This window comes from Wenyingzhuangia aestuarii, assembly GCF_011927765.1.
GTDB classification, from domain to species: Bacteria; Bacteroidota; Bacteroidia; order Flavobacteriales; family Flavobacteriaceae; genus Wenyingzhuangia; species Wenyingzhuangia aestuarii.
This window is the reverse complement of sequence record NZ_JAATJG010000005.1, coordinates 1-57,671: the sequence shown is the minus strand read 5'-3', so window position 1 is coordinate 57,671 and position 57,671 is coordinate 1. Positions and strand designations below refer to the sequence as shown.

The following is a 57,671-nucleotide window of genomic DNA, read 5'->3' as shown; positions in this document are numbered from 1 at the left end:
TTAAACCGTGTAATTTTCTAGCTACATTGTCTTTGGTAATATCTTCGGAGTGAATCCACTCTACTTTTACTTTAATTCTTTGAGAAGACCCTGCATGTATAAAAGCTTCGGCAATAGATTTATAAGCATCTTGCAATTCAACATACTTACCAATTACCCCAATTTTTACTTTGTGTAATGGATTTTTGTGTTTTTCAACAAATTTATTCCATTCAATAAGTTTTGGTTCTTTAGTACTTGTTAAGTCTAATTTCTTTAAGACTACTTTGTCTAAACCTTCGTGTAACATTAAGTTAGGCACATCGTAAATTGTTTCTGCATCTAAAGAAGAAATTACCTCTTCTTTTTTCACATTACAAAACAAAGCTAGCTTACGTTTAATGTCATCAGAAATAAAATGTTCAGAACGACATACAAGAATGTCTGGGTTTAAACCATTTTGCATCATCATTTTTACAGAATGTTGCGTAGGTTTAGTTTTTAATTCTCCAGCTGCAGCTAAATAAGGAATTAAAGTTAAGTGAACTACCACAGAATTGTGTTCTCCTAATTCCCAAGTTAATTGACGAACAGATTCTACATAAGGTAAAGACTCAATATCACCTACTGTACCACCAAGTTCTGTAATTACCACATCGTAATCACCTGTTTCACCAAGAATTTGAATACGTTCTTTAATTTCATTAGTAATATGAGGAACTACCTGAACTGTTTTACCTAAAAATTCTCCTTTACGTTCTTTATCTATTACAGATTGGTATACTCTACCTGTAGTAACGTTGTTTGCTTGAGAAGTTTTAACGTCTAAAAAACGTTCGTAGTGTCCTAAATCTAAATCTGTTTCTGCACCATCGTCAGTTACATAACATTCACCGTGTTCATAAGGGTTTAAGGTACCCGGGTCAATATTAATATAGGGATCGAATTTTTGAATTGTAACTCTGTATCCTCTTTCTTGTAAAAGCTTAGCTAAAGAAGCAGCAATAATTCCTTTACCCAAAGAAGAAGTAACACCACCGGTTACAAAAACATATTTCGTATTTGCCATTGTATTTTGTTTGTGCAAAAGTACAAACTTCTATAGAAATACAACTAAGTTTTATGCGTACATTTTAGACTCTTTATATAAGTCTTTGATTCTCTTTTTTGTAAACCGATAAAAGTAAGTGTTCGTTCATGTTTATTTATATATAAAGGAGACGATTATTTAACTTTAAAAAAATATTTAATTTTTAAATAAAAAACATTTGGAGTTCTTAAATAATCACTTATATTTGCACACGCTTAAGGAAAAGCTAAAGTACTTAGGGTAATTATCGCATTAAACAAACGACGTAAGATATAATACAATGAAAAGAACGTATCAACCATCGAATAGAAAGAGAAGAAACAAGCACGGTTTCAGAGAAAGAATGGAATCAGCTAATGGACGTAAGGTCATAGCTAGAAGAAGAGCTAAAGGTAGAGTAAGCACAACTGTTTCTTCGTCTCCAAGACATAAGAAATAATGATGCTATCATTATAATATAATAGGTGTTACTTTTTTAGTAACACCTTTTTTTTGAATTTTTTTTTAGAATGTAGTTCAACTAAAGATAATCAGATTGTTATCTTTGCCCCAAAATAAAGAGTATGCCTAAAAATCCTAACATCAAATCGGTTTTAATTATTGGTTCAGGTCCAATTGTGATTGGTCAAGCGTGTGAGTTTGATTATTCAGGATCTCAATCTATCCGTTCCTTAAAAGAAGAAGGAATTGAAGTAACTTTAATCAATTCGAACCCTGCAACCATTATGACAGACCCGTCATTAGCAGATAACGTTTATTTAAAGCCTTTAACCACAAATTCTATTAGAGAAATTTTAGCTGCGCATCCGCATATTGATGCAGTTTTACCTACTATGGGAGGTCAAACAGCGTTAAACTTGTGTATTGAAGCAGATGAAAAAGGAATTTGGGAAGATCATAATGTAAAAATGATTGGTGTTGATATTGATGCCATCAACATTACAGAAGATAGAGAACAATTCCGTGAGTTGATGGGTAGAATTGGAGTGTCTATGGCACCTCAAGCTACAGCAACATCATTTTTAGAAGGAAAGAAAATAGCACAAGAATTTGGTTTTCCATTATGTATTCGTTCCTCGTTTACTTTAGGAGGAGCTGGTGCAGCAATTGTTTATCAAGAAGAAGATTTTGACGATTTATTACGCAACGGATTAGAGATTTCTCCAATTCACGAAGTAATGATTGACAAAGCCATGATGGGATGGAAAGAATATGAATTAGAATTGTTACGTGACGGAAACGACAACGTAGTAATTGTATGTTCTATTGAAAATATGGACCCAATGGGAATCCATACAGGAGATTCTATCACCGTTGCACCTGCAATGACCTTAAGTGATTCTACTTTCCAAAAAATGCGTGATATGGCTATCCATATGATGCGTTCTATTGGAGACTTTGAAGGAGGATGTAACGTACAGTTTGCGGTATCTCCAGATGAGAAAGAAGATATTATTGCTATTGAGATTAACCCACGTGTATCTCGTTCATCAGCCTTAGCTTCTAAAGCAACAGGGTATCCAATTGCAAAAATTGCCACCAAGTTAGCTTTAGGATATAACTTAGATGAATTAAACAATCAAGTTACAGGAAATACATCAGCGTTATTTGAACCAACGTTAGATTATGTAATTGTAAAAATACCACGTTTTAACTTTGATAAATTTGAAGGAGCAGATAGAACTTTAGGTTTACAAATGAAAGCTGTTGGAGAAGTAATGGGAATTGGACGTTCTTTCCAAGAAGCATTGCACAAAGCAACACAGTCTTTAGAAATTAAACGTAACGGTTTAGGAGCTGATGGTAAAGAGGAAACTCATTACGATACCATTATTTCTAAATTAACACACGCATCTTGGGATAGAGTATTTACTATTTACGATGCTATTAAAGCTGGAATATCTTTACGTAAGATTTACGATATCACTAAGATTGACATGTGGTACTTAAAGCAATACGAAGAGTTATTTACTTTAGAAAAAGAAATTTCTAACTACAAATTAGATAATTTATCTAAAGAATTGTTATTAGAGGCTAAACAAAAAGGATATGGTGATAGACAAATCGCTCATATGTTAGGATGTTTAGAATCTGAAGTGTACAAAAAACGTGAGGAATTAAACATTAAGCGTGTTTATAAGTTAGTTGATACTTGTGCTGCTGAGTTTGAGGCAAGCACACCTTATTACTACTCAACTTTTGAAAATGTTCAAATTTCTAAAGATGGAGTTGCAGCTTCTGCAAACGAATCTATTGTAACTGACAAGAAAAAAGTAGTAGTATTAGGTTCTGGACCTAACAGAATTGGTCAAGGAATTGAATTTGACTACTGTTGTGTACACGGTGTATTAGCTGCAAAAGAAGCAGGATACGAAACTATTATGATTAACTGTAACCCAGAGACTGTTTCTACAGACTTTGATACAGCAGATAAATTATATTTTGAGCCTGTATTCTGGGAACATATTTATGACATTATTAGACACGAGAAGCCAGAAGGTGTTATCGTACAGCTAGGAGGTCAGACAGCATTAAAATTAGCAGAAAAATTAGAAGCTTATGGTGTTAAAATCATGGGAACTAGTTTTGAGGCTTTAGATTTAGCGGAAGACAGAGGACGTTTTTCTGAGATGTTAACATCTTTAGACATTCCTTTCCCTAAATTTGGAATTGCCACCAATGCTGATGAAGCTTTAGAAATAGCAGATACTTTAGATTTCCCAATCTTAGTTCGTCCATCTTATGTATTAGGAGGACAAGGAATGAAGATTGTAATTAACAAAGAAGAGCTAGAAGCACATGTAGTTGAGTTGTTACGTTCTATTCCTGGAAACAAATTGTTACTAGATCACTACTTAGATGGTGCTATAGAGGCAGAAGCAGATGCGATTTGTGATGCAGACGGAAATGTTTACATTATTGGTATTATGGAGCATATAGAGCCTTGTGGAGTTCACTCTGGAGATTCTAACGCAACATTACCACCGTTTAACTTAGGAGAGTTTGTGTTACAGCAAATTAAAGATCACACTAAGAACATTGCAAGAGCATTAAAAACAGTAGGTTTGATAAACATTCAGTTTGCAGTTAAGAATGATACTGTTTACATTATTGAAGCAAACCCTAGAGCTTCTCGTACGGTACCTTTTATTGCAAAAGCATATGGAGAACCTTATGTAAACTATGCAACTAAAGTAATGTTAGGAGTAAATAAAGTAACAGACTTTACTTTTAATCCACAATTAAAAGGATTTGCGATTAAGCAACCGGTATTCTCTTTTAACAAGTTTCCAAATGTTGATAAAACATTAGGACCTGAAATGAAGTCTACAGGAGAGTCTATTTTGTTTATAGATAGCTTAAAAGACGATGCATTTTACGAGTTATACTCAAGAAGAAAAATGTACTTAAATAAATAACTATTATTTAGTTATAAAATAAAAAAAAAGATATATGTTTTTTACATATATCTTTTTTTTATTGATACTTAACACAGGTACTATTACATAGTTTAGCTTTCTTTTTTAATTAAATTTAACTTGAAATCGAAAAAGAAAAAAATTATGAAAAAAAAATTACTATTACTATTGTTGTTAACAGTTAGTTCAATAACAATAACCTATGCACAGTCAACAATTACTAAAGATCCATCTTTAACAAGTAGTTTTACGATAGATGAAGGAGATAATATTAAGTTTGAAGTAGAAGGACCGTTAGAAATTTTAGCAACGTTAACATGTACATCTGCACCTGATGGGGTTGATGAATCAGAATTTACAGCTACTTTAGCTGTTAGTGAAACTATTTTTTATAACAAAACAGTTGCTGTTGCTGGAGATTATATATTTAGCTACAGTGCAGGTGTAAACAATAACGGTTTTACAATGACCGTTGAGTCTACTACATTAAGTTCAAATACAGTTAAAAAAGAAACAGATGTTACGGTATCTTATAATTCAAGTTTAGAAGCGTTAACAATAAACAATCTAGATGCAGATGAGATTAAAAGTATTACGGTATTAAATTCGTTAGGTAGTACTGTATATTCTTCTAAAGATTCTGTAAAATCAATAGACTTAAACTCAATAGCTAGTGGAGTATATGTATTGGTTATTGAATTAGAAACCTCAAGAATTACTAAGAAATTTATCAAAGGTTAAAAGAAAAAAATATAAATCCGATTTCAAGAAAACCACCTATTTGCTATTAGGTGGTTTTTTTATTTTCCTAAGTTTATTTTTAGCTTTAAGGCCAATCCATTCTGATATTGATCATTTAATACTTTAGATAGATAATCTAAATCATTTGTTCCAATACGATAGCTTACTTGTAATGTAAAGTTTCCATCGTAATCATTGAGTTTACCTTTTAGCGTTACTACCTGTGTAATTCCGTTTACACTAACAGTACCTTTAATGTTTACATCTGTATTTGTGTTTTGCAACAGATTGCTATTAAAAAAAGACTTGTTTTGGTTTTTAACAAAATTATTAAATTGCTGAATAGGAAGGAAGTTATCAAACTGTCTAAGATCTATTTTATATCTATAGCCTTGAATAAGAGGTGAGGCTGTTAAAGATTTTCTTATGTATTCTAAATCATTAAGGTTCTTATTCTTTTGTTTTTTTGAGGGTACATTAATGGGTTGTATTTGTTTATACATCACTTTATTACTGTCGGGTATCATTTCCTGACCGTAGCTATAAGAACAAAATAATAGATATATAAAAATATGTTTCACTTGGGGTTGTGTATTAGTCACCTGATAACTTAGCAAATTTTGTGCAGGAAATCCATTTTTTTAAAAAAAATATTGTCAGAAATACGTTTTACGTATCCAGACTATTTAACTTCGTTTTTCTAACATTGATTTATGGGTCATCAATTCTTAAAAATTATTTTTTTCCTAATCGTTAGCAAAGGATTTACACAGAATCTAAACTATGATGGAGCCGTTACTTTAGATGTTAAAATTACTCTAGGAAACCAAAATAGATTTTGTCAGTTGGGGATATCTGCATTTGGAATTTCTAATTACCATAAAATCGCTTTAGAAGGAGGTATTTCTGTGTATACAGGTTATCTTTTTAAAAAACACAGTCTTCATAGTAAAGGATTTATTGGTGGGTATGATGTGTTTTATTTACTAGGTTATGGTCAAAATAATAATTTATTAGGTTCTTCATTAAGTCAGTACAACAATGTGATATTGTACGATCATCAGCATAGAAATGCTTTTTATGGGATAGGTTTTGGTTTTGAAAAACAATTTTTACCCGCTTATTTAGATGAATTTGAACAACGTATAGGTAGGTTTATGATGCGTTTTGCTAGCAATCATCATTCCTTAGGTTTTAGTTTTAAAAACGATTTTAAAATAGGAGGTTTGTTTTATGGAGATGCTACCGATTTTGGAGCCACCGGAAGCTTGTATATAAACTACTCCAATGCTAAAAGTAGCGAGGAAATACATCAAGTAGGTTTTGCTTTAGAATTGTTTACACCACAACCCGATTATGGTAGGATCGCCAATCATCAAATGAATTCAGATGATGGTAGAAAAAATGTTTGGCACACAATCGGTTTGCATAAAAACACTTTTTATGCCAATAGTTATTTAAGCTATAAACTTCAACAGAATTCTATGGTTTATCAATTGAATACAGGTGTTGAAAGCCATAAGTTAGGGGCTTACATACAAAATAAATTGCACGATGGTTTTGGATTGAATCCTAGATATCCATGGAATGTAGCACAAAATAATGGGGTGTATTTACAAGGAGAAGTACAAACGTTTATAAATAGTCTGTAAATGAAAAAACATCCATTTTTAATTAGTTTTTTAGTTGTTTTGCTTTTGATGTCTTGTCAAACATCCAAAACATTTTACGGTACCACTTACTCAAATTTAGAAGCTACTAAAAATGTATATCGATTGGATTTAAGTAGCTATCAAAAAGAAATTGATTTGTCTGAATTTTCAGAATTAAGAATGTTAAACCTTTCTAATGTGGGAAGCCTGGCTAGATTGACTACAATTTTAAATACGATTCCGAATCCCGATCAATTAGAGGTTTTACTTTTAAATAACAATCAACTAAAGACATTGCCAAGCAGTTTGTTGCGATTTAAAGCACTAAAACAATTGTCTTTACACAAGAATCCTAACTTGGATTTAAAGGCAGCTTTTATGGATTTGTCCTCTATAAAATTAGAGTTTTTAAGCTTGCAAGAGAATCAACTTAGCCAAGTACCTAAAGAGATTGGTTTGTTAAGAACCTTAAAAGAAATCAACCTATCTCAGAACAATTTGTCTGAAACTAATTTCTTTGATGATTTAGCAGAACTCCCAGAATTACAATCTTTATGGTTGCGAAATAATGGAATTACAGTATTAAATACTAGTTTGAGCAAACTGTCTCAATTGGTTCATTTGTACCTAGAACACAATCAACTAAAAGAGCTTCCAAATAATCTAAAAGGACTAAAATCTTTAAGAGTTTTGCATTTATCTTTTAATCAGTTTGAAGAGCTCCCAGAGAATTTACAAAACATTCCTAAACTGATTTTATTACATATAGACCATTGTTATATACAGACCATTCCCCATACCTTTGGTCCTAAAACAACATCTATCAAAGGATTGGTTATGAATGCTAATGCACTATCCTCTGAAGATCTTAAAAAGTGGAAATTGATTTTTAAGAATAATTTCCTTTTAATTTTTTGACCTTAATTGGTAGATTCCAATCATGGGACCTATAGCTAATAAAGGCAAAGCTGTAGCTATAGAAGTATAATTTAATAATTCTTTAAGAGCGTATATACTAACAATGGTAAGCATAAAACCGATACTTGTTGAAATGGTTAAGGCTGTACCGTTGTAGTTTTTTAAACTAGCAGCGTTAATTAATGTTGACAATAGGGGAGAGTCTGCCACTACCGTAACCCCCCAAATGATTATAAAAGGGAAAAACACATATGGAGGTAAATTGATTGCCACAGGGCTTAGTATACAGCAAATTGCAGAAATGGTCATGGCCCATTTGGCAACTTTTACATCTGTTTTTGTCTTAGCTAGTTTTCCTGCTAGCACACAGCCCAAACTACCTATACTAATGACTATAAAACTCCATAAAGCTATATTGTAGTTTACGTTGTTTATGGATTTGTAATGTGCAAGAATTAAGGGAGTAAAAGCCCAAAAAGTATAAAGTTCCCACATGTGACCAAAGTATCCAAAAGAAGCTTTTCTAAATTCTTTCTTTTGAAATAATTGAGGGATGATTGAAAAGTTTATTTTTTGCATTTCCTTTTTGGCAGGAGTGTTTAAAAATAACATAATAATACCTCCTAAGGTAGCGAGTAAAGAACTGGTTAGTATTACAAAAGTCCAGTTGATCTTAATTTTAAAGCTGGCAATAAAGTGTGGAAAAGCGGTTCCTAAGACCAAAGCACCTACCAAAACACCTAAGGCATTGCTAATTGTTTTAGGAAAAAAATATGCGGCAATTTTCATTCCCACAGGATAAACCCCTGCTAAAAATACTCCTGTTAAAAAACGGAAGGTGAAGAGTTGTTCAAAACTTAAATTCGGAACTAAGATACTTGCGTTGGCAATAGCACCTAAGAAGATACTAATGCTAAAGACTCTATTAGCTTTGAACCTATCGGCCAAATTAAAAATAGCATAACACAAGCTTCCTAAAATAAAGCCTAATTGCGTAGCTATGGTTAAAGAGGTTAGTAGGTTGGTGTTTTCTAAATGATGCGCTGTCGCAATTTCGTTTAAAACTGCATTGCTACTAAACCACAAAGAAGTACCAAAAAATTGACTAACAACAATGATTGTTAAAAGGAGTGTTTTGTTCATATGGATGCCCTATGCTTTAAAAGTCGTAATTATTAGTGGAAACTTAAAGCTAAGGGAAAAATAAAAGAGCCCTAAGGCTCTTTTATTTTTTTTAATTATTTTTTCATTACTTTTCCTACGTATTGATTGTGAAGATTATCAAACACTTTCACAATGTAAATACCCGATGCAAACCCACTTAAATCTAGAATTATACTATTGTTTTCTAATCTATAGTTTAGGTTCTGAATGGCTTTACCGTTTACATCAAATAGTATTACTTTTTCAGCCTTACTGTTTCCTAGGTACTTATAATCTTTTACAATTAAATTAATAGTCGTAGTGGTACTTACAGGGTTTGGATAGATAGACACTGAATTGTGGCTTGAATTTGCATTGTGTTTTATGGTATTTAAAACTACATTGGTTGCCAATGGTTCTTCGTAATCAAAAACAATGTTTGCACTGTTTTCTATCATTTCTCCAGGAGTTATTTCCTCTTTAGGATATATTTTGTATTCTATAAATCCGTGACTGTTAATTTCGTCCTTAGAACTTTCTGGTAAGTAGATATTTTTAAATTTAAAGTACAATATGTTTTGTTCTCTTACCAATTCGTATGGGTGACTACACACAATGTCGTGAATGGTACTAATGTCTAAATTTAAAGGAACTTTATTATCTACATAAATATTTTGTGCATACCATGTACCTACGTTTTCAAATCTAATTTTATATTTTAATACTTGATCTGGGTTTATGTATCCTTGAGGTCCATCTCCAGAAGGGAATACTAAAATATCATTAGGATCTATAGCACCTACAATTGGGTTGACATCAATTACGGTATTATCTTCTGTATCACAATCAGATTTTTGTTCGTTGTAAATGTTTGCTCTTACTGTTAATTCTGTACTAACATTAGAAGCTACACTAATAGAATCTACAATGGTAATGTTATGATTGGTCATAGATTTTACATTTCCTAATTTCCAAATGTATTCATAACCTTCTGCAGTTTCTACAATTTCATCCCAAGGAATAGATGCGCTTACAGGAATAATATCTTCTGGGAACTCCATGCTTAAAGAAACATTTTCTCCATCAAAAGCACCCGTATTTCCATAGACTACAGTATAGTCGTTTGTAAATCCTTTTCTTAAAGCAGTTGTTCCTAAGGTTAAAAATAAGTTAGGATCTACACATTGTGTAGTGTTACCAAAATTGTTACCACAGTAAGATTTTCCTTGAGATATTGTTACTTCGTAACCGTTTTCATCATCAAAACCACAGGTTGAATTCCAGTTTTCTGGTGTTTGTTGTGTAATGGTATAGCTACCTGGGTTTAAAAATAATTGGTAGTTTCCATACTCATCGGTAGTTACTTTTCTGTTTCCAGGCATTGCTGTAATAACCACTCCAGGAATTCCTTTTTCACCTTCATCTTGTATACAGTTTAAGTTTTCATCGTTGTAAGAAGTACCACATACTAAAATACCTTCTTCTTCTTCTACATCTAAACAAGTATTGGTTCCGTAGTTTAAAATTTCTTGTACATATCCAGAAGACCACTCTACAACTATTTTTTTAATAACAGTAGCATCTCCTAACCCAATAATCTTTTTTAAAGAGTTTTGGCTACCAGCACCACCACCTGTTTGGGCAGATACTTCTGTTAATTGCCATACGTCTTGACCATATATGTTTGCTAATACTTTAATTCTTGTACCAATAGCACTTTTGTTAGAGTTGTTTCCTTTTAAGTTGATACATAACCAACTGTTACAATTTGCTCTACTGTTTTCAAAGAATACATTTTTTTCGTTAGAATGGTTTCCTACAAAAAGATCTAAATCCCCATCGTTGTCAAAATCACTCCAAGCTTGTGAGTACGAGTTTCCTAAATTACTAGATAATGGATTTTCTGGTTTGGTATAAACACCAGTACCGTCATTTATGTACAATGTATTTTCATCGTCTTGATCGTTACACACATATAAGTCTAAATCCCCATCGTTGTCAAAATCGATAAAATTACTACTGCTAGAGTGACCACCATCCGAAGTTACTAAGGTGTTGGTAATTTGTGTAAAAGTACCATCTCCGTTGTTTTGATATAAGAAATTATCTTGTCCGCTAGTATTGGTTACAAAAAGATCTAAATCCAAGTCGTTGTCAAAATCTCCCCAGCTACATCCTACAGAATTTGCGTTGTCTGCAGTAATTCCAATATTGGTCATTTTTTCAAAAACATCCCCTCCGTTATTTCTAAATAAAGAATTGCTTTGTCCGTTGGTTGCAGGAATAAAAACATCCATATCACCATCACCGTCATAATCTGCCCAAGTAGCTCCAATAGAATTTTTAGCTTCTTGTACTAAAGAAGTGTTTTTTACTTCTGTAAAGGTTTCATCTCCATTGTTTTTGTACAAAACATTAAACTTAGTAGGCATATAATCTGTAACAAATAAATCTAAATAACCATCGTTGTTATAATCTACCCAGCTAGCACCATGGCAGTATCCTCCGTAGTTGGCAATAGCTCCGGTTGTTACTTTGGTAAAGTTACCTCCACCGTTGTTTTTGTACAATGCATTTACTGCACCTACATTGTTGGCTACAAATAAATCTAACAATCCATCGTTGTTATAATCTCCCCAAGTTCCTGCAATAGAACTACCTTTTCCGTTGGTAATAGGAGAGTTGGTTACTTTGGTAAAACTACCATCTCTATTGTTGTGGTATAAGTAACTACCTTTGTTTTTATCATATTCTGCTACATATAAATCGTCAAAACCATCGTTATCATAATCACCCCAAGAAATTCCCCAGCTGTTAGAAATATCATCAGATAAACCTGCTAATTTGTTTTGATTAAACTGTACCGAAGGATCGTAAGCTAAGTTGATGGTTGGTAATTCTGTTCCACAAACTTCTTTACTTTTGATACTGATTGTTGCAAAATCTCCAGATGTAAAGTTGTTTTCTAGGTTCATTTTGAACTTTAATTGAAATCTGTTTTTTTCTAATTCTAAAACACCAGGCAATCCATATCCTTTTAATTCGGTACTGATGTTGTTGATTTTATAGGTATTAATTCCGTTGTTGTTTTCCGGATTTGAAACACTTGTGAATTCTCCTGTTAAAGGATATTTAAGTTCTCCTGAGTTTTCTAAAAAGGTAATAGAGTTATCGTTTGCTTTAATGTCTATTTCTATTTCATCTAAATGAGCAAAACGAACACTTGCTACCTCTACTGTAATTTCTACCACACTACTACATTCGTTTCCAATAGTGGTACCTGTAATGGTTACTTGTGGCTCTGCATTTTTAGGTTCTACACGCAAACCTAAAGTAGAATAGTTACATTTAAAGTTGGTAAAGCTTTCTGGATATCCAGAACATTCGTATCCGCTATAAGCAATCATATAATCTGGAGTACAAGCAGCATATTTACCTACTACGGTGTATGATTTTTGACTGTTTTTAGCAATGGTTCCTAATTCAAAATAATCACTGGTCATTTCTAAAACTTCTCCGGTAGCATCGTCTGTAATACTTACAAATTCAATAGTTTCTGATGGAGTTTTAAAGTGAATCCAAGAGTTATAAGCATCTGCATTGGTTGCATTGTTTTTAACATTTACATTCCAACTTACTGTTTTTCCCAAACCGTCTACAATAGGTGTGTCAGAAGTAACTTCTAATACAGCAGGGTTGAATTCTATGGTATCTGGTGTGTCTGTTAACCATTCTGTTTCTCCGTTACCAATATTTGCTGTTTTTGCAAATTTAAATTCCCAGTTAATGTCTTCTTTTGTTTTAGTTGGTACTTCACAATTGGGTGCTAATTCTATAAAAATAGTACCACTAAAACCATCATCACTATATTCTAAAGTTCCTTCAGCATTTTTGTGGTATTGCTCTAAGTTAAATTTCATAAAGCCACCACTGTTGTGATATGGAGTAATGTTTTTGATAGTTTGTGTAACTGTTGTATTGGTGTTTTTAGTTCTGTATTGTTTTAAGTACATGTTTAAAACAGCATAGTTGTTAGGAATTTGAACACTAGCTTCTTTTATATGAGCCCAGTTTCTGTATTCATAAGGAAATAAGTTTCCACCACCATAGTTGTCACAACAGTCTCCTACACTAAAATAATAATTTTGACTAACCACTCTTGAACAAGATGTTACCGAATAATCTTTAGGAGTACCGCTGTTAAAAAAGTACCCAATTAAGGTAAAACGTCCATCGTAATCATCACAAGCCCATTTGTCTGTACTTAAAGCAGCAGCATCTTGATCCCAAGGGTTGTTTAAAGAACTTGTAAACAAATCATTGTTAATGGTTACTTCTTTTACATTTCCTTGAATGTTTCCTGTTACTTTATAGTTTACGTTAAATTCTATTGTATCTCCATCGGTAAAGAAAAAATTATCTCCGTAGCCTGGTGTGTTTGGCAATTCTGTACATGCATTGTTTGGATCAAAAGAATATCTAAACTTTCTACTACTATTAGCCCCTTCTACAATTTTAGTATCAAAACTAGTACAGGTGTAATTTGTGTTTGTTGCAGTGTCAAAAATAGTGATGGTACCGTTTAAAAACGTTAAGTTTTTACCAAAGTCAATATCTGCTTCTACATAAAAGTTGTTGAATTTATCGTTTTTAGCACCTGTTTTAACCAATACATTGTATGTAGTTTGTAAGGTGTCACCCACCATTACTCTATTGGTTTTAATTTTAGTTAAATCAATGTTTCCGTTTGCATCTGCCAATCCGTTGGTGTCGTTGTCTGGTTGTCCGTAGTTGATTCTTTTTGCGGTAAAACTTTTAAAGTTGAATCCTTCGCAGTTGTTGTCTGGACAGTGTAATTTGGTGGTGGTTGTTTGGTCACAAACCATGTCAATTAAACAATCGTTACAATTGGTGTTGGTGGTGTATTTAATGTCTAACTTAATTTCTTTTGTTCCTGTAGTTTCACTTTCGTTACAGTTTCCTGTTAAGTTGACTAAGATTTCAGATTTTTGAATGTTAAAAGGTTCTGGAACTAAAAAAGTACCTGTTAATTGTCTGGTTGTAGCATCAAAATTCACAGAGTTTGGCACCCAGTTATTAGGACTGCTTGTCCATGTAAAATCATTTTCTCCACCAGCCCAGTCTAATCCTTTAGGTAAGGTTATAATAACTTTGTATTGTGCATTTTCTCCAATAGGTAAGTTGTTATCGTGACTAGAAATTGTGTAAACAAAGGGTAATGTTTGTTGATCTTGAATATCTGTAGGAGTTTCTGTAAATACAGACATGTTTAGATTTGTTTTTCCTTCACCCGTTAATGTTTTGGTGTAGTTGCTTGTGTTACATGTATCTTGATAGTTTACGGTGTATTTCCATCCCATTAATTTATCATTATCACAGGCACTAATAGTAGCATGGTAGTTGTTCCATTTAATAATGATTGTTTGGTTAGGAGCAATAGGTTCTGGTAAGGTAATAATAACTCTACCTATAGGGTTGTTTCCTAAACGAGAAAAGGACCCATCCTTTTTGGTTTCAAATACCTGAGACGGACTTAATGAGGTAGGTATTCCGTCCATTCCTATTTGGTAGGTAAAACTAGATGGGTCTATTCTAGAAAATATGTTTTGATTGTAAGCTCCTCCTGTAGATTTAAAAATATCTACAGTAACATTGTTTGCGTATCCTTTACCAGTGTTGGCTAAAGTAATTTCTTGCGGACTAGCTTCTTGTGCAAACAAGCTAGATAGGCTGCTTTTAGCACTAATGTTTAAGTTAGGCTTTGTAAGTTGTATGGTTGTATTTGCATAGCTATTGGTGGCAGATCTAATGTTGTTATTACATCCCCAAGCTGTATTCATAGTACTTGTAACTGTGTAAGCAGTACATCCCTCTGCGTTAAAAGTTTGAGTAACTATAATTTTTTCATTGGTATCAAAATAACCATCATTATTTCCAATAGTTTCAAAATCAGAGGTACTTAAGGTTAAAGTGTCTTTTGTTGTGTTTAAGGTTCCAAGGTTTGTTTCTGATAAAATTAATCCGGCTTTGTTTTGGGTAGTTGCTAATTGAAAACTATTTAATCTTCCGTTACCTGCATTTACAATGGTAATTTCTCTAGAAAAAGAATCGCCAGTAGTTACTGTTTTTGCTGTAGGACTTACCTTAATAATATTTAAAGCACCATAGTATACATTGTAGGCATTAGACGTTTTTTTAATGCTTTCTGTTTGGTTGTAGTTAAGGCTTATTTGGTTTCTAAAAATGTTTCCTTGTTGCTGGTAGGCAATTGCATTTACAATAGCTTTGGTTTGAATGGTAAAGTTTACCACAGCATCAGCAGGAATATTGTTACACGTAAATACAAGATTTGTATTGTCTGTAATGTTACTTTCTTGTACACTAAAATTACTTTCTTCTTGTATAGAAGAAGAAATGTATTCTATACCTGTTGGTAGTTTTACTACAATGTTTGGGGTGGTAATTGTGTTTGTAGAATTGTTGGTAATACTTACTTGAAAGTTTTCAGAAGTATCGCAAACTGTAATTCCAGTAGGAACTATAGAAGTGATCTCTATAGTTTCTTGGCTATAAGAAATAATAGAGAACAACATGGTTAGCGTAAATAGAATATTTTTCATAATGATAGTTTTTAAGTACTATACAAAAGACAAAAGCTATGCCTGTATATAGATAAAACAGATGAGGCTAGTGTTTATAAGGGAGCTTGAGCTATTGGTCTGTGCCACAAATTTTAAATATGTCCCATATTGGGAGTGAAATTCATATTTGAGACAAAAAAGGATGCATTTTGCTCTTTATAGCTGTATGGATTTATAGAAAAAAGAAAAACAACAATAAAGCAATAGAAGTAAGTATGTAGACGAATACTTTTTTCTTTAAAGAGGTTAATTTTTGATTGATATACTGTAATTCTTTATTGTTTTCATCAATTTTAGCGATTACACCTATAGTTTTTTTAATTTCTTGTAAAAAGGAATCGTCTTTTTTATTGATGTAGTTTACAGCTCCTTTTCTAATTAATTCTATTCCCAATTTGATATTAGAAAGGTTAGAAAACAAAATAATGCTAACGTTTGGTAGCATAGAGGTAATGCCTTTGTAAAAATTTAAAAAGGCATCATTCTCTTTATTGATGTCTGGATCTATTAAAATAATATCGGGTTTGTTTTCCAAAGCCACTAAAAAATCACTTTGATTGTTAAAACATGAAACACGATACGATTTAGACGTTTCTAATTCTTTTTTGATGATATTTGATAAAATTGAGTTGATGTCTAGAATAAAAATATTTTTCATAGCTGTAGATTTATATAGTTATTAAATTTTTAGGTCTTACTAAAATTTGTTTGCTGTCGTAAAGACTTTTTAAATAGACCTGGTGTTCCATTCTCTTTTTAATGTTTTGTTGTACTCTTACAATAATTAATAAGGTAAACCCTATAATGGCAGAGACTATTAACATCATACAAATTTGAATAGGAGAGTTGTTTGTGCTTAGTAAAATATACGTTTGCGTATAAAAGAATAAACTAATAGCTGTAGTTAAAGCGGGTATTTGAATACTTGGAATTTGTGTTTTTAATAAATAATGATGTAAATGATTTCTGTCTGCTTTAAATGGAGAATTTCCTTTTAAAATACGTATACTCATTACTCTTACAGTATCAATCATTGGTAAAAAAAGCAATCCGAATAGTAACAAATAATTGTATTCGTTAGGAATGTTTCTTAATAATTCAGTAGCATTGTTGTTTAAAATTACATGAGCTATGGTGGCAATGGTAAATCCTAAAAACAAGGAACCCGTATCTCCCATAAAAATTTTAGCAGGGTTTACATTGTAGTATAAAAAAGCCAGCAACACTCCAATAATAGAAATACTGTAAATAGCCCAGGTGTAATTGTGTTGAATGATTAATAGAATTGCAAAAATGGCTAAGACTAATAAAGCAAAACTTCCTGCGAGTCCATCTAGCCCGTCCATTAAATTGAAAGCATTGGTAAAGCCAACAATAAAAATGAACGAAACTATGTAGTTGATGATGCTGTAATCAGATCCAAAAACATTGATGGGATTTATTTGGGTAAGTACTATAAGGGTGCATATGAATTGAACTAGAAATTTTGTTTTTGCCGATAAGTCAAATCTATCATCAATAAAACCGACCAACAGTAGTATAAACGCACAAAGCGAAATGACTAAAGAGGTGCTATCTGTATAAAAAAAGGTGATAGAAGAAATTATGGTTAAAGCAAATAAAAGCCCTCCAGATGATGGAGTTGATTCCTTGTGTAATTTGCGTTCGTCTGGTTTGTCTACCTGATTGTGTTTCTTAAAAAAATAAATTAGTTTAGGAGTTAATACATAAGCACTTCCTAAAAAAAGACTAAAAACAAGTAGACTTGTTATAGAGAACATTATAGCTGATTGTTGTATGAAAGTTTCCATCATAATTTAGTTATTAGTGTTCTGGTAAAATAATTTGGTGTTAGATAAGTGTGCGTATCCGTTATGTACAAGTTTGTTGTAATCCCCTTGTTGATAAGCATTTTTTAATTCAGGTTTTTTGTAGTTGTAATCAAAAGCTTTAAAAATAGAACCATATCTATTGCTAATGTATTTCCAGGTATATCTAAACCTAGCAATATGTCCCATTTCCTTTCCAATTTTTCTTAATGTAGTGTAAGACGTGTTTTCTAATAAGTATTGTAGCTCGTTTACATCTTTAAAATACAAGCATTGGTTAGAGGTTGTGGCTCTATTATAGGATACATCAAAACTTAGAATGGGTAGGTTTAAATACATAGCCTCTACTAATGATGGATTGGTACCACCAGCACTGTGTCCGTGTATATAAACAAAACAATTGGCTCTTAGTTTATTTAATTCTTTTTGATTGTAGATAGGGTCTAAAAGATGAATGTTTTTAAAAGATTGATATGTTTCTTTTAAGGTAATTCCGTATTGGCTTTTTGCCCAGTTACCCACAATTACTAAAGTTTTAGAAGGAGTTTTAGAAAACGTTTCTAAGACCATAGATAAGTTGTTTTCTGGTTCTATTCGGGCTACTTTAAAAGCATAAGGACTGCTTAAAAAAGGATATTTTATTACATCGTTATTGGTCATGTTTTCTTGAGTAACATGATCTGCTCCATAAGCAATAAGATGACTTGCTGTTTTGTAATAAATAGCTGTATATCTTTTAATGGCTTCATTGTCGGTAATATCTGCATCGGAAAAACGGACTGCTGTTTTTTCAGAAAAATGTAAAAAGCGTTGTACCCATTTGTTCCATTTTTCTCTTCTCCATTCCAATCCATCAATATTTACAATTAGTTTTGTTTTAGAGAACCACTTTACAATTGGAGTAAAAATTCCAGCAGACACTCCTAACAAAAGAATTTGATCGGCAAAAAACATAGCGTGAATCATAGAAATTAAATCGTATAGAATACTACTAATCCCATTGGCACTAAGAGGTAAGTAATACATGTTGGCATTGTTCCATTTTTTTACTCTTTCTTTTTTGCTGTATAGTTTGGTGCTTGCGTAGACATACAAATCAAACTCTTGATTTAGGTTTACTACTAAGTGTTCTACTAAGGTTTCAAATCCACCGTATCTTGCAGGTACTCCACCTGTTCCTATAATTGCTATTTTTTTCTTAGTTGCCATAATAAATATCTTTGTATGTACTATTACCATAACATTGCCACAAATAAAAACCCCCGTAAAACGGGGGCTGTAGCGATTTTGTAGTAAAAAAGAAGTTGCATTTTGAGACGGTATTCCCAAATATGGAATTTAGGAAAGAATGTTTTTTTTCCATTTTTCTTTAAAAACCTGTGTGGTAAACTTTTTATCAAAGGTAATTTTGGCTCTTTGGCTCAGTATAGGAATTAGCTCTGGAGTTTTTATTAGTTTTACGATACTATTAGAAAAATAGGTAGCATCATCTGCAGGAATTATAAAACCATCTTCCTGATCTGTAATGGCTTCTTTAGCTCCTCCTGTGTTAGAGGCAATGACTACTTTACTTGCAGACATGGCTTCTAGTACGGTGGTAGGAAACGGATCTTTCATTAAAGAAGGTACCAAACAAACATCGGCATTGCTAATTTCTTGTACAATGTTGTTGGTAAATCCTTTTAGCGTGATAAAATTTTCTAAGTTGTGTTTTGCAATTTGTTCTTTTAAATCATCTAACAAGTATTCCTTTCCTTTTAAGGTTCCACCCACTAAGGTAAAAGTAGCTTTGTTAAGCATATCTTTTGGAATTTTAGACAAAGCTTCTATTAGGTACCATTGTCCTTTTTCTGGTTTGATTCTCCCAAATAAATAAAAAGATATTTTTTTGCTTTCTATGGTTTTGCTAACGGTTTGTATGGTATCAATCCCATTATGAACCACTATGCTTTTTGCCTTTTTGTTTTTAGTAATTCTATGCAAATTGTCTTTCACAGCTTTGGAAACAGATATTACGGTATGGCTATATGTAAACGCTAGTTTGGCAGTAATGTATGCTGCTATTTTTGGACGTTCTAAAATTTCGTGAACGTGTGTAATAATTTTAACGTTAAACTTTTTAAGTAAAGGCAGTAGTAAAGAACAAGCTAGGGTGTTTACGTAAAACAAATTAAATTGGTATTTGTTGTTTTCTAAAACTAAGGTTTTGTTAAATTCAGCACTATTTTGTAAAACGGTTATTAGTCCCTTAGGGCTAAACATAGCTCTTGCAATTACGGGCATTTTAGGGTTGACAACAACAATGGCGTTAGGAATTTCTTGTAAAATATAGGCTTTTAAAACTCCCTCTGAGGGTAGGTAAATTACAGGAATAAAATCGGTTAATAATTTAGCAGCCAGTACCATAATTCTATCGGCACCGTATAATTCTGAACTAGGATGGAAAATAGCAATATGTTTCATAGTTTCTTTTTTTAAATGTTTTGATAAGCTTGATTGATCCTACTTGCTTTGTAGCTCCAAGTAAATTTGTTTTTGGCAAAATCTAGAGCATTTTTAGCGTAGGTTTGATGCATGTTTGAATTTAAAAACAATGTTTGTAGTGCTTTAGAAAAATCTACTACAGATTGATGGTAATCTCCATAAGGAACTTTTATGGCACAAGTATCATCACACAATTCTCCAGGACCATAATTGTCAAAACAAACTACAGGTACTCCATAGCTTAAAGCTTCTGGGATAACCATTCCAGCCCCTTCATGAGAACCAAAACAAAACACAGAAGAAGATTTGTAAATGTTTTCCATTTCTTTTTTTTCTACCCATTTGATAATTTCTACCGCATGTTCTATTTCTTCTTTTTTTATAATGCTCATCATCTTGGTAAGTTCTTCTCCTTTACCTACCAATTTCAGTTTTACTTTTTGTTGATCTCTTGAACTTAAACATTTGTAAAAGTTTGCAAAAGCTTTTATAGTAATGTCAAATCCTTTCATGTAAACAAATCTACCCACAGCTAGTACGGTAAATTTACTGTTGACTGTAGTGCTTGGAACCACAATTTTGTTGTTGGCTACTGCAGGTACAATGTGTATTTTTTTAGGATTTGCTCTTACAGATTTGTTGACTCCAGAATTGATGACAAAAATTCCTTTAGCTGTCCATTTAGAAATGTAAAAAAACGGATCTAAATTTCGCATAGCTATTTTTACGGTATTGTACAGTCTGTCTTTTAACCAGTTTTTAGTTCCGTAAATAGGTTTTAAATATTGTTTAGGCACAGGAGGATGATGTCCTATAGGCCCCCAAAAAACAGGTTTGTTTAACATCCATAAAAATTGAGGATGGCTATCGCTATGAAAATTTAAAGCATGAGAAATATCAAACTTTATGTTGTTTTTAGTGACAAAAAAAGGAATGAATAATTGCCAAAAATAGTAGTACAGCACATAGCCTCTTTCTCCTAATTTGTGTTTTAAATTCATAATCCCTTTAGGCAAATCATAATAATAAAAGTGCATGCTATTGGCAACCTCATCGTTTTGTTCAGCTAAATAACGATCTATTTCTGCTTGGTTATTTTTTCGGGTAATTACGTGTACCTGGTTTTGTTTGGCCAATTCTCTAGAAATATTCCATCCCGTTCCATCTTCGGAACCTTTGTAGGGGTTTACTGCGTAGGCTGTAATTAAAATGTTTTTCATAGTCTTATGTTTTTCGTACCTAGGCAGGGATTTTATAAATATTCTTAAAAATGGTTGCTACTGTTTGCGTTCTATCGTCATTTTTAATTTGAGTATAGATGGCTTTTTTCTGAGTTTTAAATTCGTTAAATAAAGATTGATAGTTTTTGTTTAGCGTTGTAATGTCTTTGGCCGATAATTCTTTTTTACGTTTTAGAATAACTTCTGGTGTATTGAATAAGTAAAAATTGTATTTAGGTTTTAAAATAAAGTAGAATAAAGATTTTATAATATTTCTGTTTAGTTGAATGTTAGATCTTTTAGAATCGTTGATGAAATCGTAATAATAACGGTCGTAAATCACAATTTTACCTCTTAGCACGTACTTACAATAAATATAAAATTGACCCAACAAGTAATCTACATAGTAGTAAGAAAAACGAACCACAGAACTTAGTGTACTTTTGTTTTTACCTTGTCTTGGCAATCTGTTACCGGCAGCTTCTTCGGCTTTTTTTGCGCTACCACCGTGTTTTAAAGCACTTATTATTGGCAGTACTCCTGGTCTGTGTCTAAGTAATACTACTTTTTTACGGTAAGTGGTTTCTAAGTTTTCTTTTACATCATTAATAATGGTTGTTTTACCAGCACCATCTACTCCAGAAAAAGTTACAATAAATCCTTTGTTTTTAGTTAGGTCTGTGTAAATATCTTTGATGTATTTTAATTTTAAAACAAAACTTTCTCCAATTGATGTTTTAACTTTTTTTAGTTTTTTTCTTTTATCATTAGAGTATTTAAAAGAGTCTAACAGGTTGGTGAAATTAGCGTTGTATTTGTTGTTAAAGTAACTTAAATAGTAATTGTCTAAATGAAGTTCTCTAAGTCTGTTGCTGTACAGTAATTGGTATTTGTATGGTACATCTGCTTTGTTAAGAGTATAAAACTGTTGTATGTACTCTAAGTCATCTATAATACTAGGAACTTTAACACCGTTATTATATGTGCTATTTTTAAGAATGCTGTACAGGTTTAAATAACGATGTCCTTTTCGTACAAAATCAAAAATCATATCTACACTTAAAAAAGAATTGTCAATAAAATGTATTTCCAAAGTGTGCATAAATGTTTTCTTTTTAGAAACACTATAAGCTACAGAAGGATGGGTGTTTACAAACGTTAAAATAGCTGGAATGTCTGTTTTAAGAATGGCAAGGTCAATATCAGAATTGTTAGGTAAACTAGCCAAACTGTGGTTGGTGTGTTTTAGTACAGCGTAGTTAATTGTATTTAACTTTACTTGAAGTTCTATGATAAATGGAGTTCTCATGTTTGTAGCATTTTTAGGAGTTGAAATTTTTAGAAGAGATTGAAACCATTGTGTAATCATTTTTTCTTGATCTACAGAAACACTCTCTTGTTGATTTGTTAAAGCAATGTTTTTAGAAATAACATCTAACAGGTATAATTGATAAGCAATTTTTAAACTAAGGCTATTTGTTGTTGTTCCTTTTTGTAATAGCAATTGTTGAACCTCTAGAAATACATTGCTGTTATTCTTATTTATAAATGTGGCTGCTTGGTGGTAAAAATGAAAAATATCGTAATAAAGCGGTGCGTTTTCCATTTTCATTTCCCAATCGTAACAATACAGTTGGTTGTTTAAAATAGAGGTGTTCCAACCTGTAAAATCACCATGAGCAATGTGCCAGTCCAATACAATGTTGAGGTTTAAATTGGCTAAGATTTTTGGTAACTTTTCTACAATATTTTTAAAGTCTTTTTGAGGATGTAATTGAGCTATTCTGGCGGTTAAATTCTTATAGAACAAAGACTCTTTAATCCCTTCTTGATGCGTTGTTTTTTGTTGTAATTCTTGTACTGTATTAAAATGTTGATTGGTAAATCTAGCGGTGTTTTTCTGTCCTTTTAAGAAAATATTTGTCAATAATAGTAGGTTAGGTGTGTGTATTACATTTGGGCTAGTACATGTTTTTAAGTTTAACTTTTCAACGGTTACTAGGTGTTTTTTTTCGGTTTCTATTAATGTTTCAGTTTGTTTGTTTATTGCTACTTTGGCATAAGAAACTACTTTGTTGTTTTTATAAAATTGCACTACGGGTTTTCTCCAAAAACCTGGAGTTCCTGTAAAAACAGCATAGCTATGATAGTGTTCTGGATCTATATCATTTAAAAATACATAAGGAGCTTTGCTTAGTACCTGAAAGCTTGGGAATAGAAGACTGGAAAGGTGAAGTTTAAAAATAGTTTTTAGTCCTAGTTTGATAAGTGTACTCTTTCTATTTGTATTGTGATAAAAAGCTAAAAAATTAGTGCTGTTATCTTTTATTAAATAACGTAGTGTTCCATTGGGAGCTACTACTGTTTTAAAGTTTTGTTGTTGGTGATTTTTAGCGGTTAAGGTTTTAGAAAAATCAACTACATATTCATATTCATCTATGTTTATACTGTTGTTTGATGAGAAGTAAAAAAGAATAGAGGTTCCGTTTTGGGTAGTTGTTGGTTGCTCATCATAGTATACTTGTTCTAGAGCATCTACAATGCTAATACATGCATTTTGTCCTGCAAATAAAAGAGCAATTACCTTAAGGTCAGAATAGTTTGTTTTCTTAGAAATTTTCATAATACGTTCTTATGCTATTCCTTATTAGGAATAACATGCCAGAATGCCCATAGCTTGTATATACAGGGATTGTAACTGCATAAGAAAATTTAAGAAGCCCATATAGGGAACAAAATCCCATTTTGGGATTTTGTGATTTTAAGCTTAAAGAGGAGTTTTTAACTTTTTTAAACGAGCTTTTTCTAAGCTTGTTGTAAATTTTCTGTTTTTAAATAGGAACAGAAAAATTAAAAATTGCCAAAAAAGAATTCCATAATTAGCATCACCAAAAACACCAAATTCGGTAAGAGAATTAATCATTACTGGAATGGAAATGGCAATAAAAAAGTTTGCGTAACTGTCTTTTCTGTTGATGAAAAAGTTTCGGAACGTAAAAAATACTTGAAACAAGGCAATAAACAATCCTACAAATCCCAAATTCATTAAGACCTGCATAAACGTATTGTGTGTCATTTTACCAGGGTAGGTGTTTAATCCCTGGAAATAATCGGTGTAATTAATACGCATAAAGCCATAGCCAAAAAAAGGTTCTTTTACAATTCCTTCATTTAAAAGAGCTGTCCAAAAAGGCAATCTACCCGTCATACTCATTACTTCTTCTACACCACCTCCATCTTTAAAAATAATGGTTTTAATGGCAAAAGGAGTTACCATTGCCATGAGTACTACCATCGATATTTTTAGTTTTTTATTGTCGGATTTTAAGATTAGGATTCCTAAAATTAAAAGAAAACCTATGAGAGATGATCTACTAGAAGTCAGTCCTAGAATTACTAAGGCACTTATGATTACAAGAATAGGGTAGAACTTTTTTTTATGATGTGATAGTCTGGTATAACCTAAAGCCCCTAGAATACTAGACAGCATTCCTAATTCGTTAGGATTCATAATCCATCCGCCCAATCTAATTTCTTCACCCCCACGCATTTCTCTGTAGAAATAATCAGGCAATGCAAAAGATCCAATAATAAAAATAAGGATGATAGGAAAAATGGCATTGACGAATAGTTTGGTTAAATCTATTTTTTTAGCCGGATAATAAGTGTTGATTGTATAGACTACTTTGTAAAAATAATATACAAATACAAAACTTTCAAAAGTCATAAACCATTGTAGTGCAGAGTAGGCAGGATCTGTAGACCAGGTAAAAGAGACAAAACCTAAAAAGAGATACAAGCTGTAAAAAACTAAAGCAAAGGAGTTTTTAATTTCTAACAAATCTATACAACCGTATGATTGTAGTTTTTTTAAAATATAAAATACGGTTATTGTCATCCCTACACGAGAAATGACTTTAAAAATTTGAGTAATTATTTTTACATCGGTAATGGTAAAATACCCTCCAATCTTTAGGAATAAAATAAGGGTTAATATCCCCGAAATATTTCTTAATAAGTAAGATTCTTTTTGTTGCATGGCCAAACTTATGATGCAGTATATACTTGATGTAATAAGTTAATTATTTTATTCCATTCAAAATCATTTTCAATCATTTTAAGTGCATTTTTTTTATACCCTCTTAGTTGATTTTCTTTTTTGATGTCCATTATTTTTAAAAGAGATTCTTCAATTTCTGCTGGAGTATTTTCTTTTAAGACCCAACCCGCCTGATGATTGGTTACATAGGTTTCTAAATTAGTTTCTTTGCTAATTAATACGGGAGTACCCACACTAGCAGCCTCTAGTACTGCTCCTGGTAACCCTTCGTTTCTAGAGGTAAGGCAAAGAACATCTAGATTGTTTAAGGTATTAAACTTGTCTTTGTCAAATTTAGCTCCTTCTAAAATTACCAAATCTTCTAGCTGTTTTTCAGTTATTATTTTTTGTAAATCTTGCATTTCTCCGCCGCTACCAATAATGTGTAATTGAACATTGTTGCTTGTTTTAAATTTAGATAAAGCGGTTAATAGTATGTCAAGTCCTTTGGTTTCAATATCTATTCTTCCTAAAAAACCTAGGTGTAGTTTTGTGTGGTTAGGTACGTTATAAAAATCTATATTTAAATTTTGTCCATTAGGAATAATGGTAATATTTGCTTTTTTAAAATAGCGTAGTGTTCCTTTTTTTTCTGAAAAGCCTAAAAGTTGTATGGCCTTGGCATTGTTCACTATAAAAGATTCAAACAATTTTATGTACACATATTTACTCCATTTAGACTTTTGTAAAGCCTTTAGGTTATAAGCTCCGTGAGGAGTATATACATAGGGAATGTTGTGTTTTTTTAACCTTTTGGCAATTTTATAAAATTGAGGAATAAAGGCTCCATGAATATGAATTACTACGTTGCTTCCTTTTAGTTGATCTATGGCTTTGTAAAGACTTTCATCAATTGTAAATTTATGAGCATGATCCTTAAATAAAACCGTTTTGTATTTTCTTTCTGGATAGTTGTGTTCTTGGCTAAATGAAATTCCCCATAAGGTAGTATCTATTCCGTTTTCTGCCTGACAGTTAGCAATGCTGTTTACCACTTTGTTTACTCCGTTTTGTCTGTTAGGATTTCCTTTTCCAAGTACGATATGTATTATTCGGATATGCATTTTTTAGTAAAGTTTAGCGTGATGATATAGGTTGATACGGTCATGATTTGTAGGATTATAAATCCATAGACAACTCCTAGTATTCCGTAGTTACTAACTAGTGGAGTGGCAATAATAGCCGTAGTAATCATGGTAATTACATAAGCTATAAATATGGAAAAATTCAATCGCAATGTTTTAATTACAATTTGTGATATGGTTCCTAAGAAAACAAACACATAAATAACAATGAAATAGTTTATTAAATAAGAATGTTGAATGTATTCCGATCCGTAGATAATAGAAATTATATTTTTTCCAAATAGTTTTAATGCTAATAAAATAAGCAAGTAGCCCATACCCACGTAAATGGTTACCTTTTTTATATAGGTATACAAGGCTTTTTTACCTCCTTCGTTAAACAAAAATCCTGCTTTGGGAGGGATGATGTTTTCTAGGGTAGAGAATAGTACATTTAAAATACCCATTAAATTTTGAAAAATTTTAATAATTCCTACAGCCCCTGTACCCAATAAAGAAGCCGCAATAATAATGAAATAGTTCCCAGAAAACCATTGTAAAACCGTTGTGGTTAGTAAATGCTTTGCATAGTTCCAGTTTTCTTTATAAGGCAATTCTTTAGTGCTAAAAGAAGTGCTGTTTTTTTCTTTAAGAAAGTAAAAAGTACAATTACTTACCAGTATACAAGCTAGTAGAGTAGCTACAATTTCATGGATTGTAACGGTTTTGTATAACGATATTAAAAATAGTAGCGGAGTTTGAAATAAATAACCACTAATATCTAAGAATAATACTTTTTTGTTTTGTCCCTTCGCATAAAAATATTTTCGATGAACATCGTGTTTTATAAACAGTACCACAACTATAGGAAATAGCCAGAACCAAGTTCCTTTTTCTAGATTTTCATCAAAATAAGTATAAATGCTCATTCCCATATAAATAACAGGCAATAGCGCTATTAAAATATAGTTAGATAAATGGATACTTTTTTCTAGGTACTGGTTTTTATCTTTTTTTTCTTGAGACAAGACTTGCATAGGAAGTCCTATATAAGCAATAGAAAGCCCTTGTAAGAATAGGTAGACCATCCAGAATAAAGAAAACTGACCATAGGTAGCTACTCCACTAAAACGAGTAATTAAGATAGCTAAACAAAAGTTAGTACCACTAACAATTCCTTGATCCAAAAAGGCAAACAAATGTTTGGTGTATTTTAGGTAACGTGGGGTCATTTTATGAGTAGTATTTGTAGTAATGTTTAATTTTTGCCATAAACCCTTTTGGAGTTTGTTTGTAGTGCAATTGTGCTCCAAAAAAGTTTCCAGAATAACTACTTAAAATAGGAGCTTTGTTAAACACAATTCCCATGTTGTCGTACTTATAGTCTTCTTTAATATTCTCTATGTTGGTTAGGTATTGCACTTTAGATTTGTTAGAACAAACCACGTATAAACACTTTGTGCAATATTTTAATAAGGTTAATGCGTTGATGGAAATAATAGACCCAGGAGAATCTATAATAACTATATCATAAGCATTCTGAATAGAGGTAATTAAAGTCTCCATGTTTTTATGAGACAAAACTTTAGTCCCGCTACTCTCTTTTGCAGTTAAGCCAATACTGATGTAGTTTTGTGTTTTTACAACTTGTTTTTCTGTTAACAAATCTTCTAAACTTTGCTCTATGGTTTGAGTTTTGTGATAAGGGTTGATATCTATGGTAGCAACCGAGTATCCCATTTCCAAATAGGTTTGCGCTAAATTTTCCGAAATGTATGTTTTTCCCTCTTGTTTGATGGATGAGGTTATTAAAAAAGTCTGTTTTTGACCGTTAGATTTTAATTTAAGATTTGTTGCCAGTGTGGTGAATCCCAAATTAATTTCTTGTGGATTTTTAGTATCTGTAATAACTCCAATAACGGGAGTTGCAGTATGTTTTTCAATATCTGTTTTGTCTTGAATGGTTCCTTTTAAATACTTTTGACTATACACGGCAAATAAGCCGATAAAAATTCCTAACAATCCTAAAACAAAAGTGATTAGTGTTTTGTTTGGAGATACAGGTTTTTTAGCCACGGTAGCTTCTTGAATAATTCTATGAAAAGAGATTAATGCAGATGAGGCTATTTGAGCTTCTAACTTTTTTTGGGCTAAGAAAGAATACACAGATTCGTTTATCTGAAAATCTCTTTGTAGCATACGCAATTCACGCTCTCGAGTAGGCACATCGTCAAACTGCTTGCTCATTACATCAATTTTAGATTGAATTTCGAACCTTTTGGTTTTAATGTTTCTTTTGTTTTGTGTAATTGCTTCTTTAATGTAGTCTTTTACATCATCAATTTTTTGTTGTGTGTTGGTTACTTTCGGATGATTTTCTGTGTATTTAAGTGTTAAATCCTTTTTTTCATCAGAAAACAATTTTAATTTTTTTACCAATTCTGTTAAGGTTAAATCTCCAAAACCAAATAAAATAGCGGTTTCATCGTAATAATCACCAGAAGAAATATAAGCCTCTAAATCTATAATAGATTTTTCTTCTAATTCCAATTGAATAGCTTGCAATTGTAAATTAGACAAACCTCTTATTCCAGTTTCGGTTTCTTGTAAAATGTTAATAACCTTGTGTTTTAATTTATAAGCTTCTAAGTTGTCTTCGGATTTGGATAGCATTTTTTGAATTTCTAACATTCTTTGGTCTACAAAATCCAATGTTTTTTTTGCGGTTTTAGACTTGGTAGAAATGTAATCTTGAATGTAAATGTTGCATAAAGTATTGCTAAAATCTGCAGAAAACTCAGGAGATTCGGTTTTCATAACCACTCTAATAATAGGAATTTCTTTGTCAACAGCTTTTACATCTAATTGCTCTTTAATTACTTTAGCCCACTTGTTTATGCTTCTAATTTCAAATTCGTAAGTTCCTACTATATCTAATTTTTTGTTGTTAAGAACCTTTGTGTTTAAATCTATAGTTAATTCCGAATTGTTTACTAAAAAAGGCTTTCCAAAAGTAGCTTCTACTAGTACTGTTTTGCTGTCTTCTTCAAAAATTTTAAATTCAGAATTAGAGCTAACAACTAAAGTGTATATTTTGTCGTAAGCTGTAAAATTATTTTTGTTGTATGTAAACAAAAGGGGAGTTTCTTTGTATAATTTGGTCTTTTTTAAAGTTCCTATCCTAGATAAGTATACATCTAACTCAAGTTTGTTAATAGCTTGTTTTATAAGTAATGATGATTTTAAAACTTCTGCTTCGGTTTCTATTTTATGCTCTCTGGCAAACAAATCAAAATCTTCAAATAAATTGTTAGAAGACAATCCGTTTTTGCTATCATCTAATTTAATTTTGGCAATACTTTGGTATTGAGGTACACTGTATTGAATTATTTTTTTAGCAATAAACAACGCTATCAAAAGGGATCCAATAATAATAGGCAATCCTTTTACAAAAGGAACAATTAATCTTTTAAGTCGTTGAATTTCTAACATAATTATTTTTTTAACACAGAGTAAATAATTCCAAAAGCAGTAATTAATGAGGCAAAAGGAATAATACTTGGAGCCTTTAAATCGGTTTGTTTTCCTTTTTTAGAGGGTATGTACACAATATCTCCTGCTTGTAGATAGATGTTTTTTTGAGAAAGTTGATTTACCTTGTTTAAGTTGACAATTAAGGTGTTGTTGTTTCTAATTACTTTGATACGTTTTACATTTCCGTAAAAGTTAATACCCTCTGCTTTTCCAATAGCTTCTACCAAAGTGAATCTTTCTTTTTCTAACAAATAATTACCGGGTGATTTTACTTCTCCTAAAATGGTAATTTCTCTATTTAAGACTTTAATTTCTACAATTGGATCTTGAATATTTTTTGATAATATACGCTCCACCTGTTTTTCTGCTTGCTTAATGGTTAGTCCTGCAATTTTTCTTTTACCTATATAAGGAATGGTAGCTGTAGAATCTTTTTTAATTAAGACCCATTTACCAAAAGACTCGTTGGTATTGTAAATACTAAAAGAAGATCCTATACTTAAATCATCATGGTTCCAAACACTCACAGAAATTTTATCATCGGGTTTCAGAATGTGTTCTGAGTCTGGTGTTAGGTATTCAAAATTTTGTGCTGTTTCTTGACCTTCAAACAAATTAACGGTCTTACATGAGAATAGTAACAGAGTTGTTGTTAATATCAAAAATAGTTTCATCGGTTTATAATATAAAATTTAACAATCCTCTTTTTTTCTTCTTTTGAGTTTTGAGTTTGTTTAACTGCCCACAATCATTTATAATTTGTAATAATTTCTCAGGAGTATCATCACTGTTTTTTATCAAGTAATCGGTAGCTCCATATTTAAGTGTTTTTACAGCTATTTGTAACTCTTCTTGCCCTGATAACATTAAAACATGAATATCTGGATAGGTAGATTTTAAATCTTTTAAAACTTCAAACCCGTTGGTATCTCCAAGAAAATGATCCAAGAAAATAATATCAGGTTGTTTGTGTGCATTGTTGATACAATCTTGACCTGTATGAAATTTTTCTATTTGGTAAGAACCAACAGCCTCTATTTTGTTTTCTAAAATGTTAGCATAAAAAATATCATCGTCTACAATAAAAATATTTTTAATCATCATGGCTTTTCTATTTAGTTGTTATTTACTATTAAATTATCTTGTTGTTTTATAGTAAGCCTAAATAGTGCCATTATTCAAACCCTTTGATTATAAAGGGCTTGAGGTTTTTTATGTTTTCTGTTTTGTCCCAAAATGGGATGGTATTCTAGTTTTAGGAATGTTTATCTAAGTGATTTTTACATTCTTTTTTTAAGGTTTTTAGCATGGAAATAAATTTATCTAGCAATTCGGGATTGTTTACAAACTCTTTAAATTCAATTTTTAAGACTAATTCTTGCATTTCTAAGGTTGATAAATAACCGATAGAAGGTTTTATTTTATGAGCTATTTGACTGATGACATTACAGTCTGTAGTTTCGCTAAGTGTTTTTAACTCTTGTTGACTAGTTTCATTAAATATATGTAGCATTTTAATTACAAAAGCCATGTTTCCGTGTGCTAACTCCTCTAGTTTGTCTATATGCAATAAAGGTTTGATGTTTTTACTTTTTTTAATGATGTGATTTTTAGAAACTAAATTTTGAATTTTACTTTTTAGTTCTTCCTCTTTAAAAGGTTTGGTAATTGCATCATTCATTCCTACCTCTAAACATTTTTGAATATCGGCTTTCATCGCATTGGCTGTGAATGCAATAATTGGAACGTTAGATTTTAAGGTTTGTCTAATTTCTTTAGTTGCTGTAATTCCATCCATAACAGGCATTTGCATGTCCATTAACACAATATCAAACTCTTCTTGTTTAATTTGTTCTACAGCCTCTAAGCCATTGTTAACTGTTTTGTGTTGTACTTTCCAAATCGTTAAGGTTTCTTGAATTACAAGTTGGTTGATAGGGTTGTCTTCTACAATTAGTATTTTGGTTGCAGACCAATCCTTTGCCGTAAAAACAGTTGTTTCTTCTTTTTTTGTGTTTTTCTTTTTCTTTTCGGCAATTGTAAAAGGTAGGGTAAAGAAAAAGGTAGATCCTTTGTTAAGGTTAGAGGTTACTTGAATGGTTCCTCCTAAAAGTTCTACCAATTTTTTACTAATGGCCAATCCTAAGCCAGAACCTCCGTAAGTGTTAAAGGTATTGGTAGACTCTTGTGTAAATTCATTAAATATTTTGTCTATTTTATCTTGGGCAATTCCCTTACCGGTATCTATTACAGAAAACTTAATAAGGTGTTGGTTCTTTTTGATAGAAACTAACTCTAAAAGAATTTTAACATAACCAATAGAAGTAAATTTAATGGCATTGTTTGCTAAGTTTATAATTATTTGTGTTAATCTAAGCTCGTCCGATATGTAATGATTTTCTATGTTTTTATCTACAGAAATTAATAGGGGTAATTCTTTTTGTTGCGCTTGATAATCTAGCGTAGCATGAATGTTATTAAGAAAGTTTTTAAGTTTAAAAGGCTTGTTGTTAATACTTAATTGATCTTTTTCAATTTTTGTAATATCAAGAATATCGTTTACAAGCAATAATAAATTGTTGGCAGATTTGTTTATATTGTAGGTGTATTTTTTTTGAGTTGGATTTAAGTCTGTTTTTAGCAACAAATCTGTTAAACCCACTACAGCATTTAATGGAGTTCGTATTTCGTGACTAACTTTTGCAAAAAACAATTCTTTAGATTTAGATGAAGCCAAGGCTTTTTCATTCGCCTTTTTTAAATCCTCCTCCATTTTTTTTCTTTCGGTAATATCTAAATGAATTCCTACCGACCCTGTTTGGTTTCCTTCGGTATCATAAAAAGGAGCACCACTTATAATTACCCAAATGTATTCTCCTGTTTTTTTCTTTATTTGTACTTCATATACATCGGCTACTTTGTCTTTTCTTTTCTCTTCTTGTAGCTGCATTAGTGCATAAGAATCTGGATGTAAAAATTCATAAGGATTTTTTCCTATTAATTCCTTTTGCGTATACCCAGTAAGTGTGCTAAAAGAAGAGTGTGCTTTGGTAATTATTCCTTTGGTATCTACTTCTAGGATCCCAAATTCTAAGCTTTCAATAATACCACGGTACTTTTCTTCGCTTTGAATGATACTTTTCTCTAGCTGTTTTCTTTCGGTAATATTTCTTGCAATGGCAATAAATCCAGAAATTCCTTCTTCTTTATATATAATTTGTACATTCTGACCTAGCCAAATATCTCTTCCTTCTTTGGATTTAATTTTATATTCAAAATAGGTAGATTCTTGTTGCATTTCTATTTGCTCAGAGTAAAAACTTTCTACCTCTACCTTATCATCAGGATGTACAAAATAAGTAAAGCTTTGACCTATAATTTCTTCTGCAGTAAATCCAGATATAAGTTCGGTCATAGGATTTACAAAGGTAAAACAACCCTTAGGGTCTAATCTGTAAATAATATCGGTAGCCTTGTTCACAAAAGAACTAAACTCTTGTTCTATTATTTGTTTTTGCTTTAGCCTATCCACCAATTCAACTTCCAAGTTATTGTTTAAAAACTTGAGTTGTTCATTGGTGTTGTAAAGCTCTAGAGATTTATCTTCTAATATTTTTTCAGCTTGTTTTCTAGCTTGTTTTTCTCTTAGATACGCTTTTTTATAAAAACTTTCCTCATTACTCAAAACGCTCAATTTTAATGTGTGCTTTTTGCCCTTCGTCTTCTAATTTTAGAACCTCTATTTTAATGTTAGGTTCATTATAATATTCTGCAGCTCCCAAAATTAAACCTATAGCAAAGTCAGACATTTTGCGAGTAGATTGATATAATAGAGTCATTTTATTATCAATTATTTCTGAATCAAACTTAGGAAGTTCTGCATCGGGATATAGTTTTAGAACTTCTACATGAATGTAATTATCAATAGAATCTAAAAAAGAGAAAAGGTCTTTTTCTTTCATAAACTGTGGATATCCATTACTTAATACGGTAAAGAAGTATTTTCCATAAACTTTAAGTAGCTCTGGAATTGGAATCTCTTTTAATTCGGATAGTTTTTGTACCATCATAAAAATATCTTTATGACTGTAGGTACCTACAGCGGTGTATATTCCTTCTGTAGACAATTCACACTGATCTATAATTTGTTGTACTGTTTCTATTCCAAATTGTTCTTCAACCAATTCTAAAAACTCTGTAAATACGATTCCCTTCATCTTAAATAGTTATTTCTTTATTTTGCATCATTCTATAGATTGTTGATTTTCCAATCTGTAGAATTTTTGCTGATTTAATCACGTTTTTGTCATTATTGTCTAGAACATTCTGTACAATTTTGGCTATATATTCTTTTAAACTTAATTCTTGAGTCATTAAATTAGATAGAGAATCTCCGTTTACTCTTAAAGAAATATCCTCTTCTTGAATCACATTTCCCTCACTCATGACCACAGCCAGTTCCATTAGCGCTTTTAGTTCTCTAACATTTCCTGGAAATGGATATGCATTTAGTTTGGCAACAGCATTGTTGCTTAGTGTTTTGGTAGGCATACCGTTTTCTGCACAAAAATTGTTTAAAAAGTAGTTGGCTAATAAAACAATGTCTCCGTCTCTTTTTCTTAATGCAGGTATTTTAATAGGAATTCCTAACAATCGGTAGTACAAATCTTGACGAAAATTACCATTACTCACTTCTTCTAATAAGTTTTTATGAGTAGCAATAATTACCCTAGAATTTAAAGGGATTTTGGAATTTCCACCCACTCTAACAATTTCTTTTTCTTGTAAAACTCTTAACAATTTGGTTTGTACGTTTAAATCCATTTCACCAATCTCATCTAAAAAAATTGTTCCACCGTTGGCTTCTTCAAATTTTCCAATACGTTTGTTACTAGCCCCTGTAAAAGCTCCTTTTTCGTGTCCAAAAAGTTCGCTTTCTATCAGTTCACTTGGAATGGCAGCAACGTTTACCGCTACAAAAGGTTTGTTTTTATTTTTAGAATTGTAATGAATAGATTTGGCAACCACTTCTTTACCTGTTCCCGTTTCTCCGGTAATAGAAACAGTAATATTTGTTTTCCCTGCTTTTTCTATAAGTGCCGATATTTTTTTGATTTCGGTACTTTCTCCAATTAAATTGGTGAAATTGTATTTAGATTTTACCTCTTTTCTAAGTTGTTTAATCTCAGTTTGTAAATTCTCTTTTTCACGAATTTTAATAATGGCATTCCAAAGTCGTTCATTGGTATCGCTATCTTTTACCAAATAGTCATAAGCACCATTTTTTAAAAGACTAATAGCTGTGCTTACATCATTCTGACCCGAAATTATAATAATTTCAGAAGTTTTAAATTTTTCTTTTGCTTTTTTAAACAATTCAAGACCTTCAATATCAGGAATGTTATAGTCCAAACAAATTAGGTCGGGAGCTTTTTTTTGATTTTTTAAAAAACTCAATCCACTATCAAAACAACGAACAACATTGTCTGGGTTTAGTTCAAGATTATATTTTAACAATTCAGCGTACCACTTATCATCTTCTACAATAGATATGTTGAAGTTATTCATTCCATAAGTTTAATAATTTATAGGTATTTAAATTAAGTTATTTTTTTTAATTCCACAATAAAAATAAAAGGAACCAAGTTTCAAATTAAGATTTGTTTATTGAGCTGTGACTTTACAAAAAGTTGTATAAATTAGAAAAAGTTTCTAGTATATTTGCTCCTTTAGACAGTTGTATTAGTCATAAATAATAGGCCATTTGCCTTTGTAATTAAGTATTGATGAAAGTTTGTATTGCCGAAAAACCAAGTGTTGCCAAAGAAATAGCTTCTGTATTAGGAGCTAACGTACGATGTGATGGTTATTTTGAAGGAAATGGGTATCAAGTTACATGGACTTTTGGACACTTATGCGGATTGTTTGCTCCACACGAATACAAACCCCATTGGAAAAGTTGGAATTTAGATACTTTGCCCATGTTGCCAGAAAGGTTTGAGGTAAAGGTGATGGAAGACAAAGGCGTACAGAAACAATTTAGAACTATTAAATTTTTATTTGACAAAGCCGCTGTTGTTATCAACTGTGGGGATGCTGGAACTGAGGGAGAATTGATCCAGCGTTGGGTGATTAACCAAGCAGGTTACAAAGGAAAAGTAGAACGTTTGTGGATCTCTTCTTTAACAACGGAAGCGATTAAGGAAGGTTTTGAGAAGTTGATTCCAGCAGAAAAATATGACAACTTGTATTATGCAGCAAGTTCTAGAGCTATAGGAGATTGGTTGTTGGGAATGAATGCAACCCGTTTGTATACCTTAAAATATGGTAGAGATCGACAAGTATTGTCTATTGGTAGAGTACAAACCCCTACACTGGCTATGGTGGTTCATCGATTTTTAGAAATTCAGAATTTTAAACCCCAGCCTTATTGGGAAATTCAGACCCTTTATAGAGATACCGTTTTTAATAATGAGCAAGGACGATATTTAAAAAAGGAAGACGGAGAACAAACAATGGAATTGATTAAAGGGAAACCTTTAGAAATTGTTTCTGTAGAAAAAAAGAAAGGAAAAGAATACGCACCTAAATTATTTGATTTAACAGGATTACAGGTGTATTGTAATAATAAATTTGGGTTTACTGCCGATGAAACCTTAAAAATTACACAAGGTTTGTACGAGAAAAAAGTTGTTACCTATCCGCGTGTAGATACCACTTTTTTACCCAATGATGTCTATCCTAAAGTACGAGGAATTTTATCAAAATTAACCCAATATGCTAGGTTAACAGCACCTGTGTTGGCAGAGGCAAAAATCAAAAAATCAACCAAGGTTTTTAACGATAAAAAAGTAACCGATCACCATGCCATTATTCCTACAGGTATAGAAGAGCCTTTGCATGCCAATGCACAAAAGGTTTACGATATTATTACACGTAGGTTTATAGCCGTTTTTTATCCAGATAGTGATGTGTCTAATACTACTGTATTGGCTGAGGTTGAAAAAATAGGATTTAAAACCACAGGTAAAGAAATCTTATCAGAAGGGTGGAGAGTTGTTTTTAAAACTGCAGAGCAAAAAGAAGCTGCTGCTAAAAAAGCTGATGAAGAAGTGATTATGCCAACCTTTGTTAAAGGAGAGTCTGGAGAGCACGAACCCTCTTTCTTAGAAAAAGAAACCAAACCTCCCAAGCAATATACAGAGGCTACTTTGTTACGTGCTATGGAAACAGCAGGTAAGCAAGTAAAAGACGATGAACTTAGAGATTTGATGAAGGAAAATGGTATTGGAAGACCTTCTACTCGTGCCAATATTATAGAAACGTTGTTTAAACGAAATTATATAGAAAGAAATAAAAAGCAAATTTTGCCTACTTCTACAGGAATTCAATTAATAAGTACCATTCAAAATAAATTGCTAAAATCGGCAAGATTAACAGGGGAGTGGGAAAAGCAATTAAAAGATATTGAGAAAGGAACTTACAATGCTGCTACGTTTATTAACAACATGAAAAAAATGGTGGATGATTTAGTGGTAGAAGTTCGTTTGTCTAATCATAGACCCATTGTGATTGATGCAGTTAGCAAAACAACGGTTACAGCAGCTAAAAAACAAAGCAAGGGGATCATGGGGATGGAATGCCCAAAATGCAAGCAAGGCCATCTATTAAAAGGATCTAAGGCCTATGGCTGTAGTAAGTATAATGAGAATTGTGATTTTGTATTGCCTTTTGAGTTTCAAGGGAAAAAAATATCAGAAAATCAGTTCACAAGATTGTTAAGTAAAGGAAGTACGGTAAACTTAAAAGGTTTTGTAACTCAAGAAGGAAAAAAGGATGGAGCCGTTGTTTTTAATGATGCTTTTCAATTGATGTTAAAAACCAAAGAAGTAAAAGTAACTAAGGTTCCTGAGGTGTTAACCTGTCCAAAATGTAAAAAAGGAACTATTTTAAAAGGAAGTTCTGCCTATGGTTGTTCTAATTATAAAGCAGGCTGTGATTTTAAAATGGAATTTACAACTATAAAAAGCAAAGCAGGAGGTAAAGAACTTACTAAGGCTTTGGTTTGGGAATTGTTAAACTCTTAGTAGCAATAAGAGTTTTCAATTTTATCAAAAAAGAGACAAGTCTATTATAGGCTTGTCTCTTTTTTGATATGGACTTATTACTTTCTGTAATAAATATGTGAGAACCTTGTTCTAAAGTAATAATTCTGAATTAATTTGTAATTAAGAATTCCATAAGTGGCAATTAAAAAATACATAAATGAAAACTTAGACTGTATAAAACTTTCATTTAGAATGTCGTTTACCGTAAAGTAAAAAGAAAAAGTAATTAAGAACCAAATTGTAGTAGCGTTTATAATCAATTTTTTTGTAGGGCGTTTTAACCAATTACGTTTTTTTCGCATTATTAATATTAGTTTTAGGGGTATTAGTCTATCCGAATATAAGTAAATTGGGTAAAAAACAAAAACACACAAACATTTGTTAATATTTGTGTGTTTTCAAAAATCTAAGTATTTGTCTACTAGTTTATTCTAGCCATGGTATCTTGTATGGTGGCATTGTTAACGGGGTTAACACGTGTTAATATAAAGTTCCCAAAATCGTCAAAAATTCCTGTTCCCTTAATACTGGTTGTGTTTATGGTATAGGTTTCGTTTGTTTTTTCTTGTTTTAGGGTTCCTACTAAATTGTTATTCACAAGAATGTTGTAGCTATTGTTTGTTGTTTTTACAAAAGCATATTTTTTGTTTTTAAATTCTAAGGTGAATTCAGGAGTATTATGGTTTGTAATTGTTTCTGTTTTTTTAACAACAGCCTTTGTAACTGCTTTTTTTACCACTGTTTCTTTTGGAATGTATTTGTGTTCAGAAATATTTTTGTCTTTTAACGCAGCACCTAAAGCTTCAAAATAACTAGATTGAAATTCTTTAATTCTACTCTTACCTTCTATACTTGTTAATATTTCTTTACCATAACAATCGTTAAAAATCAAAGTCATTTTGGTAGCCATAAATCCAGATTTATCAACATCAAGATGTAGAATGTCACAAGGATTTATTCCTTCTATAATTTCATCACCTTTGATAAAAGCTTTAAAATTATATTTGTTTAAAGTAGCTTGTAATACTTTATTAATGTTGTATTCATTTGGTTCGCTTTGAAAAGAAAACTGATTAGGAATAATAACGTATCCATAATCATTTAATTTATTTTGCGATTGTATGGAAAAGACCATACCTATAGTAAATAGTAAGAAAGCTAGTTTTTTCATAAGGGTTGTGTGGGTTCTTTTAATAGATGTTGAATATACTAAAAACGGATGAATGGAATAATTATTTCCCTGTCTTAATAATTCTATGAATAATTTTTTTAATTCCTGGAGATAAAGATTCTAGATAATGTTCTTGTGAAATAAACTCCAACTCACCATTTAGTTCTGGATATTTCTGATAGGTTTTGTGAATTTGTTTAAAAGCCATGTATCTTAACGCAGGTGCTTTGGCAATGTTTTCCCAAAGATTCATACAAATATCAAACAGCCTACCTTCTTGCTCCTCATCTAAGCTCATTTTATCTAAAATTTTTAAAATTTCTCGTTGATGGCCGTCTTTTTTTTGATCTATTGCTTTGATGAACTCATCTATGTAAGGATGTATTCTGTCATCGTCTTTTTTGGTACAATGTGTTAAAATCCAAGTAGCTCTCCAAGCGTGTGGTTGCTTGTTGCTTAAAGCTACTTGTATAGCTGCTGCATGCACTTCTGCTTGCTCCTTAAAGGTTTGAATTAAAAAATCTTTGTCTATTCTTTTATCCAGTATAAAATCTAAATCCATAATTTAAAAATACAAGAAAAACCACATAGATTTTAATAATGAAACGCTAATTTTAAAAGATGAAATTTACCTATATAGATAGTCTAGCTACCCAACACGAACTGCATTTTAAAGTATATGCTTATAGAAGTGTGATGGAGTTTATTGTAGCAGAAGGCTTGGAAGATTTTGGCGATTGTATGGGACGTGCCTGGTGTGGTACTTGCGCTGTAAAAGTAATTTCCGGAAATTTAGTAGCTGATAAAACTCAAGAAGAAAAGCTGTGTTTAACCTCTAATTTTTTAGACAAGAGCAAAAGATTAACCTGTCAGATTTCTTTAACCGCAGCTTTAGATGGGGCTGTTTTGCAATATGATACCGAAGATTTTGTTTAAGGTTTTATTCTATTAAATCAAATTCTAAAACGTCAAACTCTTTACCATTGGCAATAATGGCTATTTTGTGTTTTCCAAAATGATATTTTCTTGTAGAAATAGGTTTAAAATGTTGCTTTTTCTGAAGGATATGGGTACTATATTTGGGAAACTCTTTTTGACTAATTTGAAATATTTTCTTAGATAATGTTCCGTTGTTTTTAAGATAATAAACAGCATACTCTAAACGAATTAATAGAGGGTTTTTATGATTGTTTGTAATGTCAAAAGAAAAATACAAATCATCACCTAAGGTAACTTTGTTTGTGTTTATTTTAAAATTTTGAACATCAATTTCAGCGGTGTTTCCAAAACCAAAAACAGTTAATATTTTAGGTTCTGCTTGTTTTAATAAATTTCTATTGGCATGTTTTAAAATCCAATCGGTAGGTTCTGTTTCTCCAAAATGTTTTTCTGTAAAAGAAATTAGTAGGTCTTTGTGATCTTTAGAAATGTCATTTAAGTTGTTGGCAACGCTTTTTCTTACATACAATTCCTCATCATTTAGCAAGTTTTCTAAAATAGGAATAATGGGGCTAGGATCTTTTTTAAAATCGGGTAGTGCCATTGCCCAAGGCAAACGAGGCCTGCATCCTTCACTAGCTAATCTTCTTAAATGGAGATTGGTATGAAAACTCCACTCAGTCATTTTAGCCATTACATATTTAGGATTTTGTTTTATAAAAGGACGAATGGCAAATTCACAGCTAATAAAAGGAGTAATGGTTTCAAAACTAGTTACGCTTTCTACCAAATAATCCTGACCGTATATTTCTATATAATCAGGTAAAAACAAATATTCGTAACCGCCAGAAATTCCATGTTTTTGTAAAACAGGAATTAGTTGTTTTATTTCTTGAACGGCCTTTCTAAAATCAGGATTTAAAAAAGAATGCATGGTTTTGGCTATGTGGTGCATTCTTTCCTTTAGCTCGTGTTTTTCCCATTGAGCAGTAAAAATAAGCGATAAGAATTTTTCAGAATCGGTAGTTGGTTGTACTTCTTTAAAAGCTTTTAGAAAAGTGTTAAAAAATGTACGATTGTATGCGTTTTTTAGTGGCTCCATAAGTTCTATAAATTTAAAGAATGGAAATTAAAAACCTGTCAAATCAATTCTATATTTTTGTCAAATGCAATCACTTTTAATTATAGGTTACGTTTGGCCAGAACCTACGGCTACAGCAGCAGGTAGTAGAATGCTTCAAATTATAGCGCAATTTCAGAATTCTGGTTATCAGGTAACTTTTGTGAGTCCTGCGCAAAAACCAGACTCTGCTTATGATTTGTCAGCTATAGATGTGAATACGCAAGCTATTGCACTTAACCATTCTTCTTTTGATGGTTTTGTTGCGAATTTAAACCCGTCTATTGTATTGTTCGATCGTTTTATGATGGAAGAACAATTTGGTTGGCGAATAGAAAAAAACTGTCCCCAAGCGATTCGAATTTTAGATTCTGAGGATTTGCATTTTTTAAGAAAAGCAAGGCAACAAGCCATTAAAAAAAATGAGGCTTTACCTACAGAGCAACTTTGTACAGAAGATGCTAAAAGAGAAATTGCCAGTATTTTTAGATGTGATGCTACCTTTACGATTTCAGAATTTGAGCTCAATTATTTACAAGAAATTTACAAAGTACCTTCTTATTTATTGTGGTATTTCCCTTTTGTGGTAGAGGTAGACACCAGTCCAAAACCTGATTTTTTAGAAAGACAAGACTTTTTATTCGTTGGTAATTTTATTCACGCACCTAATTGGGATGCCGTTTTGCAATTAAAACAACATATTTGGCCAGCGATTCAAAAACAACTGCCCAAAGCTAACTTGCATATTTATGGAGGATATCCTTCAGAAAAAGTTTTTCAGTTGCATCAACCCAAAGAAGGTTTTTGGGTACACGGTAGGGCAGAAGATGTAAACAAAGTAATGCAGGAGGTAAAAGTTTGTTTGGCTCCTGTTCGGTTTGGTGCAGGGTTAAAAGGAAAAATTATAGATGCCATGCAAAACGATACTCCGTTTGTAACGAGTAAAATTGGTGCGGAAGGAATGTTTGGTACTGTAGATTTTAACCAAGCAATTTCTAATTCTGTAGAGCATTTTGTGGCAAAATCTGTGGCTATGTATACAGACGAGCAACTTTGGAAAAGTTATGTGTTAAAAGGGAAAGAAGTGTTGCGTACTAGATTCTCAAAAGAGAATTACACAGCTGTTTTTAAGGATCGATTGCAATATTTAATAGAGAATTTAGAGCAACAAAGAACCCAAAACTTTATAGGAGCCATGTTGCAACATCACACTTTAAAAAGTTCTATGTATCTATCTAAATGGATAGAAGAAAAAAACAAAAATTAAAATTTATAGGAGATTTGAATACTTCCGTATCGAATCCATTGGGTTGCAATTTGCACTGTTTTTTTGGTGTGAAAAACTTGATGGTAGCTAATGTTCCATTTTTTTAAGTTCCAATAGTAACCAATATCGGTATACCAAACCCAAGGTTCAATTGTAAACTCTTTTTGAGAGGGATTGTTCCATAATTCCCCTGTAATGGTTTTGTCACTTATTTGGTAGGTAACATAAGATTTTAATCCCCAGTAGCCTTCTTTAATCCACTCCTCGTTAGCATTTTGTAAAGCCGTTTCAAAAAAAGAAGTGTTGGCTATTGCTGTGGTTTTAGAATCTGTAGTATTGTATTTAAAGGCTATTCCCGATGAAACATTTGCAAAAATCGTATTTAGTGTAGTCTTATTTATAAACGATACCTGTGCTTTGCTTTCGGGTTTGTAAAATAAACTATATACGTAGTTGGCATGAATTCCTAAGCTTAAAATTTGTTTTACTTGGGTTTTCCAACCTTCCGATTCTTCAATATTATAGAATTGATGAATAAAGGTTTGAGCCTCTTTAGCTCCTGTTTTTTTTCCTGTATAACCTACATTTATTCCAATGGTTAATAGGTTTTTATTGTTTATAAATTGTTCTGCATAACGAGCATATACATAACCAGCATAAGGCCTATCTTGGTTGTAAACATTTGGTACATCAGATTCATAAGGATTGTACATTTTTTGACCTAACTGTAAGTGTTTGATTTTTTTGTAAAAGTTCCCGTATTTGGTACTTACTGCCTGTTTGTAAAACAATTCCAAACCATTGGTGTAATACTCATCAAGAAAAAAAGAGACGTATAAATCATTGTCAGAAATAAAACCAAATTCTTTGTCAGTTTTGTTTTGAGCTGTTGTATTGTATATGTTTAAAGTGATGATTAAGGTAGTTACTACTCTTAAAATTTTCATGAAATAAGGACTTTAAGTTGTCAAAAGTACAATTATTAAGCTTCTAAAACTATGTTAAAAGGAGTGGAATATGTATATTTACTTTGTCGCTAAAAAGACATAAATCTAAGAGATGAGTGAAAAAGAAAAGTTAACAATAGAAGATTTAGCTTCGGTTGTTTCAAGACAAGAATTGATAGAAAAATTAGAGCAGAAAAATATAGATGTTTCTGTAATTCTAAATAAAATAAAATACGAAGAAGAACTAAAGCTTTTGCAAATAGAGTTGGTAAAGCTTCAGCAGTGGGTTAAGAAAAATAACAAGCGTGTGGCTATTATTTTTGAAGGGAGAGATGCTGCCGGTAAAGGTGGATCTATCCGTAGATTTATGGAGCATTTAAATCCGCGTTCTACCAGATTAGTAGCCTTAAATAAGCCTACTGATATTGAAAAAGGGCAGTGGTATTTTATGCGCTATATTAAAGAATTACCTAACCCAGGAGAAATCGTTTTTTTTGATAGAAGTTGGTATAACAGAGCTGTAGTAGAGCCTGTGATGGGCTTTTGTTCCGATGAACAATACAAAACATTTATGGCTCAAGTACCCGAGTTTGAGCATATGCTTTATGAAGATGATTTGGTGATTATTAAATTTTGGCTATCTATCTCTAAGCATGAACAACTATCTCGTTTTGATTCAAGACAAGAGAATCCTCTAAAGAGATGGAAGTTTAGTCCTGTAGATAAAAAAGGGCAAGAATTGTGGGACAGGTATACCACTTTTAAAGAGCATATGTTTAGTAAAACTCATACGACCTATAGTCCTTGGGTAATTGTTAGAACCAATGATAAGCAAGAAGCTAGGTTAGAAAGTATCCGTTATGTATTGTCTAAGTTTGATTATGATGGAAAAGAGGAAGCAAAAGCAAATTTATTTCCAGATCCCAACGTAGTAATGCATTATTTTAGATCATCTTATCAAATAGACTAAGCACATGGAGAATTTAACAGAAAGAGATATTAAAAATCTTAATAGTAAAAAAGGTTTGCAAGCTTTGTTGTCTGATGAAGAAGTAAACGTTCAAAAAGCATTAAGAAGTGTTAATTATATTAAGAACTTAAAAAGATTACAGAACGAGCTCATTAAAATGCACGAAGAGGTTATTGAAAAAAACCAACGTGTAATTGTTGTTTTTGAAGGAAGAGATGCTGCTGGAAAAGGAGGGGCTATTCGTAGAATTACAGAAAGAATTAACCCTCGTCACTTTAGAATTGTAGCCTTACCAAAACCTACAGATGAAGAACGAACACAGTGGTATTTTCAGCGATATATTAATAAGTTTCCTAAAGCAGGAGAAATTGTTTTTTTTGACCGTAGTTGGTACAACCGTGCTGTGGTAGAACCTGTAAATGGTTTTTGTACGCAAGAAGAATACGTTCGTTTTATGAACAACGTAAACGATTTTGAACGTATGATTACTTCTTCAGGAATTAAGTTGGTTAAAATTTACATGTCTATTACCAAAGACGAACAGGCAAAACGTTTTGAAGAAATTAAAACGAATCCTTTAAAACAATGGAAAATAACTCCTGTAGATGAAAAAGCACAAGAGCTGTGGAATGAGTACACAAAGTACAAAACAGTAATGTTTACCAATACCAATACAGATTATGCACCCTGGAAAATAATCAAGGCCAACAAAAAAACGTTTGCAAGGGTAAATGCTATTAAATACTTATTGTCTAGAATTTCTTACGATAAGAATAGAAAAGTATAAACTTTATGGACGATTCACAATATCAAAAAATATCTAAAAAAAAGCCAACATATCCCATTCAGCCTTTTTTTAGCGAGTATTTATCTAATTACAACAGGAATGCTTTAATTCCTGTTTTTTATGAAGATTTGCTTCGCTTTTCGGGTGGAATAGAAGTGTATGATGAAAATGGTGATGATACCCTGTGGATTAGAGTTTATTATCCAGAACACGAAAGAACTCATATAGACAAAGACTTAAAAAAAGTATATTCTATTTTACATGGTGATGGTTCTGATACTTCGGTCCCCTTTTTAAATATAGATGCGGTTGATTATTGTACGTTTGGAAATTCAAAACCTTTTAGAATTAAGGTTAGAAATGTACTGAATGACAACTATACCTATATGTATATTAAAAAAGCAGATGCTTCTAGAGTATATGGTTTAGAGTTAGAGCATTTGTTATCTCCTAACAGGATTAATTTTTTAGTATACAAAGAAACCTTAATAGAAGATCATATTTCTGGAATTCCGGGAGATACTTTTATAGAAGCAGGATTAGAATCTTATTCTGTAAGAACACAAAAGCAAATTGCCAAAGAGTATGTAAAGTTTAACGAACGTTGTATTGTTCGTTTGTTAGGAGATATGAGGTCTTATAATTACGTAATTGTACCTACACATGATTTTGATCAGGTACGTTATAGAATTAGAGCCATAGATTTTGATCAACAATGTTACGAAGGACGATTAAAAGTATATATGCCTCAGTTTTTAAAAGAAAACAGTCAGTATGTAGAAATGGTTCATAACAATTTACGAGCAGAATCTATAGAACAATACAAGCAAGAGGAACGCTCTACCATTGCCAAACGTATTTTGTTAGGCAAGAAAAGAATTAAGGAGTTGATTAATTGTATGCTTCAAGATAAAATATCTCCAGATGAAAAGATTGTACAGTTAAAAAAAGATTTGTTTGATTACACGAAGGACCCCAAATTTAAAGAGTGTAACTCTATGGGAGAAATATTAGAAACCGCTTTTGATTTTGTGGTAAAACATTATCAAGATGTCAATGGTTTTAAGGTAGGAAGGTCCTAAAAAAAGCCGAGCAAATTTGCTCGGCTTTTTGGTTTTTATAGACTAGTAATATTAGTCATTATCGTTTACGTTGATACCTTCGTAAGCGTTCATTCCATGTTCGTGAATATCTAATCCTTCTACTTCTTCTTTTTCAGTTACACGTAAACCAATGGTTTTCTTAATTGCAAAAAGAATAATAAAAGAGGTAATTAAACAAGTAATACCTACAACCATTATACCATATGCTTGTATTCCTAATTGTGCAAAAGAACCTGTAGTAAATACTCCTTTATCACCTAAAACACCTACAGCTAAAGTACCTAATACACCACAAATTAAGTGTACACCAATAGCACCTACAGGGTCATCTAGTCTTAAACGATCAATAAATCCAACGGCAAATACAATTACAACTCCTGCAATAAACCCTATAATAATAGCATCCATTGGAGACATTACATCTGCTCCAGCAGTAATTCCAACTAGTCCCGCTAAAGAACCGTTAAAAGCCATGGTAATATCGTATGTTTTAAATTTAAAATAAGAAGTGATAAAAGCTGCAACTACACCAGATGCAGCAGCCAAAGAGGTGGTTACTAATACAAGAGAAACAACTCCAGGATCTGCAGATAATACGGAACCTCCGTTAAAACCAAACCATCCAAACCACAATAAGAAAACTCCTAAGGCAGCCAATGGCATGTTATGACCTTCAATAGGTTTGATCGTTCCATCAGATAAATATTTACCCAAACGAGGTCCTAATAAAATAACGGCAACTACAGCAGCCCATCCACCAACAGAGTGTACAAATGTAGATCCTGCAAAATCATGGAATCCCATGTTGGCAAGAAATCCACCTCCCCAACCCCAAGAACCAACTATAGGGTAGATGATCCCTACATATAGTAGAGAGAAAATTAAGAAAGAACCTAATTTAATTCTTTCGGCAACAGCACCAGAAACAATAGTTGCTGCAGTGGCAGCAAACATTCCTTGAAATAAAAAGTCTGTCCAATACGTAAAACTACCGTTGTAACCAGCAGTTAGCCCGTTTTCTGGAAGTGAAAGTCCAAAACCAGAGAAATTAAAAATAGAAAATTCTCCACCAGGATACATTAAGTTAAAACCGCAAATTGCATAGGTTAGTAAACCAATAGCAACAATCATAAAGTTTTTAAATAAGATGTTGATGGCATTTTTAGATCTAGCCAATCCTACTTCTAAAGCAGAAAAACCTAAATGCATAATAAATACCAATGCTATGGATATCATCATCCATAAATTATCAATCGTAAAGTTTAGTGTAGTTTCCATATGTTTATCTTAAAGTTTCTCCTCCTTTTTCACCTGTTCTAATTCTGTATGTTTCTTGTACATCGTATACAAAAATTTTCCCGTCACCCACTTCTCCAGTAGCCCCCGATTTTAAAATAGCATCAATGGTAGCTTGTTCGTAGTCATCATTAACAATAATAGATAAGAAACGTCTTTGAATATCAGCTGTACTAAAAGAGATTCCTCTGTAAACTTTACCAACTCTTTCGTTACCTAAGGCAGTTACATCCCAGTAAGAGAAAAAATTTACCCCTACATCATGTAAAGCTGTTTTTACATCAGAAAATTTTGATTTTCTAATGATTGCTTCGATTTTTTTCATTGTTTTAGTTTTATAATCAATCGCAAATATAATAGATATGAATCAAATAGCCTTTTAGTAACAAAAAAAATACGTAGTGAATTACAATTCACTACGTATTTTTACGAATTTATTTTTTAAGTATAGACTTATCTCAGTGTTTCACCACCTTTTTCACCAGTTCTAATTCGGTAAGTTTCTTCTACGTCATATACAAAAATTTTCCCATCACCCACTTCTCCAGTGGCACCCGATTTTAATATGGCAGCAATGGCAGCTTCTTCAAAATCGTCATTTACGATAATTGATAAAAATCTTCTTTGAATATCTGCAGTACTAAAAGAAATACCTCTGTATACTTTACCAACTCTTTCATTTCCTAATGCGGTAACATCCCAATAAGAGAAAAAGTTAACTCCAACATCGTGTAATGCTTCTTTTACTTCAGAAAATTTTGATTTTCTAATGATTGCTTCTATTTTTTTCATTTTGATACTATTTTACGTAAATAAATATACAATTTTTATGTTTAAAAAAACAGCCTAATTCTACAGTAGATTTAGGCTGTTTTTCATATAAACTTAAAACAAATTAATTAGTCGTTATAAACTCCAATTCCGTGTTCAGCTTTGTCTAATCCTTCAATTTCTTCTTTTTCAGAAACTCTAATTCCAATAGTAGCTTTTAAGATAGAGAATACTATGAAAGAGGTAACTAAAGCCCATCCAGCATATGCTAATGCTCCAATTGTTTGAACTCCTAATAAAGCAGCACCACCACCATTAATTAATCCACCTTCGGTAGCAAATACACCTACTAAAATAGTACCTAAAGTACCACAAACTCCGTGTACAGAAACAGCACCTACTGGATCATCAATTTTTAATTTTTCATCAATAAAAGTAATAGCAATTACAACTAATACACCTCCAATTAATCCCATGATTGCAGCAGAACCAGCAGAAACGTTGGCACATCCAGCAGTAATTGTTACCAATCCAGCTAAAGCTCCGTTTAATGTCATAGAAATATCTGGTTGTCCGTAACGTAACCAAGTGTAGAATAAGGCAGCAGCAGCACCACAAGCAGCAGCTAAGTTTGTGTTAATTAAAATGTTACCTACAGCAATTACATCTTCTTCAGAACCAAAAGCTAACTGAGAACCTCCGTTAAATCCAAACCATCCTAACCATAAGATCATTACACCTAAAGCACCATATACAATGTTGTGTCCTGGTATAGCTTGAGAAACACCATCTTTATATTTTCCAATTCTTGGTCCCACTAACATAGCTCCAATTAATGCAGCCCATCCTCCTACAGAGTGTACAATTGCAGATCCAGCAAAATCAATAAAACCTAATTGAGTTAACCATCCATCACCTTGCCATTGCCAGTGTCCTGAAATAGGGTATATAATAACTGTTACAATAAAAGAGAAGATAATGTAAGTAGTAAATTTAGTTCTACCTGCAACAGCTCCAGAAACAATAGTTGCAGCGGTAGCAGCAAATACAGTTTGAAAGAATAAGTTGTACATATCAGCACCTTCGCTGTAAAATAAAGAAGGAGTTCCAATAAAACCTCCAATTGACTCACCATACATTACTGTATATCCAATTGCCCAGAACCCAATAGAACCTACAATTAAGTCCATTAAGTTTTTCATAATAATGTTTCCTGCGTTCTTAGAACGAGTAAATCCAACTTCTACTAGGGTAAATCCAGCTTGCATAAAGAATACTAATATTCCCGATATAATTATCCACAAAGCTCCCATGATTGCACTTGTATCCATAATATTTAAATTTTAAAAGTTTTTAGTTTTAGTTTATTTTAATGTGTCTCCACCTTTTTCTCCAGTACGGATACGGTAAGTTTCTAATACGTTTGATACGATGATTTTTCCATCTCCAACTTCTCCAGTAGAAGCGGTTTTGATTAATGTATCTACAGTGATTTGTTCAAAATCATCGTTTACAATAATTGACAATTGACGTCTTTGGATATCGTTAGTACTAAAAGATACACCACGGTATACTTTTCCTACTTTTTCGTTCCCTAATCCAGTCACATCCCAGTAAGAGAAGAAGTTAACACCTACATCGTGTAAAGCTTCTTTCACCTCAGAAAACTTTGATTTTCTGATGATTGCTTCGATTTTTTTCATAATTGAAAGTTTAAATTTAGGTTGAATATATTTTTTGTTATCTGGCAAGATTCACACCTTGCCAGATGATTTGTTTAAACTTTTCTTAGATTAGAAAGAGTATACAGCAGCAACTGTGAATTGAGTTAAGCTATCTTCAACAGATCCTTCAATAATAGCATCATCAGAAGAGTCAACTCTTAAGTCAGCAATAACACTTAAGTTTTCAGTTAAAGCAGCGTTTGCAGTTAAAGTAATTGCAGTAACAGCTTCATCAGCATTAGCATCTCCGTTAAGAGCAAAGTATTCTGGACGTAATCCTAAAGAGAAAGAGTCTGTAATTGCTTGTTGTAAGTATAATGCAACACCTTGGTATCCTGATTTTGCATCTTCAGAAGTTGAATAAGCTGCGTTAATCCCTAAGTATGTAGATTCAGCTAAATCAAATCCTCCTGTATAGTCAATATATAATTGGTCAGTAGCACCAAATCCGTCAGCACCATAAGCAATGTTTAAGTATTGTCCTTTAAATCCAACTTGGAAACCTAACTGAGCAAATTCGTTACCGTATCCAGTTCCAAAATCACCATGTGGGTTTGTTACAGCTAACATGAAAGATAAATCTTCAGAAGCAGCGTAGTCTAATTTAGCACCAACGTGAGTAAATGGTCCAGCATTAAATAAGTAAGATACTGTATAGTTAAAGTTAGCAGCAGGAGAAATTACTTCGTATCCTAAGAACGTGTTAAATTGTCCAGCAGTAACGGTTAATTTATCATTAATACTGTAGTAAGCATACATTTGGTTTACAATACCACCGTATCCAGAAGCATCTGCCGATCTTGGTCCGTAAGCTAAATCAACAACAGCTCCAGCTTTTCCAGATTCGTATGCAAAAATTGTATTAGCCATACCTAATCCAAACATAGTAGCTGTTTCAGGAGTATCAACTAATAAACCAGGAGCACCAGGTCCATCAACTGTGTTTACTGTTCCGTAGAAATCTACTGTTCCTGAAACTGATAATTTTCCGTCTTGTGCAAAAGTTAACATACCTGTTAACATTAATGCTGATAAAATAATTTTTTTCATGATAAAGTTTTTTTATGTTTTTAAGTTTTATCTGAGACAAAGCTACGTATTAATACGTATGCTACAAGAAAAAAGTACCTGCTTTTTCGCAGTTTTATACGTATTCCCAGTGTTTACTAACTAAGTAGCCTAAAAAAAAAGTTGTTTTTTTCTTGTTTTATGATACTGTTGTATATACATTTGTTGTAGTAACAACTGTAAAAACTGTCAAAAACGTGGAAAACCTGAGTAATGTAGCTGTCATAAATCTTATTGTTTCGGGGAATTATGTCGTAGAACAAATCAATAGTTTTATGAAAACATACGACCTTACCGTACAGCAGTATAATATTTTACGTATACTGAGGGGGCAAGATGGACTACCTATAAACTTATACGTACTACAAGAACATATGATTCATAAAATGAGTAATACGACCAGGTTGGTAGAAAAACTTAGAAAAAAAGGATTATTAGAGCGTAAGACTTGTGAAGAAAACCGACGAAAGATTGAGATTTTTATTACAGATAGAGGTTTAGGGCTCTTAGCAGGAATAGATCAAGCTTTGGTAGATTATGAAAAAGGCTTAACTTCTAATTTAACTGAAGAAGAGTTAATACAATTAATAGAATTATTAAAAAAAGTAAAACAATAAACATCAATTAACAACAAAAATCAAAACAAAATGAAAGCAACAAGTATCAAATCAGGAATTTTAGCAGTTTTAGCTGTATTTACAATGTCTTTAACTGCACATGCAGGAAAAAAGCCAATTGACGTAAAAAAGAGTACTATTAAATGGGTAGGAAAAAAAGTAACAGGGCAACACAACGGAACCATAGCTTTTAAAAGTGGTGAGGTTGTTTTAAAAGAAGGTAAGTTAGTAGGAGGTACGTTTGTAGTTGATATGAGTACCATTAATACCTTAGATTTAACAGGAGATTACAAAAACAAATTAGATGGACACTTAAAATCTGATGACTTTTTTGGAGTTGCAAGTCACCCAACAGCAACTTTTGTTATTACAAGTGTAGATGGAAATACGGTAAAAGGAGACTTAACAATTAAAGGTCACACAGAAAAGCAAGCGTTTACTTTGGTTAAAAAAGGAAAAGTTATTTCTGGAGATGTAAGTGTAGACAGAACTAAGTTTGATATTCGTTATGGATCTAAGTCATTTTTTGACAATTTAAAAGACAAAGCAATTAACGATGAGTTTGAATTAGCAATTCACATTGTATTTTAATTAAAAAATTACTTTGTAGTTAAAACTAAAAGCTTGATAGCTAACAACTATCAGGCTTTTGTGTATATAATTATTTGTAGGTATATATAAAGACCGCGATATTTAGTAAATTCGCAGAAGAAACAAATACGAATACATGTCTAAATTTGAATTAAGATTACCTAAAATGGGGGAAAGTGTAGCTGAGGCTACGATAACTTCTTGGTTAAAAGAGGTAGGAGATACTATTGAGATGGATGAATCTGTTGTAGAAATTGCTACGGATAAAGTAGATTCAGACGTTCCTTGTGATGTATCAGGTATTTTGTTAGAAAAAATATATCAAGAAGGAGATATTGTTAAAGTAGGGCAAGTTTTAGCCATTATAGAAACAGATGAAAATGTTGATAATGCTACTTTGGCTACAGAAGATACCGTTGAAGAAGTACCTAATGAGGTAGAGGAGGTTGTGGCTACGGTAGAAGCTGAGGTTCATCAGGTAATACAAAATGTATCTACTGCTAAAAAACAGGCTATTACTAACACAGAAGGTAACTTTTACTCTCCGTTGGTTAAAAAAATAGCTGCTACAGAAGGAATTTCTCAAGAAGAATTAGATGCTATTAAAGGGTCTGGTTTGGATGGAAGAGTTACCAAAGAAGATATTTTGGACTATGTAAAACACAGATCCAAAGAAGTTGCTGTGGCAAAACCTGTTGCTAAAACAGAACACACAAAACAAGTACAAGAAAAAACAATTGCTATTGATCAAAAAGCAATTACACATACTTTAGAAGTTCATGCAGGAGATGAATTGGTTACCTTATCTAGAATGGGGAAATTAATTTCGGATCATATGGTACACTCTAAGCATAAAGCTGCGCATGTACAATCTTTTATAGAAGTTGATGTGACTAATATTGTAAAGTGGAGAGATAAAGTAAAAGATGCTTTCTTAAAAAGAGAAGGAGAAAAATTAACGTATACTCCTATTTTTATGATGGCTGTGGCTCAGGCTTTAAAAAAATATCCATTGGTAAACATTGCCTATGATGGAGTTGATAAAGTTGTGGTTAAAAAAGCCATTAATTTAGGAATGGCTTCTGCTTTGCCTGATGGAAATTTAATAGTACCTGTTATTAAAAATGCAGAGCATTTAAATTTAGTGGGTATGACGAAATGCGTAAACGATTTGGCAGTACGTTCTAAGTCTAATAACTTAAAACCAGATGATATTAAAGGAGGAACCTATACCGTTACTAATATTGGTGGTTTTGGTTCTGTATTTGGAACCCCTATTATCAATCAACCAGAGTGTGCTATTTTAGCATTAGGAGCTATTAGAAAAATGCCATCGGTTATAGAAACTCCAGAAGGGGACTTTATAGGAATCCGTCAGAAAATGTATATTTCTCATTCTTACGATCACCGTGTTATTAATGGTGCTATGGGAGGAATGTTTATTAAAGAAATTAAAGATATTTTAGAAGCTTGGGATGTAAACAGAGAAATCTAAACCTCAACTTTATAGCCTAAAAAAAAATGCCTCTTAGTAAATACTAAGAGGCATTTTTGTATTCAGCTAGTATATGTTATTCATCCTTTGCAAATACTTCCGTTAAAATATCTAAAGAACTCATGTTGGGCTCTTGAATTCTAAGTAAGTTACTAACTGTAGGAGCAATTTGTGTAATGTTTACCGATTTTCTAACCACTTTTCCTTTGGCAATGTTACCTCCATAAAATAGAATAGGCACATGCGTATCGTAATTGTAACCCGTACCGTGTGTAGTTCCACCTTTTACATAGTTTTCTCCAATAATTGTAGGTTCTAAGGTAAATAATACATCTCCAGATAGTTTTTGATTGTATCCTTCTTGAAGTAGACTTAAAGGAGCTTTGGTAAACTCAGTTCTTTGTAATGTATGTGCAGAAACAGCTTTGTGGATATCTTTGTAATTGATTAAAACTTCAATCAATTCATTTTCTAAAGTTTCTATATCTAAGCTTAAAGATGAAATTTCTTTACGATTTAAGAAAACCTGATTGTTAGAAATATTCTCAATCAATTTGGTTGATTTGTACTTTTTAAACGTAAAATCCATCAATTTTTGATATAATTTTTTGTTAGAAAAATAACCTCCAGGAGCCTTGTGATCTATTAAGTAATGAGGAATTTGTACTACTGCGTGATCGGCAGTTAAGAACAATACATAATTATCATTCCCCACTTTACGATTTAAAAAATCTATAAAATCATCTAAATCATCATTTAAACGCAAGTAAGTATCTTGAATTTCTAAAGAAGCAGGACCGTATTTATGACCAATATAATCGGTACTAGATAAACTAACCGCTAAAAAGTCTGAATAAGTTTTGTCTTTCCCTAATTTTTCGTTTTTAATAATTTGCTTGGCAAAATCTAAGGTAATGCTGTTTCCAAACGGAGTTGTTTTTAACAAACTGTAGTTTCCATTTTTTTCTTTAAGATGAGGTAAGTTGTGAGGAAACACAGGTTTGTCTTCCTCTTTAAAAGTTCCTTCAAAATAATGATTGTCTGTAGTACACTCTGTATACTCTTCTAATTTTTCTTTAGTAACCCATGGAGATGCTAAATATTCATCTAATTTTAACTTATTTTCGGTGTTGTACAAGCTAACCCAATTAGGTAGTTTATCTGTGTAAAAAGAACTCGTTACCCATTTTCCGTTTTTACCCCCATCAAACCAATAAGCAACATCAGCAGTGTGACCAACAGGTAAAATAGCAGATCTATCTTTAATAGCAATTCCTATAGATTTTCCTTTAAAGTCTTGAGAAACTTTTAATTGATCTGCAATGGTAGAAGCAATTAATCTATAAGGAGATTTTTCTCCCTCTTTAGAAGTAGACCCTACAGTTTTGTAGTTGTGATCATCTACTACATAAATAGATTTTTTCTCAAATTTATCGTACCAGTTGTTGCTAATAATTCCATGGTTTTTTGGAGTAGTTCCTGTGTATACAGAAGTATGTCCTACGGCAGTATAGGTTGGTATGTAATTATAGTGTCCGTTTTCGTAGGTAGTTCCGTCAGCAATTAGTTTGTTAAAACCTTTAGAACCAAATTTATCTTTAAAACGTAATAAATAATCGTATCTCATTTGATCTACAACAATCCCAACAACTAGTTTTGGTTTTTTTTGAGCATTTGCAACAAATAGACTGCATAGCAAAACAATACTCATTATTTTTTTCATGGTAATATATGGTTTGAATTTTATCGGACTAAAAGTAATTAGAATTCACTACTTAATTGTTAAGGAATTGATATTTTAGCTAAAAATCTAAAGAATGAGTTATATAAATAGTATTGGGGCTTATGTAATTATGCTAAAAAGCGTTTTTAGAAGACCACAAAACGGAAAAATTTTTAGAGAAGCTGTATTTAGAGAAATTGACGATTTGGGAGTAAAGTCTATTGGTATTGTTGCTTTTATATCCGTTTTTATAGGTGGAGTAGTGGCAATTCAAACAGCCTTAAACCTAGAAGACCCTATTATACCTAAAGATTTAATTGGTTTTGCGACCAAAAGATCTATGATTTTAGAGTTTTCATCAACCTTTATTATGGTTATTCTAGCGGGTAAAGTAGGTTCTTATATTACCTCTAGTATTGGAACCATGCGTGTTACAGAGCAAATTGATGCTTTAGAAGTAATGGGGATTAATTCTTTAAATTATTTAGTTTTACCTAAAATTATAGCTACGGTTTTGTTTTACCCATTTGTGGTGTTATTAGCCATGACTTTAGGGATTTTAGGAGGTTGGATAGCAGGTGTGGCAACCGGTTTGTTTGAACAGCAAGATTATATTACAGGAATTAGAATGGATTTTAAACCCTCTTTGATAGTCTATAGCTTGATAAAATCTACCGTATTTGCCTTTTTAATTGCTACGGTACCCTCTTATTTTGGCTATTATGTAAAAGGAGGTTCGTTAGAAGTGGGAAGCGCAAGTACCAAAGCAGTGGTTTGGACCATTGTAACCATTATTATTACCAACTATTTTTTAACCCAAATGTTGTTAAGCTAAGCTGTTATGATAGAAATTAAAGGAATAGAAAAAGGGTTTGGAGGAACACCTGTATTAAAAGGAATTAATGCGGTTTTTGAACCCTCTAAAACAAGTTTGATAATTGGACAAAGTGGATCGGGTAAAACGGTGTTTTTAAAAACCATGTTAGGTTTGCATATACCAGATAAAGGAACTATTTCCTTTAATGGAACGACTACTGAGTCTATGTCTGCGGATGAGAAAAGACAATTAAAACAAGATATAGGAATGGTTTTTCAGGGTTCTGCCTTGTTTGACTCTATGACTGTAGAGGAAAATGTAATGTTTCCTTTAAAAATGTTTACCAAGCAATCTACAGAAGAGATGTTAGAAAGGGTGGACTTTGTTTTAAAAAGAGTAAACCTAGTGAACAGCAATCATAAGTTTCCTGCTGAGTTGTCTGGAGGAATGCAAAAGCGTGTGGCTATTGCAAGAGCCATTGTCACCAAACCTAAATATTTGTTTTGTGATGAGCCTAATTCTGGTTTGGATCCCAAAACAGCCATTGTGATAGATAATTTGATCCAAGAAATTACAGATGAATATGAGATTACAACGGTTATAAATACCCATGATATGAACTCTGTGATGGAAATTGGAGAAAAAATTATTTTTTTAAAGGATGGTTTAAAAGAGTGGGAAGGGACCAGTAATGATATATTCAAAACTGATAATGAAGCAGTTGTGGATTTTGTGTACAGCTCCAATTTATTTAAGAAAGTAAGAAAGGTATATTTAGATGAATAAAATCTAAAAAATGTTTTGTGTAACTGTATAAAAGTACTATATTTGCACCCGCAATAACGAGTGGTATTCATGACCTGGTAGCTCAGTTGGTAGAGCATCTCCCTTTTAAGGAGAGGGTCCTGGGTTCGAGCCCCAGCCCGGTCACAAATTTAAAACATAACACACGTTATTTGCATGGTGAGATACTCAAGTGGCCAACGAGGGCGGACTGTAAATCCGCTGACTATGTCTTCGAAGGTTCGAATCCTTCTCTCACCACGGACGACCTGGTAGCTCAGTTGGTAGAGCATCTCCCTTTTAAGGAGAGGGTCCTGGGTTCGAGCCCCAGCCCGGTCACAAAAAGCTTCCCTAAAAGGGAAGCTTTTTTTATTTAAAAGAGAAATTAAAATTTACAAATAGCTTTTATAAAGTAGTCTTTCTAGATATAAATAAAGCCTAACTATGGATCATACCTAAAAGTTGTGTTTTAGGCAAAAATATTAGTCAATCTAAAGAGGAAGAATTCAACGTTTTTAACACCTCTGAACTGAGCTCTAA

General features: G+C 32.2%; 46 protein-coding genes and 3 tRNA genes (1 of these 49 running past the window's edge). 19 read left to right on the top strand and 30 right to left on the bottom strand.

What is annotated here, in order from left to right:
• On the bottom strand, positions 1 to 1,048 hold the 5' portion of the coding sequence (locus tag GGR97_RS06200; RefSeq protein WP_167897661.1) for a CTP synthase. It extends 569 nt beyond the left edge of the window; 1,048 of the gene's 1,617 nt are visible here — the first part of the coding sequence; its start codon is at positions 1,046 to 1,048; the stop codon falls past the left edge of the window.
• Between the two features lie 301 nt (positions 1,049 to 1,349).
• On the opposite strand from GGR97_RS06200, the gene rpmH reads away from it, so the two are divergent.
• From rpmH to GGR97_RS06185, 3 genes are all read left to right on the top strand, one after another.
• Positions 1,350 to 1,508 carry a 50S ribosomal protein L34 gene (gene rpmH / locus GGR97_RS06195; protein WP_167897660.1) on the top strand — a complete coding sequence of 53 codons (159 nt, stop codon included), beginning with the start codon at positions 1,350 to 1,352 and terminating at the stop codon, positions 1,506 to 1,508.
• A 124-nt stretch (positions 1,509 to 1,632) separates the two neighbouring features.
• On the top strand, positions 1,633 to 4,488 hold the full coding sequence (gene carB / locus GGR97_RS06190) for a carbamoyl-phosphate synthase large subunit (protein WP_167897659.1): 2,856 nt from the start codon (positions 1,633 to 1,635) through the stop codon (positions 4,486 to 4,488).
• Between the two features lie 144 nt (positions 4,489 to 4,632).
• On the top strand, positions 4,633 to 5,229 hold the full coding sequence (locus tag GGR97_RS06185; RefSeq protein ID WP_167897658.1) for a T9SS type A sorting domain-containing protein: 597 nt from the start codon (positions 4,633 to 4,635) through the stop codon (positions 5,227 to 5,229).
• A gap of 59 nt (positions 5,230 to 5,288) precedes the next feature.
• Here the strand turns inward: GGR97_RS06185 and GGR97_RS06180 are convergent, their stop codons facing one another.
• Positions 5,289 to 5,732, bottom strand: coding sequence for a hypothetical protein (locus GGR97_RS06180; RefSeq protein WP_167897657.1), 444 nt, complete (start codon positions 5,730 to 5,732; stop codon positions 5,289 to 5,291).
• Positions 5,733 to 5,942: 210 nt separating this feature from the next.
• On the opposite strand from GGR97_RS06180, the gene GGR97_RS06175 reads away from it, so the two are divergent.
• Positions 5,943 to 6,881 (top strand): hypothetical protein, encoded by a 939-nt coding sequence (locus GGR97_RS06175; RefSeq protein ID WP_167897656.1) that lies wholly within the window; start codon positions 5,943 to 5,945, stop codon positions 6,879 to 6,881.
• Positions 6,882 to 7,799: a leucine-rich repeat domain-containing protein gene (locus GGR97_RS06170; protein ID WP_167897655.1), complete on the top strand. Its 918-nt coding sequence runs from the start codon at positions 6,882 to 6,884 to the stop codon at positions 7,797 to 7,799. It begins immediately after the preceding gene.
• Here GGR97_RS06170 and GGR97_RS06165 read toward each other — a convergent pair.
• The 17 genes from GGR97_RS06165 to GGR97_RS06085 all read right to left on the bottom strand — a co-directional run bounded on the left by GGR97_RS06165 (position 7,788) and on the right by GGR97_RS06085 (position 35,402).
• Positions 7,788 to 8,942, bottom strand: coding sequence for an MFS transporter (locus tag GGR97_RS06165; protein ID WP_167897654.1), 1,155 nt, complete (start codon positions 8,940 to 8,942; stop codon positions 7,788 to 7,790). The two genes, GGR97_RS06170 and GGR97_RS06165, sit on opposite strands and share 12 nt — an antisense overlap.
• 95 nt (positions 8,943 to 9,037) lie before the next feature.
• Positions 9,038 to 15,583 carry an FG-GAP-like repeat-containing protein gene (locus tag GGR97_RS06160; protein ID WP_167897653.1) on the bottom strand — a complete coding sequence of 2,182 codons (6,546 nt, stop codon included), beginning with the start codon at positions 15,581 to 15,583 and terminating at the stop codon, positions 9,038 to 9,040.
• Positions 15,584 to 15,776: 193 nt separating this feature from the next.
• Positions 15,777 to 16,262 (bottom strand): response regulator, encoded by a 486-nt coding sequence (locus GGR97_RS06155; protein ID WP_167897652.1) that lies wholly within the window; start codon positions 16,260 to 16,262, stop codon positions 15,777 to 15,779.
• A gap of 10 nt (positions 16,263 to 16,272) precedes the next feature.
• On the bottom strand, positions 16,273 to 17,415 hold the full coding sequence (locus GGR97_RS06150; protein WP_209272328.1) for a glycosyltransferase family 4 protein: 1,143 nt from the start codon (positions 17,413 to 17,415) through the stop codon (positions 16,273 to 16,275).
• 6 nt (positions 17,416 to 17,421) lie between these two features.
• A complete protein-coding gene (locus GGR97_RS06145) occupies positions 17,422 to 18,642 on the bottom strand; it encodes a DUF1972 domain-containing protein (RefSeq protein ID WP_167897650.1) in 1,221 nt (406 codons plus the stop codon).
• A gap of 129 nt (positions 18,643 to 18,771) precedes the next feature.
• Positions 18,772 to 19,896 carry a glycosyltransferase gene (locus tag GGR97_RS06140; RefSeq protein ID WP_167897649.1) on the bottom strand — a complete coding sequence of 375 codons (1,125 nt, stop codon included), beginning with the start codon at positions 19,894 to 19,896 and terminating at the stop codon, positions 18,772 to 18,774.
• A gap of 11 nt (positions 19,897 to 19,907) precedes the next feature.
• Positions 19,908 to 21,137 carry a glycosyltransferase family 4 protein gene (locus tag GGR97_RS06135; protein WP_167897648.1) on the bottom strand — a complete coding sequence of 410 codons (1,230 nt, stop codon included), beginning with the start codon at positions 21,135 to 21,137 and terminating at the stop codon, positions 19,908 to 19,910.
• A 19-nt stretch (positions 21,138 to 21,156) separates the two neighbouring features.
• The gene (locus GGR97_RS06130; RefSeq protein ID WP_167897647.1) at positions 21,157 to 23,760 is read right to left on the bottom strand and encodes a nucleoside/nucleotide kinase family protein; all 2,604 of its coding nucleotides are present in this window, start codon (positions 23,758 to 23,760) and stop codon (positions 21,157 to 21,159) included.
• A gap of 144 nt (positions 23,761 to 23,904) precedes the next feature.
• Positions 23,905 to 25,176, bottom strand: coding sequence for an O-antigen ligase family protein (locus tag GGR97_RS06125; protein ID WP_167897646.1), 1,272 nt, complete (start codon positions 25,174 to 25,176; stop codon positions 23,905 to 23,907).
• An 8-nt stretch (positions 25,177 to 25,184) separates the two neighbouring features.
• Complete coding sequence (locus GGR97_RS06120) at positions 25,185 to 26,300, bottom strand: glycosyltransferase (RefSeq protein ID WP_167897645.1); 1,116 nt, start codon at positions 26,298 to 26,300, stop codon at positions 25,185 to 25,187.
• The gene (locus GGR97_RS06115) at positions 26,285 to 27,532 is read right to left on the bottom strand and encodes a lipopolysaccharide biosynthesis protein (protein WP_167897644.1); all 1,248 of its coding nucleotides are present in this window, start codon (positions 27,530 to 27,532) and stop codon (positions 26,285 to 26,287) included. The genes GGR97_RS06120 and GGR97_RS06115 overlap by 16 nt, the downstream gene beginning before the upstream one ends.
• Position 27,533: 1 nt before the next feature.
• On the bottom strand, positions 27,534 to 29,792 hold the full coding sequence (locus GGR97_RS06110) for an exopolysaccharide transport family protein (protein WP_167897643.1): 2,259 nt from the start codon (positions 29,790 to 29,792) through the stop codon (positions 27,534 to 27,536).
• Positions 29,793 to 29,794: 2 nt separating this feature from the next.
• Positions 29,795 to 30,508, bottom strand: a complete 714-nt coding sequence (locus GGR97_RS06105; protein WP_167897642.1) for a polysaccharide biosynthesis/export family protein — start codon at positions 30,506 to 30,508, stop codon at positions 29,795 to 29,797.
• 4 nt (positions 30,509 to 30,512) lie between these two features.
• Positions 30,513 to 30,938 (bottom strand): response regulator, encoded by a 426-nt coding sequence (locus tag GGR97_RS06100; RefSeq protein WP_167897641.1) that lies wholly within the window; start codon positions 30,936 to 30,938, stop codon positions 30,513 to 30,515.
• A gap of 151 nt (positions 30,939 to 31,089) precedes the next feature.
• A complete protein-coding gene (locus GGR97_RS06095; RefSeq protein WP_167897640.1) occupies positions 31,090 to 33,519 on the bottom strand; it encodes a PAS domain-containing hybrid sensor histidine kinase/response regulator in 2,430 nt (809 codons plus the stop codon).
• Positions 33,512 to 34,051 carry a heme NO-binding domain-containing protein gene (locus GGR97_RS06090; protein WP_167897639.1) on the bottom strand — a complete coding sequence of 180 codons (540 nt, stop codon included), beginning with the start codon at positions 34,049 to 34,051 and terminating at the stop codon, positions 33,512 to 33,514. Before GGR97_RS06090 ends, GGR97_RS06095 begins: the two co-directional genes overlap by 8 nt.
• Before the next feature lies 1 nt (position 34,052).
• On the bottom strand, positions 34,053 to 35,402 hold the full coding sequence (locus GGR97_RS06085; RefSeq protein WP_167897638.1) for a sigma-54-dependent transcriptional regulator: 1,350 nt from the start codon (positions 35,400 to 35,402) through the stop codon (positions 34,053 to 34,055).
• A 218-nt stretch (positions 35,403 to 35,620) separates the two neighbouring features.
• On the opposite strand from GGR97_RS06085, the gene GGR97_RS06080 reads away from it, so the two are divergent.
• On the top strand, positions 35,621 to 37,921 hold the full coding sequence (locus tag GGR97_RS06080; RefSeq protein WP_167897637.1) for a type IA DNA topoisomerase: 2,301 nt from the start codon (positions 35,621 to 35,623) through the stop codon (positions 37,919 to 37,921).
• A 442-nt stretch (positions 37,922 to 38,363) separates the two neighbouring features.
• On the opposite strand, the gene GGR97_RS06075 is transcribed toward GGR97_RS06080, so the two are convergent.
• A complete protein-coding gene (locus GGR97_RS06075; protein ID WP_167897636.1) occupies positions 38,364 to 39,113 on the bottom strand; it encodes a hypothetical protein in 750 nt (249 codons plus the stop codon).
• A 61-nt stretch (positions 39,114 to 39,174) separates the two neighbouring features.
• The gene (locus GGR97_RS06070) at positions 39,175 to 39,675 is read right to left on the bottom strand and encodes a hypothetical protein (protein WP_167897635.1); all 501 of its coding nucleotides are present in this window, start codon (positions 39,673 to 39,675) and stop codon (positions 39,175 to 39,177) included.
• A 59-nt stretch (positions 39,676 to 39,734) separates the two neighbouring features.
• On the opposite strand from GGR97_RS06070, the gene GGR97_RS06065 reads away from it, so the two are divergent.
• Entirely contained in the window at positions 39,735 to 40,049 is a 315-nt protein-coding gene (locus GGR97_RS06065; protein WP_167897634.1) for a 2Fe-2S iron-sulfur cluster-binding protein, read from the top strand.
• 4 nt (positions 40,050 to 40,053) lie between these two features.
• Here GGR97_RS06065 and GGR97_RS06060 read toward each other — a convergent pair whose 3' ends face one another.
• Positions 40,054 to 41,154, bottom strand: a complete 1,101-nt coding sequence (locus tag GGR97_RS06060) for a DNA alkylation repair protein (RefSeq protein ID WP_167897633.1) — start codon at positions 41,152 to 41,154, stop codon at positions 40,054 to 40,056.
• A 64-nt stretch (positions 41,155 to 41,218) separates the two neighbouring features.
• Here GGR97_RS06060 and GGR97_RS06055 point away from each other — a divergent pair, with 64 nt between their 5' ends.
• Positions 41,219 to 42,439, top strand: coding sequence for a glycosyltransferase (locus GGR97_RS06055; protein WP_167897632.1), 1,221 nt, complete (start codon positions 41,219 to 41,221; stop codon positions 42,437 to 42,439).
• On the opposite strand, the gene GGR97_RS06050 is transcribed toward GGR97_RS06055, so the two are convergent.
• Complete coding sequence (locus GGR97_RS06050) at positions 42,436 to 43,386, bottom strand: lipid A-modifier LpxR family protein (protein ID WP_167897631.1); 951 nt, start codon at positions 43,384 to 43,386, stop codon at positions 42,436 to 42,438. The genes GGR97_RS06055 and GGR97_RS06050 overlap by 4 nt on opposite strands.
• Positions 43,387 to 43,498: 112 nt before the next feature.
• On the opposite strand from GGR97_RS06050, the gene ppk2 (GGR97_RS06045) reads away from it, so the two are divergent.
• Genes ppk2 (GGR97_RS06045) through GGR97_RS06035 form a run of 3 tightly spaced genes read left to right on the top strand, consistent with a single transcriptional unit; the run spans position 43,499 to position 46,225 of the window.
• A complete protein-coding gene (gene ppk2 / locus GGR97_RS06045) occupies positions 43,499 to 44,356 on the top strand; it encodes a polyphosphate kinase 2 (RefSeq protein ID WP_167897630.1) in 858 nt (285 codons plus the stop codon).
• A gap of 4 nt (positions 44,357 to 44,360) precedes the next feature.
• Positions 44,361 to 45,143: a polyphosphate kinase 2 gene (gene ppk2, locus GGR97_RS06040; protein WP_167897629.1), complete on the top strand. Its 783-nt coding sequence runs from the start codon at positions 44,361 to 44,363 to the stop codon at positions 45,141 to 45,143.
• Between the two features lie 5 nt (positions 45,144 to 45,148).
• Positions 45,149 to 46,225, top strand: coding sequence for a hypothetical protein (locus GGR97_RS06035; protein WP_167897628.1), 1,077 nt, complete (start codon positions 45,149 to 45,151; stop codon positions 46,223 to 46,225).
• A gap of 51 nt (positions 46,226 to 46,276) precedes the next feature.
• Here the strand turns inward: GGR97_RS06035 and GGR97_RS06030 are convergent, their stop codons facing one another.
• From GGR97_RS06030 to GGR97_RS06005, 6 genes are all read right to left on the bottom strand, one after another.
• Positions 46,277 to 47,524: an ammonium transporter gene (locus tag GGR97_RS06030; protein ID WP_167897627.1), complete on the bottom strand. Its 1,248-nt coding sequence runs from the start codon at positions 47,522 to 47,524 to the stop codon at positions 46,277 to 46,279.
• Between the two features lie 4 nt (positions 47,525 to 47,528).
• Positions 47,529 to 47,867 (bottom strand): P-II family nitrogen regulator, encoded by a 339-nt coding sequence (locus GGR97_RS06025; protein ID WP_167897626.1) that lies wholly within the window; start codon positions 47,865 to 47,867, stop codon positions 47,529 to 47,531.
• Positions 47,868 to 47,995: 128 nt separating this feature from the next.
• Positions 47,996 to 48,334, bottom strand: a complete 339-nt coding sequence (locus tag GGR97_RS06020) for a P-II family nitrogen regulator (RefSeq protein ID WP_167897625.1) — start codon at positions 48,332 to 48,334, stop codon at positions 47,996 to 47,998.
• Between the two features lie 107 nt (positions 48,335 to 48,441).
• Positions 48,442 to 49,644, bottom strand: a complete 1,203-nt coding sequence (locus GGR97_RS06015) for an ammonium transporter (protein ID WP_167897624.1) — start codon at positions 49,642 to 49,644, stop codon at positions 48,442 to 48,444.
• A gap of 33 nt (positions 49,645 to 49,677) precedes the next feature.
• On the bottom strand, positions 49,678 to 50,016 hold the full coding sequence (locus GGR97_RS06010; protein WP_167897623.1) for a P-II family nitrogen regulator: 339 nt from the start codon (positions 50,014 to 50,016) through the stop codon (positions 49,678 to 49,680).
• Positions 50,017 to 50,106: 90 nt separating this feature from the next.
• Entirely contained in the window at positions 50,107 to 51,087 is a 981-nt protein-coding gene (locus GGR97_RS06005) for an outer membrane beta-barrel protein (protein WP_167897622.1), read from the bottom strand.
• A gap of 293 nt (positions 51,088 to 51,380) precedes the next feature.
• Between GGR97_RS06005 and GGR97_RS06000 the strand changes: the two genes are divergently transcribed.
• The 3 genes from GGR97_RS06000 to GGR97_RS05990 all read left to right on the top strand — a co-directional run bounded on the left by GGR97_RS06000 (position 51,381) and on the right by GGR97_RS05990 (position 53,808).
• Positions 51,381 to 51,722, top strand: a complete 342-nt coding sequence (locus GGR97_RS06000; RefSeq protein ID WP_209272327.1) for a MarR family winged helix-turn-helix transcriptional regulator — start codon at positions 51,381 to 51,383, stop codon at positions 51,720 to 51,722.
• Between the two features lie 30 nt (positions 51,723 to 51,752).
• Positions 51,753 to 52,313, top strand: coding sequence for a YceI family protein (locus tag GGR97_RS05995; protein ID WP_167897620.1), 561 nt, complete (start codon positions 51,753 to 51,755; stop codon positions 52,311 to 52,313).
• A 136-nt stretch (positions 52,314 to 52,449) separates the two neighbouring features.
• Positions 52,450 to 53,808, top strand: coding sequence for a dihydrolipoamide acetyltransferase family protein (locus GGR97_RS05990; RefSeq protein WP_167897619.1), 1,359 nt, complete (start codon positions 52,450 to 52,452; stop codon positions 53,806 to 53,808).
• 76 nt (positions 53,809 to 53,884) lie between these two features.
• Here the strand turns inward: GGR97_RS05990 and pafA are convergent, their stop codons facing one another.
• On the bottom strand, positions 53,885 to 55,531 hold the full coding sequence (gene pafA, locus GGR97_RS05985) for an alkaline phosphatase PafA (protein ID WP_167897618.1): 1,647 nt from the start codon (positions 55,529 to 55,531) through the stop codon (positions 53,885 to 53,887).
• Positions 55,532 to 55,625: 94 nt separating this feature from the next.
• Between pafA and GGR97_RS05980 the strand changes: the two genes are divergently transcribed.
• The 5 genes from GGR97_RS05980 (at position 55,626) to GGR97_RS05960 (ending at position 57,470) form a co-directional block, all read left to right on the top strand.
• Entirely contained in the window at positions 55,626 to 56,366 is a 741-nt protein-coding gene (locus tag GGR97_RS05980) for an MlaE family ABC transporter permease (RefSeq protein WP_167897617.1), read from the top strand.
• 6 nt (positions 56,367 to 56,372) lie between these two features.
• Complete coding sequence (locus GGR97_RS05975; protein ID WP_167897616.1) at positions 56,373 to 57,134, top strand: ABC transporter ATP-binding protein; 762 nt, start codon at positions 56,373 to 56,375, stop codon at positions 57,132 to 57,134.
• Positions 57,135 to 57,205: 71 nt separating this feature from the next.
• Positions 57,206 to 57,278, top strand: a tRNA-Lys gene (locus GGR97_RS05970).
• A 32-nt stretch (positions 57,279 to 57,310) separates the two neighbouring features.
• Positions 57,311 to 57,392 (top strand) — tRNA-Tyr (locus tag GGR97_RS05965).
• 5 nt (positions 57,393 to 57,397) lie between these two features.
• A tRNA-Lys gene (locus GGR97_RS05960) sits at positions 57,398 to 57,470 on the top strand.
• Positions 57,471 to 57,671 lie beyond the last annotated feature (201 nt).

Bases quoted from the DNA above. Each gene is read 5' to 3' on its own strand.
- rpmH (WP_167897660.1), top strand. From the start codon at position 1,350: ATGAAAAGAACGTATCAACCATCGAATAGAAAGAGAAGAAACAAGCAC.
- carB (WP_167897659.1), top strand. From the start codon at position 1,633: ATGCCTAAAAATCCTAACATCAAATCGGTTTTAATTATTGGTTCAGGT.
- GGR97_RS06185 (WP_167897658.1), top strand. From the start codon at position 4,633: ATGAAAAAAAAATTACTATTACTATTGTTGTTAACAGTTAGTTCAATA.
- GGR97_RS06180 (WP_167897657.1), bottom strand. From the start codon at position 5,732: ATGTATAAACAAATACAACCCATTAATGTACCCTCAAAAAAACAAAAG.
- GGR97_RS06175 (WP_167897656.1), top strand. From the start codon at position 5,943: ATGGGTCATCAATTCTTAAAAATTATTTTTTTCCTAATCGTTAGCAAA.
- GGR97_RS06170 (WP_167897655.1), top strand. From the start codon at position 6,882: ATGAAAAAACATCCATTTTTAATTAGTTTTTTAGTTGTTTTGCTTTTG.
- GGR97_RS06165 (WP_167897654.1), bottom strand. From the start codon at position 8,942: ATGAACAAAACACTCCTTTTAACAATCATTGTTGTTAGTCAATTTTTT.
- GGR97_RS06160 (WP_167897653.1), bottom strand. From the start codon at position 15,583: ATGAAAAATATTCTATTTACGCTAACCATGTTGTTCTCTATTATTTCT.
- GGR97_RS06155 (WP_167897652.1), bottom strand. From the start codon at position 16,262: ATGAAAAATATTTTTATTCTAGACATCAACTCAATTTTATCAAATATC.
- GGR97_RS06150 (WP_209272328.1), bottom strand. From the start codon at position 17,415: ATGGAAACTTTCATACAACAATCAGCTATAATGTTCTCTATAACAAGT.
- GGR97_RS06145 (WP_167897650.1), bottom strand. From the start codon at position 18,642: ATGGCAACTAAGAAAAAAATAGCAATTATAGGAACAGGTGGAGTACCT.
- GGR97_RS06140 (WP_167897649.1), bottom strand. From the start codon at position 19,896: ATGAAACATATTGCTATTTTCCATCCTAGTTCAGAATTATACGGTGCC.
- GGR97_RS06135 (WP_167897648.1), bottom strand. From the start codon at position 21,137: ATGAAAAACATTTTAATTACAGCCTACGCAGTAAACCCCTACAAAGGT.
- GGR97_RS06130 (WP_167897647.1), bottom strand. From the start codon at position 23,760: ATGAAAATTTCTAAGAAAACAAACTATTCTGACCTTAAGGTAATTGCT.
- GGR97_RS06125 (WP_167897646.1), bottom strand. From the start codon at position 25,176: ATGCAACAAAAAGAATCTTACTTATTAAGAAATATTTCGGGGATATTA.
- GGR97_RS06120 (WP_167897645.1), bottom strand. From the start codon at position 26,300: ATGCATATCCGAATAATACATATCGTACTTGGAAAAGGAAATCCTAAC.
- GGR97_RS06115 (WP_167897644.1), bottom strand. From the start codon at position 27,532: ATGACCCCACGTTACCTAAAATACACCAAACATTTGTTTGCCTTTTTG.
- GGR97_RS06110 (WP_167897643.1), bottom strand. From the start codon at position 29,792: ATGTTAGAAATTCAACGACTTAAAAGATTAATTGTTCCTTTTGTAAAA.
- GGR97_RS06105 (WP_167897642.1), bottom strand. From the start codon at position 30,508: ATGAAACTATTTTTGATATTAACAACAACTCTGTTACTATTCTCATGT.
- GGR97_RS06100 (WP_167897641.1), bottom strand. From the start codon at position 30,938: ATGATGATTAAAAATATTTTTATTGTAGACGATGATATTTTTTATGCT.
- GGR97_RS06090 (WP_167897639.1), bottom strand. From the start codon at position 34,051: ATGAAGGGAATCGTATTTACAGAGTTTTTAGAATTGGTTGAAGAACAA.
- GGR97_RS06085 (WP_167897638.1), bottom strand. From the start codon at position 35,402: ATGAATAACTTCAACATATCTATTGTAGAAGATGATAAGTGGTACGCT.
- GGR97_RS06080 (WP_167897637.1), top strand. From the start codon at position 35,621: ATGAAAGTTTGTATTGCCGAAAAACCAAGTGTTGCCAAAGAAATAGCT.
- GGR97_RS06075 (WP_167897636.1), bottom strand. From the start codon at position 39,113: ATGAAAAAACTAGCTTTCTTACTATTTACTATAGGTATGGTCTTTTCC.
- GGR97_RS06070 (WP_167897635.1), bottom strand. From the start codon at position 39,675: ATGGATTTAGATTTTATACTGGATAAAAGAATAGACAAAGATTTTTTA.
- GGR97_RS06065 (WP_167897634.1), top strand. From the start codon at position 39,735: ATGAAATTTACCTATATAGATAGTCTAGCTACCCAACACGAACTGCAT.
- GGR97_RS06060 (WP_167897633.1), bottom strand. From the start codon at position 41,154: ATGGAGCCACTAAAAAACGCATACAATCGTACATTTTTTAACACTTTT.
- GGR97_RS06055 (WP_167897632.1), top strand. From the start codon at position 41,219: ATGCAATCACTTTTAATTATAGGTTACGTTTGGCCAGAACCTACGGCT.
- GGR97_RS06050 (WP_167897631.1), bottom strand. From the start codon at position 43,386: ATGAAAATTTTAAGAGTAGTAACTACCTTAATCATCACTTTAAACATA.
- ppk2 (WP_167897630.1), top strand. From the start codon at position 43,499: ATGAGTGAAAAAGAAAAGTTAACAATAGAAGATTTAGCTTCGGTTGTT.
- ppk2 (WP_167897629.1), top strand. From the start codon at position 44,361: ATGGAGAATTTAACAGAAAGAGATATTAAAAATCTTAATAGTAAAAAA.
- GGR97_RS06035 (WP_167897628.1), top strand. From the start codon at position 45,149: ATGGACGATTCACAATATCAAAAAATATCTAAAAAAAAGCCAACATAT.
- GGR97_RS06030 (WP_167897627.1), bottom strand. From the start codon at position 47,524: ATGGAAACTACACTAAACTTTACGATTGATAATTTATGGATGATGATA.
- GGR97_RS06025 (WP_167897626.1), bottom strand. From the start codon at position 47,867: ATGAAAAAAATCGAAGCAATCATTAGAAAATCAAAATTTTCTGATGTA.
- GGR97_RS06020 (WP_167897625.1), bottom strand. From the start codon at position 48,334: ATGAAAAAAATAGAAGCAATCATTAGAAAATCAAAATTTTCTGAAGTA.
- GGR97_RS06015 (WP_167897624.1), bottom strand. From the start codon at position 49,644: ATGGATACAAGTGCAATCATGGGAGCTTTGTGGATAATTATATCGGGA.
- GGR97_RS06010 (WP_167897623.1), bottom strand. From the start codon at position 50,016: ATGAAAAAAATCGAAGCAATCATCAGAAAATCAAAGTTTTCTGAGGTG.
- GGR97_RS06005 (WP_167897622.1), bottom strand. From the start codon at position 51,087: ATGAAAAAAATTATTTTATCAGCATTAATGTTAACAGGTATGTTAACT.
- GGR97_RS06000 (WP_209272327.1), top strand. From the start codon at position 51,381: ATGAAAACATACGACCTTACCGTACAGCAGTATAATATTTTACGTATA.
- GGR97_RS05995 (WP_167897620.1), top strand. From the start codon at position 51,753: ATGAAAGCAACAAGTATCAAATCAGGAATTTTAGCAGTTTTAGCTGTA.
- GGR97_RS05990 (WP_167897619.1), top strand. From the start codon at position 52,450: ATGTCTAAATTTGAATTAAGATTACCTAAAATGGGGGAAAGTGTAGCT.
- pafA (WP_167897618.1), bottom strand. From the start codon at position 55,531: ATGAAAAAAATAATGAGTATTGTTTTGCTATGCAGTCTATTTGTTGCA.
- GGR97_RS05980 (WP_167897617.1), top strand. From the start codon at position 55,626: ATGAGTTATATAAATAGTATTGGGGCTTATGTAATTATGCTAAAAAGC.
- GGR97_RS05975 (WP_167897616.1), top strand. From the start codon at position 56,373: ATGATAGAAATTAAAGGAATAGAAAAAGGGTTTGGAGGAACACCTGTA.